General features: G+C 67.5%; 58 protein-coding genes and 5 pseudogenes (1 of these 63 only partly in view). 36 read left to right on the top strand and 27 right to left on the bottom strand.

Annotated elements, in window-relative coordinates:
- Positions 1 to 403: the end of a S41 family peptidase gene (locus tag ABFX54_RS25235; RefSeq protein ID WP_346108626.1), read on the top strand. 1,001 nt of this gene lie to the left of the window's left edge; the window shows 403 of its 1,404 coding nt (coding positions 1,002-1,404); its start codon lies off the left edge, out of view; it ends in the stop codon at positions 401 to 403.
- Between the two features lie 11 nt (positions 404 to 414).
- Positions 415 to 1,569, top strand: coding sequence for an alpha/beta hydrolase family protein (locus ABFX54_RS25230; RefSeq protein WP_346108625.1), 1,155 nt, complete (start codon positions 415 to 417; stop codon positions 1,567 to 1,569).
- Between the two features lie 27 nt (positions 1,570 to 1,596).
- On the opposite strand, the gene ABFX54_RS25225 is transcribed toward ABFX54_RS25230, so the two are convergent.
- From ABFX54_RS25225 to ABFX54_RS25210, 4 genes are all read right to left on the bottom strand, one after another.
- Complete coding sequence (locus ABFX54_RS25225; RefSeq protein ID WP_346108623.1) at positions 1,597 to 2,508, bottom strand: hypothetical protein; 912 nt, start codon at positions 2,506 to 2,508, stop codon at positions 1,597 to 1,599.
- Positions 2,505 to 2,930: a hypothetical protein gene (locus ABFX54_RS25220; protein ID WP_346108622.1), complete on the bottom strand. Its 426-nt coding sequence runs from the start codon at positions 2,928 to 2,930 to the stop codon at positions 2,505 to 2,507. The genes ABFX54_RS25225 and ABFX54_RS25220 overlap by 4 nt, the downstream gene beginning before the upstream one ends.
- 141 nt (positions 2,931 to 3,071) lie before the next feature.
- Complete coding sequence (locus ABFX54_RS25215; protein WP_346108620.1) at positions 3,072 to 3,692, bottom strand: hypothetical protein; 621 nt, start codon at positions 3,690 to 3,692, stop codon at positions 3,072 to 3,074.
- A 49-nt stretch (positions 3,693 to 3,741) separates the two neighbouring features.
- Entirely contained in the window at positions 3,742 to 4,284 is a 543-nt protein-coding gene (locus ABFX54_RS25210) for a hypothetical protein (protein ID WP_346108619.1), read from the bottom strand.
- 117 nt (positions 4,285 to 4,401) lie between these two features.
- Between ABFX54_RS25210 and ABFX54_RS25205 the strand changes: the two genes are divergently transcribed.
- Entirely contained in the window at positions 4,402 to 5,076 is a 675-nt protein-coding gene (locus tag ABFX54_RS25205) for a TetR/AcrR family transcriptional regulator (protein ID WP_346108617.1), read from the top strand.
- A 23-nt stretch (positions 5,077 to 5,099) separates the two neighbouring features.
- On the opposite strand, the gene ABFX54_RS25200 is transcribed toward ABFX54_RS25205, so the two are convergent.
- Together ABFX54_RS25200 and ABFX54_RS25195 are read right to left on the bottom strand one after the other, a co-directional pair.
- Complete coding sequence (locus ABFX54_RS25200; RefSeq protein ID WP_346108615.1) at positions 5,100 to 5,603, bottom strand: hypothetical protein; 504 nt, start codon at positions 5,601 to 5,603, stop codon at positions 5,100 to 5,102.
- 277 nt (positions 5,604 to 5,880) lie between these two features.
- Positions 5,881 to 6,450 (bottom strand): TetR/AcrR family transcriptional regulator, encoded by a 570-nt coding sequence (locus tag ABFX54_RS25195; RefSeq protein ID WP_346108614.1) that lies wholly within the window; start codon positions 6,448 to 6,450, stop codon positions 5,881 to 5,883.
- A 90-nt stretch (positions 6,451 to 6,540) separates the two neighbouring features.
- Here ABFX54_RS25195 and ABFX54_RS25190 point away from each other — a divergent pair, with 90 nt between their 5' ends.
- On the top strand, positions 6,541 to 7,506 hold the full coding sequence (locus tag ABFX54_RS25190) for a ketopantoate reductase family protein (protein ID WP_346108612.1): 966 nt from the start codon (positions 6,541 to 6,543) through the stop codon (positions 7,504 to 7,506).
- Positions 7,507 to 7,544: 38 nt separating this feature from the next.
- On the top strand, positions 7,545 to 8,102 hold the full coding sequence (locus tag ABFX54_RS25185) for a cytochrome P450 family protein (RefSeq protein WP_346108610.1): 558 nt from the start codon (positions 7,545 to 7,547) through the stop codon (positions 8,100 to 8,102).
- A 350-nt stretch (positions 8,103 to 8,452) separates the two neighbouring features.
- Here ABFX54_RS25185 and ABFX54_RS25180 read toward each other — a convergent pair whose 3' ends face one another.
- The gene (locus ABFX54_RS25180; protein ID WP_346108609.1) at positions 8,453 to 9,352 is read right to left on the bottom strand and encodes a LysR family transcriptional regulator; all 900 of its coding nucleotides are present in this window, start codon (positions 9,350 to 9,352) and stop codon (positions 8,453 to 8,455) included.
- 151 nt (positions 9,353 to 9,503) lie between these two features.
- Between ABFX54_RS25180 and ABFX54_RS25175 the strand changes: the two genes are divergently transcribed.
- Positions 9,504 to 10,298, top strand: coding sequence for an SDR family NAD(P)-dependent oxidoreductase (locus ABFX54_RS25175; protein WP_346108607.1), 795 nt, complete (start codon positions 9,504 to 9,506; stop codon positions 10,296 to 10,298).
- A gap of 16 nt (positions 10,299 to 10,314) precedes the next feature.
- A complete protein-coding gene (locus ABFX54_RS25170; protein ID WP_346108605.1) occupies positions 10,315 to 10,938 on the top strand; it encodes an NADPH-dependent F420 reductase in 624 nt (207 codons plus the stop codon).
- Between the two features lie 24 nt (positions 10,939 to 10,962).
- Here ABFX54_RS25170 and ABFX54_RS25165 read toward each other — a convergent pair whose 3' ends face one another.
- Complete coding sequence (locus ABFX54_RS25165) at positions 10,963 to 11,454, bottom strand: MarR family winged helix-turn-helix transcriptional regulator (protein WP_346108603.1); 492 nt, start codon at positions 11,452 to 11,454, stop codon at positions 10,963 to 10,965.
- Positions 11,455 to 11,539: 85 nt separating this feature from the next.
- On the opposite strand from ABFX54_RS25165, the gene ABFX54_RS25160 reads away from it, so the two are divergent.
- Complete coding sequence (locus ABFX54_RS25160; RefSeq protein WP_346108601.1) at positions 11,540 to 12,415, top strand: alpha/beta fold hydrolase; 876 nt, start codon at positions 11,540 to 11,542, stop codon at positions 12,413 to 12,415.
- Positions 12,416 to 12,496: 81 nt separating this feature from the next.
- Here the strand turns inward: ABFX54_RS25160 and ABFX54_RS25155 are convergent, their stop codons facing one another.
- Positions 12,497 to 12,826, bottom strand: coding sequence for an ArsR/SmtB family transcription factor (locus tag ABFX54_RS25155; RefSeq protein ID WP_346108599.1), 330 nt, complete (start codon positions 12,824 to 12,826; stop codon positions 12,497 to 12,499).
- A 135-nt stretch (positions 12,827 to 12,961) separates the two neighbouring features.
- Here ABFX54_RS25155 and ABFX54_RS25150 point away from each other — a divergent pair, with 135 nt between their 5' ends.
- From ABFX54_RS25150 to ABFX54_RS25140, 3 genes are all read left to right on the top strand, one after another.
- Positions 12,962 to 14,041 (top strand): flavin-containing monooxygenase, encoded by a 1,080-nt coding sequence (locus ABFX54_RS25150; RefSeq protein WP_346108597.1) that lies wholly within the window; start codon positions 12,962 to 12,964, stop codon positions 14,039 to 14,041.
- Positions 14,042 to 14,155: 114 nt separating this feature from the next.
- Positions 14,156 to 15,553, top strand: coding sequence for an FAD-dependent oxidoreductase (locus tag ABFX54_RS25145; RefSeq protein WP_346108596.1), 1,398 nt, complete (start codon positions 14,156 to 14,158; stop codon positions 15,551 to 15,553).
- 152 nt (positions 15,554 to 15,705) lie between these two features.
- The gene (locus tag ABFX54_RS25140; protein WP_346108594.1) at positions 15,706 to 16,086 is read left to right on the top strand and encodes a metalloregulator ArsR/SmtB family transcription factor; all 381 of its coding nucleotides are present in this window, start codon (positions 15,706 to 15,708) and stop codon (positions 16,084 to 16,086) included.
- 69 nt (positions 16,087 to 16,155) lie between these two features.
- Here ABFX54_RS25140 and ABFX54_RS25135 read toward each other — a convergent pair whose 3' ends face one another.
- The 4 genes and pseudogenes from ABFX54_RS25135 to ABFX54_RS57030 form a co-directional block, all read right to left on the bottom strand.
- The gene (locus ABFX54_RS25135) at positions 16,156 to 17,385 is read right to left on the bottom strand and encodes a GNAT family N-acetyltransferase (protein ID WP_346108593.1); all 1,230 of its coding nucleotides are present in this window, start codon (positions 17,383 to 17,385) and stop codon (positions 16,156 to 16,158) included.
- 12 nt (positions 17,386 to 17,397) lie between these two features.
- Positions 17,398 to 17,733 carry an ArsR/SmtB family transcription factor gene (locus tag ABFX54_RS25130; protein ID WP_346108591.1) on the bottom strand — a complete coding sequence of 112 codons (336 nt, stop codon included), beginning with the start codon at positions 17,731 to 17,733 and terminating at the stop codon, positions 17,398 to 17,400.
- Positions 17,734 to 17,899: 166 nt separating this feature from the next.
- Positions 17,900 to 18,187 (bottom strand): annotated as a pseudogene (locus ABFX54_RS25125) (alpha/beta fold hydrolase); the annotation flags it as partial.
- Positions 18,188 to 18,342: 155 nt separating this feature from the next.
- A pseudogene (locus ABFX54_RS57030) lies at positions 18,343 to 18,648 on the bottom strand (FAD-dependent monooxygenase); the annotation flags it as partial.
- 162 nt (positions 18,649 to 18,810) lie between these two features.
- Here ABFX54_RS57030 and ABFX54_RS57025 point away from each other — a divergent pair.
- From ABFX54_RS57025 to ABFX54_RS57020, 4 genes and pseudogenes are all read left to right on the top strand, one after another.
- Positions 18,811 to 18,951 (top strand): annotated as a pseudogene (locus ABFX54_RS57025) (TetR family transcriptional regulator); the annotation flags it as partial.
- Between the two features lie 70 nt (positions 18,952 to 19,021).
- Complete coding sequence (locus tag ABFX54_RS25115) at positions 19,022 to 19,477, top strand: TetR-like C-terminal domain-containing protein (protein ID WP_346108587.1); 456 nt, start codon at positions 19,022 to 19,024, stop codon at positions 19,475 to 19,477.
- Between the two features lie 227 nt (positions 19,478 to 19,704).
- On the top strand, positions 19,705 to 20,649 hold the full coding sequence (locus ABFX54_RS25110) for an NADP-dependent oxidoreductase (RefSeq protein ID WP_346108586.1): 945 nt from the start codon (positions 19,705 to 19,707) through the stop codon (positions 20,647 to 20,649).
- 103 nt (positions 20,650 to 20,752) lie between these two features.
- Positions 20,753 to 20,905 (top strand): annotated as a pseudogene (locus ABFX54_RS57020) (GNAT family N-acetyltransferase); the annotation flags it as partial.
- 38 nt (positions 20,906 to 20,943) lie between these two features.
- Here the strand turns inward: ABFX54_RS57020 and ABFX54_RS25105 are convergent.
- The 5 genes from ABFX54_RS25105 to ABFX54_RS25085 all read right to left on the bottom strand — a co-directional run bounded on the left by ABFX54_RS25105 (position 20,944) and on the right by ABFX54_RS25085 (position 24,963).
- Positions 20,944 to 21,366 (bottom strand): DUF5709 domain-containing protein, encoded by a 423-nt coding sequence (locus ABFX54_RS25105; RefSeq protein WP_346108584.1) that lies wholly within the window; start codon positions 21,364 to 21,366, stop codon positions 20,944 to 20,946.
- Between the two features lie 933 nt (positions 21,367 to 22,299).
- Entirely contained in the window at positions 22,300 to 22,926 is a 627-nt protein-coding gene (locus ABFX54_RS25100) for a TetR/AcrR family transcriptional regulator (RefSeq protein WP_346108684.1), read from the bottom strand.
- Between the two features lie 26 nt (positions 22,927 to 22,952).
- Entirely contained in the window at positions 22,953 to 23,402 is a 450-nt protein-coding gene (locus tag ABFX54_RS25095; RefSeq protein WP_346108583.1) for a hypothetical protein, read from the bottom strand.
- A 144-nt stretch (positions 23,403 to 23,546) separates the two neighbouring features.
- On the bottom strand, positions 23,547 to 23,972 hold the full coding sequence (locus tag ABFX54_RS25090) for a GNAT family N-acetyltransferase (protein WP_346108581.1): 426 nt from the start codon (positions 23,970 to 23,972) through the stop codon (positions 23,547 to 23,549).
- Between the two features lie 73 nt (positions 23,973 to 24,045).
- Positions 24,046 to 24,963: an NADP-dependent oxidoreductase gene (locus ABFX54_RS25085; protein ID WP_346108579.1), complete on the bottom strand. Its 918-nt coding sequence runs from the start codon at positions 24,961 to 24,963 to the stop codon at positions 24,046 to 24,048.
- 547 nt (positions 24,964 to 25,510) lie between these two features.
- Between ABFX54_RS25085 and ABFX54_RS25080 the strand changes: the two genes are divergently transcribed.
- The 6 genes from ABFX54_RS25080 (at position 25,511) to ABFX54_RS25060 (ending at position 30,522) form a co-directional block, all read left to right on the top strand.
- Positions 25,511 to 26,110, top strand: a complete 600-nt coding sequence (locus ABFX54_RS25080) for a sulfite oxidase-like oxidoreductase (protein ID WP_346108577.1) — start codon at positions 25,511 to 25,513, stop codon at positions 26,108 to 26,110.
- Positions 26,103 to 26,912, top strand: coding sequence for an FAD-binding oxidoreductase (locus tag ABFX54_RS25075; protein WP_346108575.1), 810 nt, complete (start codon positions 26,103 to 26,105; stop codon positions 26,910 to 26,912). Before ABFX54_RS25080 ends, ABFX54_RS25075 begins: the two co-directional genes overlap by 8 nt.
- A complete protein-coding gene (locus ABFX54_RS57015; protein ID WP_428834562.1) occupies positions 26,909 to 27,229 on the top strand; it encodes a DUF6510 family protein in 321 nt (106 codons plus the stop codon). The genes ABFX54_RS25075 and ABFX54_RS57015 overlap by 4 nt, the downstream gene beginning before the upstream one ends.
- 167 nt (positions 27,230 to 27,396) lie before the next feature.
- Complete coding sequence (locus tag ABFX54_RS25070) at positions 27,397 to 27,702, top strand: DUF427 domain-containing protein (RefSeq protein ID WP_346108573.1); 306 nt, start codon at positions 27,397 to 27,399, stop codon at positions 27,700 to 27,702.
- 655 nt (positions 27,703 to 28,357) lie between these two features.
- The gene (locus tag ABFX54_RS25065; RefSeq protein WP_346108571.1) at positions 28,358 to 29,104 is read left to right on the top strand and encodes an SDR family oxidoreductase; all 747 of its coding nucleotides are present in this window, start codon (positions 28,358 to 28,360) and stop codon (positions 29,102 to 29,104) included.
- Between the two features lie 779 nt (positions 29,105 to 29,883).
- Entirely contained in the window at positions 29,884 to 30,522 is a 639-nt protein-coding gene (locus ABFX54_RS25060) for a sigma-70 family RNA polymerase sigma factor (protein ID WP_346108569.1), read from the top strand.
- A 240-nt stretch (positions 30,523 to 30,762) separates the two neighbouring features.
- Here ABFX54_RS25060 and ABFX54_RS25055 read toward each other — a convergent pair whose 3' ends face one another.
- A complete protein-coding gene (locus ABFX54_RS25055) occupies positions 30,763 to 31,350 on the bottom strand; it encodes a GNAT family N-acetyltransferase (RefSeq protein WP_346108568.1) in 588 nt (195 codons plus the stop codon).
- A 269-nt stretch (positions 31,351 to 31,619) separates the two neighbouring features.
- On the opposite strand from ABFX54_RS25055, the gene ABFX54_RS25050 reads away from it, so the two are divergent.
- The 4 genes and pseudogenes from ABFX54_RS25050 to ABFX54_RS25035 all read left to right on the top strand — a co-directional run.
- Positions 31,620 to 32,000, top strand: a complete 381-nt coding sequence (locus ABFX54_RS25050; RefSeq protein ID WP_346108566.1) for a nuclear transport factor 2 family protein — start codon at positions 31,620 to 31,622, stop codon at positions 31,998 to 32,000.
- Between the two features lie 109 nt (positions 32,001 to 32,109).
- A complete protein-coding gene (locus tag ABFX54_RS25045) occupies positions 32,110 to 33,411 on the top strand; it encodes an MFS transporter (RefSeq protein WP_346108564.1) in 1,302 nt (433 codons plus the stop codon).
- A gap of 584 nt (positions 33,412 to 33,995) precedes the next feature.
- A complete protein-coding gene (locus ABFX54_RS25040) occupies positions 33,996 to 35,255 on the top strand; it encodes an MFS transporter (RefSeq protein WP_346108562.1) in 1,260 nt (419 codons plus the stop codon).
- A 91-nt stretch (positions 35,256 to 35,346) separates the two neighbouring features.
- Positions 35,347 to 35,490: pseudogene (locus tag ABFX54_RS25035) on the top strand (transposase); the annotation flags it as partial.
- Between the two features lie 69 nt (positions 35,491 to 35,559).
- Here the strand turns inward: ABFX54_RS25035 and ABFX54_RS25030 are convergent.
- Positions 35,560 to 36,528 carry an AraC-like ligand-binding domain-containing protein gene (locus ABFX54_RS25030; RefSeq protein ID WP_346108560.1) on the bottom strand — a complete coding sequence of 323 codons (969 nt, stop codon included), beginning with the start codon at positions 36,526 to 36,528 and terminating at the stop codon, positions 35,560 to 35,562.
- Positions 36,529 to 36,911: 383 nt separating this feature from the next.
- Here ABFX54_RS25030 and ABFX54_RS25025 point away from each other — a divergent pair, with 383 nt between their 5' ends.
- Positions 36,912 to 37,385 carry a DUF4333 domain-containing protein gene (locus ABFX54_RS25025; RefSeq protein WP_346108558.1) on the top strand — a complete coding sequence of 158 codons (474 nt, stop codon included), beginning with the start codon at positions 36,912 to 36,914 and terminating at the stop codon, positions 37,383 to 37,385.
- Positions 37,386 to 37,640: 255 nt separating this feature from the next.
- Here the strand turns inward: ABFX54_RS25025 and ABFX54_RS25020 are convergent, their stop codons facing one another.
- A complete protein-coding gene (locus tag ABFX54_RS25020) occupies positions 37,641 to 39,182 on the bottom strand; it encodes a hypothetical protein (protein ID WP_346108557.1) in 1,542 nt (513 codons plus the stop codon).
- A 192-nt stretch (positions 39,183 to 39,374) separates the two neighbouring features.
- On the opposite strand from ABFX54_RS25020, the gene ABFX54_RS25015 reads away from it, so the two are divergent.
- A complete protein-coding gene (locus ABFX54_RS25015) occupies positions 39,375 to 42,137 on the top strand; it encodes a hypothetical protein (protein ID WP_346108555.1) in 2,763 nt (920 codons plus the stop codon).
- Between the two features lie 269 nt (positions 42,138 to 42,406).
- On the opposite strand, the gene ABFX54_RS25010 is transcribed toward ABFX54_RS25015, so the two are convergent.
- Positions 42,407 to 42,553 (bottom strand): hypothetical protein, encoded by a 147-nt coding sequence (locus ABFX54_RS25010; protein ID WP_346108553.1) that lies wholly within the window; start codon positions 42,551 to 42,553, stop codon positions 42,407 to 42,409.
- Positions 42,550 to 42,798, bottom strand: coding sequence for a hypothetical protein (locus tag ABFX54_RS25005; protein WP_346108551.1), 249 nt, complete (start codon positions 42,796 to 42,798; stop codon positions 42,550 to 42,552). Before ABFX54_RS25005 ends, ABFX54_RS25010 begins: the two co-directional genes overlap by 4 nt.
- A gap of 5 nt (positions 42,799 to 42,803) precedes the next feature.
- Here ABFX54_RS25005 and ABFX54_RS25000 point away from each other — a divergent pair, with 5 nt between their 5' ends.
- Complete coding sequence (locus ABFX54_RS25000) at positions 42,804 to 42,998, top strand: hypothetical protein (protein WP_346108549.1); 195 nt, start codon at positions 42,804 to 42,806, stop codon at positions 42,996 to 42,998.
- A gap of 98 nt (positions 42,999 to 43,096) precedes the next feature.
- Entirely contained in the window at positions 43,097 to 43,240 is a 144-nt protein-coding gene (locus tag ABFX54_RS24995; RefSeq protein ID WP_346108547.1) for a hypothetical protein, read from the top strand.
- A gap of 133 nt (positions 43,241 to 43,373) precedes the next feature.
- On the opposite strand, the gene ABFX54_RS24990 is transcribed toward ABFX54_RS24995, so the two are convergent.
- Positions 43,374 to 44,147, bottom strand: coding sequence for an IclR family transcriptional regulator (locus tag ABFX54_RS24990; protein WP_346108545.1), 774 nt, complete (start codon positions 44,145 to 44,147; stop codon positions 43,374 to 43,376).
- A 162-nt stretch (positions 44,148 to 44,309) separates the two neighbouring features.
- Between ABFX54_RS24990 and ABFX54_RS24985 the strand changes: the two genes are divergently transcribed.
- The 6 genes from ABFX54_RS24985 (at position 44,310) to ABFX54_RS24960 (ending at position 50,319) form a co-directional block, all read left to right on the top strand.
- Complete coding sequence (locus ABFX54_RS24985; protein ID WP_346108543.1) at positions 44,310 to 45,530, top strand: ABC transporter substrate-binding protein; 1,221 nt, start codon at positions 44,310 to 44,312, stop codon at positions 45,528 to 45,530.
- Positions 45,531 to 45,594: 64 nt separating this feature from the next.
- Positions 45,595 to 46,539: a carbohydrate ABC transporter permease gene (locus ABFX54_RS24980; RefSeq protein WP_346108541.1), complete on the top strand. Its 945-nt coding sequence runs from the start codon at positions 45,595 to 45,597 to the stop codon at positions 46,537 to 46,539.
- Entirely contained in the window at positions 46,539 to 47,369 is an 831-nt protein-coding gene (locus ABFX54_RS24975) for a carbohydrate ABC transporter permease (protein ID WP_346108539.1), read from the top strand. Before ABFX54_RS24980 ends, ABFX54_RS24975 begins: the two co-directional genes overlap by 1 nt.
- A gap of 7 nt (positions 47,370 to 47,376) precedes the next feature.
- Positions 47,377 to 48,558, top strand: a complete 1,182-nt coding sequence (locus ABFX54_RS24970; protein ID WP_346108537.1) for a mandelate racemase/muconate lactonizing enzyme family protein — start codon at positions 47,377 to 47,379, stop codon at positions 48,556 to 48,558.
- Positions 48,555 to 49,754, top strand: a complete 1,200-nt coding sequence (locus ABFX54_RS24965) for a fumarylacetoacetate hydrolase family protein (RefSeq protein WP_346108536.1) — start codon at positions 48,555 to 48,557, stop codon at positions 49,752 to 49,754. The genes ABFX54_RS24970 and ABFX54_RS24965 overlap by 4 nt, the downstream gene beginning before the upstream one ends.
- A 148-nt stretch (positions 49,755 to 49,902) precedes the next feature.
- Complete coding sequence (locus ABFX54_RS24960) at positions 49,903 to 50,319, top strand: hypothetical protein (RefSeq protein ID WP_346108534.1); 417 nt, start codon at positions 49,903 to 49,905, stop codon at positions 50,317 to 50,319.
- A gap of 415 nt (positions 50,320 to 50,734) precedes the next feature.
- Here ABFX54_RS24960 and ABFX54_RS24955 read toward each other — a convergent pair whose 3' ends face one another.
- From ABFX54_RS24955 to ABFX54_RS24945, 3 genes are all read right to left on the bottom strand, one after another.
- Positions 50,735 to 51,175, bottom strand: a complete 441-nt coding sequence (locus tag ABFX54_RS24955; protein ID WP_346108686.1) for a hypothetical protein — start codon at positions 51,173 to 51,175, stop codon at positions 50,735 to 50,737.
- A gap of 368 nt (positions 51,176 to 51,543) precedes the next feature.
- A complete protein-coding gene (locus ABFX54_RS24950; protein ID WP_346108533.1) occupies positions 51,544 to 51,903 on the bottom strand; it encodes a hypothetical protein in 360 nt (119 codons plus the stop codon).
- 191 nt (positions 51,904 to 52,094) lie between these two features.
- The gene (locus ABFX54_RS24945; RefSeq protein ID WP_346108531.1) at positions 52,095 to 53,078 is read right to left on the bottom strand and encodes an AraC-like ligand-binding domain-containing protein; all 984 of its coding nucleotides are present in this window, start codon (positions 53,076 to 53,078) and stop codon (positions 52,095 to 52,097) included.
- A 463-nt stretch (positions 53,079 to 53,541) separates the two neighbouring features.
- Here ABFX54_RS24945 and ABFX54_RS24940 point away from each other — a divergent pair, with 463 nt between their 5' ends.
- Positions 53,542 to 53,781: a hypothetical protein gene (locus ABFX54_RS24940; protein WP_346108530.1), complete on the top strand. Its 240-nt coding sequence runs from the start codon at positions 53,542 to 53,544 to the stop codon at positions 53,779 to 53,781.
- Positions 53,782 to 54,084: the final 303 nt, after the last annotated feature.

The raw sequence follows: 54,084 nt of genomic DNA, 5'->3' as shown, positions 1-54,084 counted from the left end.
CGCCCACGGCAAGGTCACCGCCCACCTGTGCACGCCGGACGACACGTGCGAGGCCCTGCGCACCGACGACACCGTCGAGCTGGTCGGCCTGCCGCTGGCCGTGCTCACCGACCGCGGCTGTGCCTCGGCCTGCGAGCACTTCAGCTCCGCGATCAAGGATCTGCGGGCCGGCCTGCTGATCGGCACCAGGACCGCCGGCGTGATCTCCGGGCCGGCGCGGCCGTACCAGCTTGGCGACAACACCACGCTGAGCTTCCCCAGCAAGCACCATCTGGGGCCAGGCCGCGAGGTGATCGACCGGATCGGCGTGGCCCCCGACCACCACGTCGTCCTGTCTCAGGAAGACGCGGCCACCGGACGCGACCCCGCCCTGGCCAAGGCCCTGACCCTGCTGCACCAGTGAAGGGACTCCCGATGAGACACCTCCTGGCCGTCGCCGCGGGACTGGCCGTCCTCACCACCTCCGCGTGCTCCGCGCCCCCGCCGCCTCGCGCCGCCGCTTCGCCGACCATCCCGACCGGCCCCGCCACCCTGCCCGCCCCCGTCGGCCCCCACCCGGTCGGCACCACCGTCCTCCAGCTGAAGGACACCTCCCGCCCCGACCCCTGGAACCTCGACGCCGACGCCAGAGAGCTCAAGGTCACCCTGTGGTACCCGGCCGAGCGGAAGGACGGGCCGCGGGCGCCGTACATGACGAAGAAGGAGTCGGAGCTCCTGCTGCGCGGCAAGCGGATCCCGGGCGTGCCCGCCGACACCCTGAGCAAGACCCGGACGAACGCCGTCCAGAACGCCGAACCCACGGGGCGGAAACTTCCGCTGGTGGTGCTCTCTCCCGGCTTCACCAACCCCGTGAGCACGCTCACCTCCCTGGCCGAGGACCTGGCCGGCCGGGGCTACGTGGTGGCCGGGATCGACCACGCCTACGAGAGTCACGCCACGACCCTGACCGGCGGGCGGGTCGCCGAGTGCCTCGCCTGCGACAGCGACAGCGACCCTGGCTTCGGTACGGGGGCGGTCGCGGGCCGGGCGGCCGACGTCTCCTTCGTCCTCGATCAACTGCCCGCGAAGTGGGATGGTTCCTCCCGGATCGACCGGTCCAGGATCGCCATGGTGGGCCAGTCGCTGGGCGGGGCGAGCGCTTTGGCGGCCATGGCGAAAGACTCCCGGGTGCGGGCCGGCATCGACATGGACGGCACCACCTACGCCCGGATCCCCAAGGGCGGGCTCTCCCGGCCGTTCATGTTCCTGGGCTCGGAGAAGCACGTACCAGGAGGCCCCGACACCTCGTGGGAACGCGACTGGAAGCTGCTGACCGGGTGGAAGCGCTGGATCGTGCTGACGGGCGCGGAACACCAGTCCTTCACCGACGCCCCGCTGCTGGCGGACGTCCTCGGGATCAAGCCCGCGTACGGCGTGCTGCCCGCGGCCCGCGCCGCCGAGCTCACCCGCACCTACGTGGCGGCCTTCCTCGACCAGCACCTGAAGTCTCAGCCCCAGCCGCTCCTGGACAAGCCGTCATCGCGCTACCCCGAGGCCAAACTCTGCCCCGCGGCCTGCGATCGACCCTGAGCCCAGGCCCCCGACGCGTTCGCGAAGTCAGCCCGGGCGGGTGCCCGGCAGGATTTCCACGCGGATGTCGTCTTCTTCCTTGACGACGACGGTGCGGCCGTTGCCGGCGGACCATTCGGCGAGGGTGACGGCGGGGATCAGGTAGTAGGTGTCGCCGCGCGCGAGCAGCAGGCGCAGGCCCTTGTAGCGGTACTTGTATCCGCCTTCGCCGAAGGGCTCGCGGTCGACGTTGGGGACCCTGAGGGCCAGGGTGTCCGCGGTGTAGAGGGCGACCTGGGGCCGGTCGTCGAGGCCTTCTATGAGGGCGCGGGCCGAGCGGGTGCCCCGGTCGGCGGCGTACAAGGCCGCCGTCCACAGCAGGCAGAAGACGGCGATGGTGGCGGCCACGGCGAAGGCGATGTGGCCCAGCGGGGTGCCGCGTGCGGGCCAGGTGAGCAGCAACGGCCCGACGATGACCAGCGCCAGCAGCAGATAGGTGTTGACGGTCAGCAGGTGTAGCGAGATGAGGACCAGGCCCAAGGCGGCCGCCGTCAGGGCGGCGCCCACGCGAGCAGGGTCGCCCAGCAGGCGCGCGAGGCGGTGCGCACCGGCCACGGTGGCGAAGGCGCGCAGCCGGGCGGGAAGCCGCGGCCGCAGGACGGCACGCCGGCCGGCCGCGGTCAGCAGCAGCGGCAGGGCCGTCACCCAGGGCAGGAACGCCGGGGAGAACAGGTTGAGCCCGTACAGCGCGTACTCGTCCGGACGGTAGTTCAGGTCCGTCGGCTTGAGGAAGAACGGCCGCAGATAACCGTCCAAGTAGGCCCAGCCCATGTAGATCAGGGCGGCCCCGGAGGTGGCGAGCAGCAGAGTGATCAGCGCTACCATGTCGAGCGGCCGGGGCGGCTCCGGCCTGGACCGTTCGCCGGGACTGAGGTCGTGCGCGGACGCTTCGGTCGTCATGGCGACGTGGTCGCCTGCGCCACCGGCTCGGACACGGTCACCTCCCGTGCCGGATCGGACATGATCACCTGCGGTGCCGGCTCGGACATGGTCACCTCTGGTGCCGGCTCGGGCTCGCGCACCGAGGGGGACGGCGAGTTGGCCGGCGGTGACGTCGACGGCAGCGGCACCGTGATCGTGGGCTCGGGAACGCGCGATCGCTTGACCGATGGGCACGGGACGCTGACCGGGTCCCCGCCACCGCTCAGGCACGGGGGCGGCGTGCGACCCGGAGTGTGATCGGGGGTGCGGACCTGCTTGGACCGCTCGGGACGTGCAGGGCTGGTCTCGTCGCTGGGGGATGAGGAGGCGGTCACCGTGTCCGTGGTGGACGGGGATGCGGCATCGCCGCATCCGGCGGCTCCGGCGAGCACTGCTAACACGCCTGCCGTCATGACGATGCCTGCCCGCGACAGCCCCACGCGCACTTCCTCGCCTACTGGATCGCCTCCGCTCACGGTGCAGACGTTACGACAGGAGGCCGATGAACAGGGGTTATTTCAGAATGTAACTGTATCGACACGCTACTCGACGTAGTCCGGGTTCGGGAGTGAAAGTGCAGGGGCGGGACTGCGCATGAGCTCCGGGTCCAGGCGAATGCCGCTTTCTGCTTCGACTGCGGCCAGGCAGGCTGCGACGATGTCCACCGACGCGTCTGCCTCCTCGCTGTTGTAGCACCTGGTGAAAAGGTCGATGTAAGCACTCAACGGACCGAGGAGCTCGGTCCAGGGTGTGAAAGGTATGGAGGCCGGTTCGGGGCCTTCCAGATCGCCCACAGTTGCTCCGTAGCGGACGTGCATGCTGGTGTAGCCGTTGATGTCGAAGGCCACATGCCAGTGCCGGAAGCCTTCGCCGCCCAGCCGGTCGGTCACCTGCCGGCGCTCGGGTGTGGGAACATTCTCATCCAGAGTGACGATGCCGGCGCCGACCCGATGAAGAGAAATGCTGTCGTCAGTGTGCGGTAGCTCGTCCGGGCCTTGCAGGTCGGCGGCGGTGTATCCCATGCGACGCACGGCATCTTCGACGGTGAGGACGCCCGAGTCGGGGATCGTCACCGTGTATGCCATGTCCTCACCGAACTGATCGAGCGCGTCAGTGTAACGAGCGACGATTTCGTTCAACTCGACTCGCCAGCCTTTCTTCATGCAAAGAAGCGTTCCCCAGGATCGGTGTTCGGCCGCCGTTGATTCTGGTTCAGAGGCCGTTCGCCGATGGCATGGCCAGCAGGATGATGACGGCGAGTGAGCCGAGTGTCGCCAGAACGAGGCGCGTGGCGACCACCGTGCGGAACCAGGGAGGATACGCCACTACGGCGGCGTCTACCAGCGCCTTGGCGTCGAGGCCGCGTAGCTCCAGGTCGCCGGATTTCCTGGCTGACGCTTCGAGGAACCGCGTCGTGAACACCTCTCCCGGCATGATCAGGCACCCGAGCACGAAGACGACCGCCTGGAAGATCCACGACAGGATCCGGCCGGTGTCGATTCCGGACAGATTGAGCCAGGCGAGGGCGATGAGGCACAGCCCGATGGACATCGCGACGACGACGCTGGCGCGGCTCGCGCCGAAGTCGATCCGGTGGCGGGCCAGGAGCGCGGGCGGCAGTCCCTGTCTGGCGATCTCCGTCTCGGCCGCCGTCTGCGCGGCCGGGCCGTGGCGACGGCCGACGACGGGGATGAGGAAGAACGTTCCCGCGAGCAGAAGCTGCAGTATCGACGCGGACAGCACGGCGATCGGCATCACGAAGCACCCCCATCGAAGGACTTGCACAGTGTTCAAGTGGAAGCGTAAGCCCGTACTTGAACACTGTGCAAGTGCTGACTCGAACGCTGTGCAAGAGCGCCCTATCCTGGGCGGATGCCACGCGAAACGTTGACCCGCGAACAGATCGTCCGAGCGGCCGTCGAACTGCTGGACAGCAAGGGCATCGAGGGCCTGAGCATGCGCCGGCTCGGCAACCGCCTCAACTCCGCGGCGACGGCCGTCTACTGGCACGTCAAGAGCAAAGACGATCTCCTCGTGCTCGCCGCCGACGCGGTCTGGGCGGAGATCGAGCTGCCCGATCTGGACGAGGTCACCTGGCGGACGGCGGCCACGACCATGGCCACAGATCTGTACGCGATGATCGTCCGGCACCCCTGGCTCGTCCCCGCCATGAGCACCCATCTGCTGTACGGCCCCGGCAAGGCCCGCCATGACGACCACCTGCTCGCCGTCTACCAGGCGGCCGGCTTCACCGGACGGGACGCGGAGCAGGCGATGAAGACCGTCTTCACCTTCGTCCTGGGCACCGCCCTCGGCGTGGCATCCGAGGCAGCGTGGAAGGCGCGGCTGCGCCGTACCGGTGGCGACGAGACGGAGGAGGTGCGGAGCATGGTGGCGCGGGCGACCGAGATCGCGATGCGCTTTCCCCGGCTACGCGCTCACAGCGCGGACGACGAGCCCGCCCCGACGCCTGACCAGGATCTTGAGTTCGGCCTGCGAACGATTCTCAACGGTCTCCGAGCCGAACTCAGTGATCGCCAGTCGTAGCGAAGCTCGGGGCGGCACCTATCTCAGCACATGACCCATTTGGCGGACTTCGACCGCCGCTGCGGCGAGGTGAGCTGGAAGACGACCCTGTGTGCGGTGCCCAGGTCCATTTTGACCTGCTTCTTTGAGCCGAAGTAGTCGCTGCGGCCGTAGGAGGGGAGGCGTCTGGTGCCCTTCTTGAAGACCTTGCCGTCCACGATCCACCGGTAGGAGAACTTGGCTCCCGGCTTGGGTCCGTCCAGGCCGATGCCGAAGCTCACCGGGCCGTAGTAGCACGTGACCCCGTCCTGGTTGATCCTGGACGCGCCGGCGACGCGTACGTAGGCGAGGGAGAACGAGCCGGCCGCCTTGGTCTTGCTCGGCGCCTGGTGCGCAGCCACCGGCTGTGCCGTCGCAGGGGCGTTGCCGACGAGGACACCGGCTGCCACGGACGCGGCGACCGCGGTGGAGATGAGCGGGAACCGTGGCTTCCGGCGGGGGTGGGCGGCCGGGGCAGCTTCTGTGCGCGGGGTTTCTACGTTCGGCATGAGGAGAGCGGCTCCTGTGACGGTTGCAATGATCTGCCGCACGATAGCGGGATCTTGTCAGGTTCGCGCGTGACTTCACGCGAGGGCGTACGGCCTCGGCCCGGATGAGCGTGGTCACGGTCGCGGGCATCCTGTGGGCCCTGTACTGGGGACTCCTGCTTCCCTGGCCTCCGTGGTCGCGACCGCGATCCACTCGGGAACCGCGACAGAACCGCGAGGTCAGCCGATAGGGCCCGATCGCCGCGAGCGGCGCGCTACGACCTCGTGTCGCACCTTGTCACAGCGGGCGGCGCAGCCCGTCCAGCACCAGGGTGATGACATCGTCGGCCTCGGCCCGCCAGCCGGGCCGGTCGTGAGCCGCGCCGATGCCGTGCAGCGCCATCATCACGGCGCCGGCGCCCACGTCGTCGCGCACGGCGCCGTCTCGTACGGCGGCGGCCACCAGGTCGGTGACGGCCTGCTCCAGCGCCCGGCTGCCCTCGGCGAGGGTGCCCGAGTGATCGGCCATGAGCGTGGCCAGCGTCCTGGCCAGGCCCTGGTGGGCATCGATGTGGTCGACCATGTCGCGCAGGAAGGTCGCCAGCGCCTCCGCGGCGGGCAGTGCGGCCCGGAGCCGGCGGGCGCGGTCGCACAGCGCGGCGACCTCCCCGTGGTAGACCGCCTCGGCCAGTGACTCCCGGGTGGGGAAGTGGCGATAGAGCGTGCCGGTGCCCACCCCGGCCAGGCGGGCGACGTCGTCGAAGCGGATGTCGAAGAAGTCGCCCGCGTCGAAGAGCTCCCGTGCTTTGGCGATCAGGACCTCGCGGTTGCGCCGGGCGTCGGCCCGCAGCGGCTTGTCGGCGGTCATGCGCTCCCTCGCGTTGACAAATGGAGATGGTCTCCATATTTTTGAAAATGGAGATAGTCTCCAGATCGATCGTACCCCACGAGGTGCAGCGTGAAGATCCTGATGTTCGGCCGAGGTGTGATCGCCACCGTCTACGGCTGGGCCCTGGAGCAGGCGGGACATGAGGTCGAGTTCTACGTCCGGCCTGGCCGCGCGGCGACGTACGGAGACGCGGTGGACCTCGACCTGACCGACCTGCGGCGCCGGGTGTGGGGACGGCGCGTCGTCGAGAAGTGGCCGGTGCGCTACCGCGAGGAGCTGGAGCCGGAGCACGACTTCGACCTGATCGTGCTCAGCGTGCCGCACCACCGCCTCCCGGAGGCGACGGCCTTCCTGTCCCCGCGTGCCGGCCGGGCCACGGTGCTGGTCTTCGGCAACCTCTGGACCGAACCGTCGGCCGCGATCGGCGCACTCCCTATTGACCGGATCGCCTGGGGCTTTCCCCAGGCCGGTGGCGGGTTCGGCGCGGACGGCGTGCTCCGTGGGATGCTGCTGCCGTCGGTCGTCTTCGGCACTTTCGACCGGCCCCCGACCGATCGGGAGCGGACCGTGCGCCAGGCGTTTCGCGAGGCCGGGTTCAGGATCAAGGAGCGGCCCGACTTCCGCGGCTGGCTGTGGGTCCATTTCGCGGCGGACGCCGGCCTGTTCTCGCAGGGCGTGCGGCTGGGGTCCCTGTCCAAGCTGGCCGGGGCGACGGGCGACCTGCGCGAGGCGCTGCTGGCCGGCCGCGAGCTGCTGCCGCTCCTTGAGGCACGCGGCGTCGACCTGCGCCGTCACCGGGGTGGTGTGCTGCTGTTCCGGGCGCCCACCTGGCTGACGGCCCCCGTGATCGCCTGGCTGACCGCTCGTTTCGCCCCCGTACGCACGAGCTTCGCGGCGCACTCCGACCCCGAGGCCGCGGAGCCGCGCGAGGTCTGCCGGGACACCCTGGCGGAAGCACGACGGCTGGGCATCTCGGCGCCGCGACTGGAAGCGGCGGAACCGCACTTCGCCCGAGAGGCGACGGGCCGCGGGTGAATTGGCTGTCCAGGATCCCTCTATCGGAAGGAAGAGTGATGACCACCACCGAGAAGTACGAGTTCCCCATGGCCCGCACGTGCCCGTTCGCGCCGCCGCCCGCCTACGAGGAGATCCGCGAAGAAGATCCGGTCTCGCGGGTACGCCTGCCCGACGGCGGGTGGGCCTGGGCGGTCACCCGCCACGAAGACGTACGGACCGTGCTGAACGACCGGCGCTTCAGCGCCCATCGGCAACATCCGGACTTCCCGCAGCTGGTCAAGGGCGAGGCGGCGTCCCGGCGGCCGGACGCGGAGCGCTTCCTGATCGAGATGGACGCGCCCGAGCACGGGCCGGCGCGCAGGGCCGTGCTCGGCGAGTTCACGGTGCGCCGGTTGGAGGCGCTGCGGCCGCGGATCCAGGAGATCGTCGACGGGCAGATCGACGAGCTGCTGGCCGGCATGGGTGCCGAAGAACCCCCCGAGCGCGTACGGTTCCCCGTGCGACTGCCGCCAATGCCAGTTTTCTACCGGACCGTTCGGCATGAGCAGCAGTTCGGGCCCCTGCTCGCCGGCGCGCAACTCCAGCGAGTCGGACCGTCCTCGCCGTCGGCGTAGGTCTCCACCATGTGCCGGCGCACCGAACGCAGATGCGCGTCCCCGGTCGGCAGTCCAGCGCGCAACACCGGCCCGAGGTGCTCGCGGTGCGGCGGCTCCACGCCGTCCTGCCACTCCCAGCCCATTCCTGCCACCAACTCGCGCATGGCCGGCTCGGTCCACCCTTCGGTGCGGGCCTCCCGCAGCCGCCGCGCCAGCTCCGCCAGCGCCTCGTCATCGAGCCGCATCAGCACCTCCTCCAGGAAGTCTTGTCCGCGCGTAGCCGTAGCACTATCTCGTACGCCTACGACGATCGCGTTTCCTCGGAACGGTGCGAAGGCCCGAACGGCCGTCCGATGCAGGCGTGGGTCTTAAACGGCACCGCTTCCAAGCGGCCACATGTCGTGGTTCCCGCATTCCGCCGTGATCTCGGCCGTCGTCTGAGCCGCGGCGACGAAGTCCTCGACCACCGGCGAGGTGCGCGATGCCGCCACCGCGAGGCACACCTGTTCGGGCGCCAGATCCGGGATGGGCACGTAGCTGATGTCCGGACGTGAGTAGAACACGGTCTCAGAACGCCCCACGAACGAGATGCCCCGGCCGGCCGCGACGTGCTCGAGCTTCTCCTCCACCCCGCGCACCCGGAGTCCGGAGTCGGGGAGCGGGCGCCTGGTGGGCCGCGTGCTCGGGCCGGCATGCCAGATCAGCGGCTCGCCGGCCAGGTCGGCCTCGGTGACCTGCTCCTTGCCGGCCAGCCGGTGACCGGCGGGCAGCGCCACCATGAGCGGCTCGGTGTAGAGCGGAGTCAGGCGCAGGCCGGTCTCGTCGATGGGCAGCCGTACGTAGCCGACGTCGACGCGACCGTCCAGCAGCATCAGGGCCTGGTCGTCCCACTCCATCCGCTGCACGTCCACGACCACGTCCGGGTGCCGGGCCTCGAACACCCGCGCTGCCGGGATGACCGGGATGCCGGTGCGAAAGCCGACCACCAGCCGCCGGGCGCCGCGGGCGGCCACCGACACCCGGCGCCGGACCGCGTGCGCGGAGGCGAGCAGCGGGCCGGCGTCGTCCAGCAGTTGCCGGCCCGCGTCGGTCAGCGCCACGCCGTGGCTGTCCCTGGTGAACAGCGAGGAGCCGAGATCCTTTTCCAGCGCGCGGATCTGCCGGCTGAGCACCGGTTGCGCGATGTGCAGCTCATCGGCGGCGCGGCCGAAATGCAGCCTGTCGGCGACGGCGACGAAGTAGCGCAACTTGCGCAGGTCCAGATCCATGGAGCCTCCCGGTCCGGCGATGCCTCCAGGGTATCGCCACAGCTGGAAGAGGTCTTGGACACCCACTCGGGGCCAATGGCATCGTTGATCGGGCCCGAGTGATCTCGGTCCAAGAATTCGGAATCAGAATGAGCACGTCGGCGGTTCGGGTTTGTCGCGCGGCGCGATTTTCTGGTCTCGTGAAGACACCCATTATTTCACCGGAGTTGTTATGGGAAAACTTGATGGAAAAGTAGCGGTGATCACCGGCGGATCCACCGGCATGGCACTGGCCGGCGCCAAACTGTTCGTCGAGGAAGGAGCGTACGTCTTCATCCAGGCCCGGCGTCGGGAAGCACTGGACGACGCCGTCAGGCAGATCGGCCGCAACGTCACCGCCGTCCAGGGTGACGCCGCCGACTTGGACGACCTGGACCGCCTGTACGACACCGTCAAGCGGGAAAAGGGTTCGATCGACGTGCTGTGGGCCAGCGCAGGGATGGGCGAACCCGCCGTTCTCGGCGAGATCACCGAGGAACAGTTCCACCGCGCCTTCTCGCTCAACGCGCGCGGCACCCTGTTCACCGTGCAGAAGGCACTGCCGCTGATCAACGACAACGGCTCGATCCTCATGACCGGATCCAACGCCTCCCTCGGCGCCTTCCCCGGCTGGAGCCTCTACGCGGGCAGCAAGGCCGTCCAGCAGGCATGGGCCCGCGTCTGGCTGAACGAACTGCGTGACCGCAAGATCAGGGTCAACGTCCTGACCCCCGGCCAGGTCGCCACCACCAAACAGGAAGAACTGTTCGACGAGGCGACCAGGGCCGCATTCGAGTCCCTCATCCCCCGGGGCACGATGGGCCGTCCCGAAGAAATCGCCACCGTCGCCCTGTTCCTCGCCTCCGACGACTCCAGTTACGTCAACGGCCTGGAACTGATCGCCGACGGCGGCACCACCGCCATCTGAAGAAAGGAGCACATCCATGAGCAGCATCACCCTCATCGGTACGGGGAACATGGCCCGTACCATCGGCACGCTCGCGGTGGCGGGCGGCAACCTCGTCGAGGTCATGGGACGCGATCAGTCCAAGGCCGATGACCTGGCCAGGGCTCTTGGCGGCGGCGCGAGCGCGGGCAAGTGGGGCGCCGTCCCGGCCGGGGACATCGTCATCACGGCCCTGCTGCACGACGGAGTCGTTCCGGTCGTCACCGAGTACGGAGACGCCCTCGCGGGCAAGGTCATCGTCGACATCAGCAATCCCTTCAACGCCACGTTCGACGGACTGATTCACGGCGAGGAGACCTCGATCGCGCAGGAGGTCGCCAAGGTGGCCCCGGCCGGCGCCGGCGTGGTGAAGGCGTTCAACACCATATTCCGTAATGTCCTGGAGAACGGCCGGCCCGACGTCTTCATCGCCGGCGACAACGCACAGGCGAAGGCGGGCGTGGCGGCATTCATCGAGAGCCTCGGGCTGCGTCCGGTCGACGTCGGCGGCCTGAGAATGGCGCACTGGCTGGAAGGAATGGGCCTGGTCACGGTGAGCCTCGCCGGCAATGGGATCGGCCACTGGGACTTCGCTCTAGGCGTCAACGAGTTCACCGGCTGAGCCGCCGGCGAACAGGGTGGTGGATCACCGATTTGCTGAGGCCGGTTCGCCGAGGTCGCGGGTGATCCAGCCGGGGGTGTCGAAGCGCACGGGCAGGGTGCCCACCAGCGCTGACAAGTGGGCTTCCAGGGTTGTGAGCTCGGCGGCGCCGATCTTCTGGCCCCACTGCTCGCGCAGTTCGTCGAAGATGGCCTCGCCCTGGCGCATCACCTCGTAGCCGAGCGGGGTGACCTGGAGGCGTTTGCGGCGGGCGTCCTCGGGGTCGGTGTCGCGGGCCACGTAGCCGCGCTCCTGCAGCACCGCGATGGTCCTGGCGGCCGACTGCTTGGAGATCGACAGGCGGCGTCCCAGCTCTGAGGCATTGTCGGCGCCCGCGGCGATGGCCCGCATCGCGAAATCGTGAACGGGACGCACGTCCTCGAAACCCCGCCGCTCCAGCTCCTCGATCGCGGCGTCCACGAGCGTACGGAAACCTCCGAGCAGCAGCAGGGCGAGATCGGCGCCAGAACGAGACATGGACGAAGACTACGGCACCGCCTGGACAAAAGACAGTCAGGGTGTCTATATTTCGACACCCTGACTGTCGAATTGAGGAGAGTCCATGGCCGGAGCCACACTTCCGGGGGTCACCCACCACAGAGCCGAGGTCAACGGGACGACCCTGCACTACGTCGCCACGGGCACCGGCGGGCCCCCGATCCTGCTGGTGCACGGATTCCCGGAGACCTGGTGGACGTTCCACAGGCTCATCCCGCTGCTCGCCGTCCACCATCGCGTCTTCGCCGTCGACCTGCGCGGATTCGGCGACTCCGGCAACGGACCGGGCGCGTACGACAGCGCGACCGCGGCCGAGGACCTCCACCAGCTGATCGCCCACCTCGGCGCCGGCCCCGTCCACCTCACCGGGCAGGACATCAGCGGCGCGACCGTGTTCCGCCTGGCCGCCACCCATCCCGAGGACGTGCTCAGCCTCACCGGCATCGAGATGGGCCTGCCCGGCTTCGGCCTGGAAGCGCTGGCCGACGTCACCCGTGGCGGCGCCTGGCACATCGGAGTCCTCGCCGCGCCCGGGATCCCGGAGCTGTTGCTCACCGGCCGCGAACGCGAGTTCCTCGGACGGCACGCGTTCCCGTCCATGACCGCGACCCCGGACGCGTTCACCGAGACCGACATCGAGGAGTTCGCCCGCACCTATGCACGCCCCGACGGCTGGCGCGGCGCGATCGGCCTCTACCGCTCGATGCTGAGCGAGGGCGCCGAGATCCAGTCCCTCGCGCAACAGCCCGGGCTGAAGGCACCGGTGCTCGCGGTCGGCGCCGGCGGCGGCCCCTTCACGGCCGACACCATGTCGCGAGCCGCGTCGGCGGAGATCCGGTCCGTGCAACTCGACGGCGTGGGCCACTACGCGGCGATGGAGGCCCCAGAGGCGCTGGCCAAGGCGCTCCTCGAGTTCATCGGGAGCGTCGGGGCCGCCTGAGGGCGGAAGTCGGTACGGTCTCAGGAGGACGTGATCAATGGGTACGACGCGCGTTCAGGAAGATCGGTTCGCCGTGGTAGGTCAGCAGCAGAACTTGAGGTAGTTCTGCAGGTCGCCGAGGATGCGGGCGACGCTGTCGCGGTCACCTCGGTAGAGCACTTCCTTGCCGGCGCGGCGGGAGGTGACGATGCCGCCGCGCCGGAGCAGGGCGAGTTGCTGGGAGGCGGCGGACTGGCTGATGCCGGCGCGTTCGGCGACCTGGTTGACCGACAGCTCGGCTCCTCGGGCGAACAGCAGCATGATCTGCTGGCGGGTCTCGTTGGCCAGGGCCTTGAGGAAGTCCTGGGTGGCCTGCGGCAGTTGTGGCGCGCACGTGGCGCCTGCTGTTTCGTCCGTCGTCGCAGCCGTCATCGCAGCCGTCGTCGATGCCGCCGGCGCGGCTGGTGATGTCGTGGGCTCGGCCATGCCTGCTCCCTCCTGTCCACCGCAGCCTACCTCTCGTACCAATTTATTGACATATTATGAAATGACGGTACGTTCTGCGGCATGCCCAACGACAACGACCGCATCCTGATCGCCGGGGCCGGGCAGTCGGGCCTGGCCGCCGCGCACGCCGCCCTGGAGCAGGGGCTACGCCCCGTGCTGCTGGAGGCATCCGGCCGGGCGGCCGGATCCTGGCCGCGTTACTACGACAGCCTCGCCCTGTTCTCGCCCGCCCGCTACAGCGGCCTGCCCGGCATGCCCTTCGACGGCGACCCCGAGCGCTATCCGCGCCGCGACGAGGTCGTCGCCTACCTGGAACGCTACGCCGCCGCCCTGATCGAGCGCGGTGCCGAGTTGCGCACCGGCGCTCGCGTCGAAGTCGTCCAGCCCGGCACGAGCGGCTTCCTCGTGCGGCTGGCCGACGGGCAGGACCTGGCCGCCTTCGCCGTGGTCGCGGCCAGCGGCTCCTTCGGCCGCCCGCACCGGCCCGCCCTGCCCGGCCTGGACGCTTTCGCGCGCCCGGTGCTGCACGTCGCCGACTACCGCTCGCCGGCCTCGCTGCCCGGTGAGCACGTCATCGTGGTCGGGGCGGGCAACTCGGCGGTCCAGGTCGCGTACGAGCTGGCCGCCGAGCGTCGGGTGACCTTGGCCGGCCGGGCGCCGATCCGGTTCGTCGAGCAGCGTCCGCTGGGCCGGGACCTGCATTTCTGGTTCCGGGTGACCGGGTTCGACCGGCTCCCGCTGGCCCGTGCCGACGCTCCGCCCGCCTCGCCGGTGCTCGACGACGGCCGCTACCGCCGGGCCTTGCGCGAGCGCCGGTACGTGCGGCGGGCGATGTTCAGCCGGCTGGACGGCGATCAGGTCGTCTGGTCCGACGGCCGGCGCGAGCGCGTCGACGCGGTGCTGCTGGCCACCGGGTATCGGCCGGATCTGCCCTACCTCGCCGAGATGGGCGCGCTGGATGACGACGGGCGCCCGCGCCAGCGCCGTGGCCTGTCGCTCACCCATCCGGGCCTCGGCTACCTGGGCCTGGAGTGGCAGCGTACGCCCTCCTCCAACACCCTGCGCGGGGTCGGCGCCGACGCGCGCCGCGTCGTCGCCGCACTCGCCCGCCACCTGCGCGTAAGCAGTTCACCTTCCTGATTAGACGTCCTTCTAATTTGACATCCTTCTAAGTTGTCCGGCATCCTTCCGTCGAAGCTACTTAGACAGCCGTCGAAACAAGCGCCAGTCTGCGCGAAGACGAGGAGAAGCACCATGAGCGGATGCTGCGGTCCCACCGCCGTCGAACTTGAGCCCAGCCACCAAGCCGCACACCCCGGCGACCTGCCCGTCGTGGTCATCGGCGCCGGCCCGGTCGGCCTGGCCACGGCGGCTCACCTGACCGAACGGGGCCTCGGCTTCGTGGTGCTGGAGGCGGGCGAGCAGGCGGGCGCGTCGGTGGCCCAGTGGGGGCATGTGCGGGTGTTCAGCCCGTGGAAGTACGACATCGACGCCGCCGCCCGCCGCCTGCTGGAAGCCGACGGCTGGAGCGAGCCGGACCCCGAGTGGCTGCCCACCGGCGCCGAACTGATCGACGACTACCTGGCGCCGCTGGCCGAGCTGTTCGGCGACCGGGTCCGTACCGGAGCGAAGGTGAGCGCGATCAGCAGGCTCGGCTACGACCGGGTGCGCACCGCGGGCCGCGAGCGGGCGCCGTTCCTGATCCGCCTGGCCGATGGAAGCGAGCTGCACGCCCGCGCGGTCATCGACGCCTCCGGCAGCTACGCCACCCCGAACGTGCTCGGCGCCTCCGGCCTGCCCGCCCACGGCGAGGCCGGCGCGGCGGAGCTGGTCGACCACGCGCTGCCCGACGTCCTCGGCGCCGCCCGCGACCGCTACGCAGGCAAGCACGTCCTGGTCGTCGGCGCCGGTCACTCGGCCGCCACCACCCTGCTCGCCCTCGCCCAGCTGGAGGACACCCCGATCACCTGGGCGATCCGCGCCGGCAACGCCGCCCGCGCCTACGGCGGCGGCGCCGCGGACGCGCTACCCGCCCGCGGCGCGCTCGGCACCCGTCTGCACGCTCACGTCGAAAGCGGCCGCATCCGCCTGGTGACCGGCTTCTTCACCCACAGCATCGAACGCGACGGCGCGCAAGCGCGGGTGATCAGCCGCGACCCGTCCGGCCACGAGCAGACCATCGCCGCCGAGCGCATCGTGGCCGCCACCGGCTACCGGCCCGACCACGCCATCGCGAGCGAGCTGCGCCTCGACCTCGACCCCATCCTCGGCTCCACCCGAGCCCTCGCCCCGCTGATCGACCCGAACGCGCACTCCTGCGGCACCGTCCCGCCGCACGGCGCCGACGAACTCGCCCACCCCGAGCCCGGCTACTACGCCGTCGGCGTCAAGAGCTACGGCCGCGCCCCGACCTTCCTGCTGGCCACCGGCTACGAGCAGGCACGCTCCGTCGTCGCCGCCCTGGCCGGCGACTGGGAGGCCGCCCGGGACGTGCGACTCGATCTGCCCGAGACCGGCGTGTGCTCCTCCAACCTGGCCGAGGCCCAGGAACAGCGCGTGGGCCTGGCCACCGGGGTCAGCGGCGGCCTGCTGGCCACCCCGCTGCCACTGGCCACCGCCGGGGCGTCCCGGAGCGGCGGCTGCTGCGGCTGACCCACGCCCCGAGCACTCCTAGCCCCGCCGGCCCTGCAGGCGGGTGGTCGCCGTCACGCCCACCCGCCTGATCGCCGCGCCGCGCCGACCGGCTACCACCGCCTATCATTTAGATGAATGTCGAACCACCCGTCAGACCCGGAGGCTCCCGCATGACCGCCACCCTGCCCCTCGCGCCGAAGAGCAAGGCCGCGCAGGACGCGGTGTGCTGCGCGCCGATCGCCCGCCAGCCACTCGGCGAAGGCGAGGCGGCCGAGCTGGCCGTGCTGCTCAAGGCGGTGGCCGACCCGGTCCGGCTGCGGCTGCTTTCCATGATCGGCTCCCACGCCGGAGGGGAAGCCTGCGTGTGCGACCTGACCGACGCGTTCGACCTGACCGCGCCCACCATCAGCCACCACCTGAAAGTGCTGCGCACCGCCGGCCTGATCGGCAGTGAACGGCGCGGCACCTGGGTCTACTACTGGATCGTCCCCGAGCAGGTGGCCAGGCTGGGCGCGCTGTTCACGCCGCTGGCCGAGCCCGGCCGCCTTTGACACCCTCTGACCCCGACTGCCGGAAGAGACAGCCCGGCGCCCGCAACCAGGAGTGGACGCCTCAGGTGCTCAGGTGCCGATCACGCCGCTGCGTCGTTCGATCAGCAGTACGTCCCGCCACACGCCGTGGTGGCGGCCGAGCCGCTCGCGGGTGCCCACCACGCGGAAGCCGAGGGCCTGGTGCAGGGCCAGGCTGGCGGTGTTCTCGGGGAAGACGCCGGACTGGATCGTCCAGACGCCGGCGTCCTCACTCGCGGCGATGAACGCGCTCAGCAACGCGCGGCCGATGCCGTGGGCCTGACAGCCGGGGTGGACGTAGATGCTGTGCTCGACGACCCCGGCGTAGACGGGCCGGGACGACACCCGGGATGCGGCCACCCAGCCGGTCACCTGCCCGGTGCCGGTGTCGGCGGCCACGTAGCGCAGGTGCGGCAGCCGGGCGGCGGTGAAGCCGTCCCAGCTCGGCGCGACGGTCTCGAAGCTGGCCTGCCCGGTGTCCAGTCCCGCCTGATAGACGGCCAGCACCTGTTCGGCGTCCGATTCGCGCATCGGCCGGATCTCCAGGTCGTCCCCGGCGGCGGGCTTGACGGCCTGGACGATCGCCGAGCGCACCCCGTCACCGTGGTCGGCGGTCGGGGTGATCCGCACCCCGACGAACCCGGCCGCCGCCAGCAGCTCGCGGTAGGCGGCCACCGGCAGCGCCCCGGCCACGCAGCCGATGCGCTGCTCGGCCGCCTGACGCCGGTCCGGATCGGGCTCGCCGTCCACGACCACGTCGCTGACCCCGAACCGGCCGCCGGGTCGCAGCACCCGGAACGCCTCGGCCAGCACCGCCGCCTTGTCGTCGGACAGGTTGATCACACAGTTGGAGATGACCACGTCCACCTGGCGGTCCGGCAGCGGCACCCGTTCGATCGTGCCGTGCAGGAACGTGACGTTGCCCGCCCCGGCCTGTCGGGCGTTGCGGCGGGCCAGGGCCAGCATGTCGGGGCTGGCGTCCAGCCCGTACACGGTGCCGGACGGGCCGACGCGGCGCGCCGACAGCAGCACGTCGATCCCGCCGCCCGACCCCAGATCCAGCACCGTCTCCCCGTCGCGCAACTCGGCGACGGCCACCGGATTGCCGCACCCCAGGCTCGCCCGCACCGCCGCCGCGGGCAGCGCGCCGGTGTCGTCGTAACCGGCCGCGCCGAAACCACCCTGATCGAACTCACCTTCCGGGCAGTCGGCGACGTCCTGCCCGTCCAGCGCCGCCCGCGCCAGACGCGAGTAGCGCGCCACGACCTCGTCCTGTGCCATGGGAAAGCTCCTTCACTCGCAGGTGGGCGCGGCCGGGACAGGCTTGCCCATCACCACGTCGGCCGCTGTGGGGAAGCAGCTCACGCAGTTGTCGTTGATCCGGTACAGGCTGGAGGTGCCCTGCCGCTCGACCAGCACGAACCGCACCTCGGCCAGGATCTTCAGATGGTGCGAGACGGTGGACTGGCCCACCCCTGACGCGGCCACGATCTCGCCCACGCTCATCGGCTCGCGCCGCCGGGCCAGCAGCGACACGATCTGGATGCGGGTGGCGTCGGCCAGGGCCTTGAACCAGCTCGCGTACTCCTCGGCCTCCGCCCGCGGCAGAGGCTCCTTCTCCTCATTCATCGTCCATCGACGATATTCGATGAACTGGGAAAGAGGAACCCCGTTGTCGTCCGTGCCGATGGATCAGGAGGCCGGTTCGACGCGTGAATGCTGTGCCTGAAACCAGTCAGTGGCGATGTCGGTCTCTGTGACGCGCCCGATCAGCGTGAGGGCCGAGCTGACGCTCTCATCCATCTCCACGAGATCGTCCGGGCTTCGGCCTCGGTGTTGATGACGATCGTGCGGCCGTCGCGGGCGTGACCGCCACGGTCAGCGTCCGCACGCGATCCGGATGACGTACGGCGACGTTGAGCGCCAGAGCGCCGCCGAACGAAGTCCCCAGCACGTGCGCCTTGTCGATTCCGAGCGCGTCCAGGAATCGTGCGGAATCGAGGGCGACGAGCGGTGACAGTGCGGTGACGGCCGGCGACAAGGAATCCGAGCACGAAGCCCGGCTCGGCCGGGACACCCGGCACGGGGGCGGCTCCGGCGGTGAGGAACGCGCCGCCGGCCTGGAAGCCCACGGCGAACCCGATCACGCGGGCCACCAGGACGCAGGCTCGTGGCGATGCGGGCGCTGAGGTTCTCCCGCGCGCCGCCGGGGGTCGTCACGACGAGCTCGACGTGGTCGCCGGTCTGCGTGAACGACTGCACCTGGTGCTGGCGACGAACATCGACGTCGAGTTCGGCGGCCCGCTCGGTCAGGACGCGTTCGATGTCGCGCTGGTTGATCGCCAGCCCGAGCATCGGGTCGGCGTCGCCCAGGACGTGCAACGGCAACGGCAATGTCGCGAAGTAGAAGCCGGGGAGCGGCTTCGGGATCGCCGATCCGCCGAACCGCTCGTACAGGCCGCGGTCGTCGAGCAGCCGTATGACCTGCCCGCCCAGGCCGTGGGCCTTGTCCGCCTGATCCGGCCGGGGTAGCCGCTCGAGCATCACAGGCCGATGCCGGCCAGCCTGAGCTCGCAGGCCAGGAACAGTCCGACCGGTCCTGCTCCGACGACGACGTCGATCACGCGCCCGCCTGACTTAAGAGATGGATTCATTCCTTGTTGCGCTCAACGTGCAGCCGTGCAACAAGGAACGCAAACCGCTCCCATGGTGGTGGGGGTGAGTGCTGCCGACGGTGACGCCGCCCGGGTCAAACAACGGCGCCGGGGCGTGGAACTCGAGCACGCCGTGCTCTCCGCGGCGTGGGACGAACTGGTCGCGGTCGGCTACGCGAGGCTGACCATGGAGTCCGTCGCCGCGCGGGCACGAACCGGCACCGCCGTGCTCTACCGCCGCCGGGCCAACAAAGGATCAGCTGGTGCTCGCCGCCATCGAGCACTACCGCAACAGCCATCCGGTCGCCGTCCCCGACACCGGCTCGTTGCCCGGCGACCTGCAGGCGCTGCTGACCAGCATGAGCGAGGCCCGCGCCACCTTTTTCGCGATAGCGGCGGCCACCGCGTTCTCGGGTCTGCTCGCCGACGCCGCCCTGACGCCGGCGGAGCTACGCGACCGGATCCTCGGCGGCGCGCCGCTCTCCATCGCCCGGGTCGTATATCGGCGCGCGCACGACCGTGGGGAGATCGACCTGGGAAGCATCCCGCCCGCTGTGCTCGCCATGCCGTTCGACCTGGTGCGCCACGATCTGCTCATGGACCTGAGGCCCTTGGAGCCCGCACGCATCCACTCGATCGTCAACGACCTCTTCATGCCGCCGGCCCAGCGACGAAGCGTGAAGCCCAGACGCAGGTCGCCCACGCCGACCGTCAGATGAGCCTGACAGGCCGTCTCGTACCACGCAATGGACACGACGGGTGGCCGGTCTGACCGGGAGGAACGTTGGCAGCCCAGCTAGGATAGGACTATTTCGTCCCAATATTACAGAATCTTGCGGTGTCTTCGCTGGTCTAGTAGTTCATCGCTGATATTCTGACGGACGATATAGTCCATAAACGGCCGTTCAAAAACTCGCGGCGAGGACTGGATGCAGGGAGGTGCCGGATGAAAGCGATCGTGGTGACTGACCGGCTTGCCGGAACGGCTGGGATGAAGCTGGTAGAGCGGCCCGAACCGCAGGCGGCTAGGCTCGCCAGCCTCTCGGGCGCGAACTACGGCGATGTCGTCGTTGAGGTTCATGCGTCCGGATTCACCTGGGATGAGCTCTCGTGGCCCTCGACCTGGACCGACCGCCTCGGCCGTGACCGGACGCCGTCGATCCCCGGCCACGAACTGGCCGGAGTGGTCAGCGCCCTCGGCTACGGCACGACAGGGCTGTCGGTGGGTCAGCGGGTGTTCGGCCTCACGGACTGGACTCGTGACGGCACGCTGGCGGAGTACGTAGTCGTCGAGGCGCGTAACCTCGCACCGCTCCCGGGCGACGTCGACTTCGCGATAGGCGCGAGCGTCGTGATGTCGGGGCTGACCGCGTGGCAGGGACTGTTCGAGCACGGCCGCCTCCGGGCGGGGCAGAGCGTCCTTGTGCACGGCGCGGCCGGTGCAGTCGGTTCGATGGCGACGCAGCTCGCCCGCGAGGCCGGCGCGTATGTCATCGGCACCGGACGCGATGCCAGCCGGCAGACGGCGCTCGACTTCGGCGCGCAGGAGTTCGTCGACCTTGAGGCCGACGCCCTGGAAGACATCGGTGAAGTCGATCTGGTGTTTGACATCTTCGGCGGAGACATCGGGAACCGATCCGCGGGTCTGGTTCGAGCCGGAGGGACGCTGGTGGCCATCGCCGGCCCGCCCGAGGTACGGCCCACCGACGGCCTGGCGGTCGACTTCGTTGTCGTGCCCGATCGCGGTCAACTGGGTGAGATCGTCCGGCGTGTCCGTGACGGACGAGTGCGGGCGAACATCGGCAACATCGCAACTCTCGACGATGCCGTCGCCGCCTTCAACCTGGCCGAGCGACCCAAGGGAAAGACCGTCATCCGCGTTCGCCCGTGAGGAGCCGGCGACGCGGTCCCCGGGCGGTATATCGGCACGGCGAGCCGCGACGGGTTCGCAACCGGTCCCACCCGGACGTCGGCTCGTGTGACCAGGCCCAAGCATGGCTTTCGCCCTCGTTGCTTGCGGATCGTACGATGTCGTGGCCGATGGACAGGTTGTCGGCATGATCGTCTACCGCACGCAGCGAGGCGATCAACGCGTGACGCTCAGCCACACGGTCGTCGAGCCTGAGCACCGTGGCCGAGGGATCGTAGCCGGCTCGGTCCGAGCAGCGTGGCCCTTGGAACCCTCCTATGCTTCGAACTGGTCGTCGGAGACGATATGGATCGCAGCCTCCTCAGCGGAGGCGCCCGCACGGTCGATGCCGATGTCCTCGGCCCAAAGATCCGATGACGGGTCGTCGGCATCTTGGTTGGCCCAGACGAGCCGCCCTGCCCTCAGATATCCGACTTGGTCGTCGATGAGTTCGCCGTCGGTATCGGACGCATCACCGATCCCGTCACCGAACTCTTCAGCTGCGATGTCGGGAACCTCATGGGCAAGTCTCTCGCTGAAGGGTTCGTGGGTGCGAGCTTCGTCGGCGGTCAGCCCCCAGGCCAGGCTTCCGATGGGGCGATCGGCCGGCAGATAGCCCGGGCCGTCGCCGTCCTCGCCAAGCTCGTCGTCATCGAGACTCTCCTCTGGTGGCAGCAGTCCGGGGACGTCGTCGTCCATTGTTCCTCCTCTGAGCGGGGTGCCTGGTTGACTGGGCCGGGCAAAGTGTCGCGTTCGCGGTGAAGCTCAAACCGCCCTCGATCGGTGTTGTCGATCAGCACCTCGGTCACCGATGCCTGTTCTTCGCCGCTCATCGGTCACCTTTCCAGCGTGGAGGTATGCCGCACCCATGTGCATGCCTACCATCCGGGCTATCCAATCCACGGGTGACGTCCATCTGCTGCCAGCGTACACGTAGATGTCCTATATATGGACCATAAGGTCCCATATGCCTGGCGAGGGTCACTCGGGGCCGCCGCCGATGACGAACGAGGCGAGAAGAGGACATGGAGCCATCACCGGCCGCTCTTGAGGTACGCAAGGACGAGACGAGTCCCCTCCGCGAGGCGCTGTCCGATGGTGGGGGAGTCGGTACCCGTCCCGAAGGGAGCGACCTCGTCGACATCGGCCGCCCAGCCTTCGCCGCCACCCGTACCACGCGAAACACGAACAGCGGGCGCCAACGTCACGGACGATCTGCACGCCACCATCGAGCCTGTGCGTGATCTCGCTGAGATGCGGGAGTTGCTCGGAGACCGGGATCTGCGATCGTCACGGAGCCCCGGGCCGCAGGGTCTGTGGGCAATGGAGCCGGCCGATGACGGCCGGCTCCTCGGCGGCGCGACCCTGCTTTCTTCGGCCCACGCGCTCCCCAGCTTGTGCTGGGGTGGCATCTGGGGCCCGAGGCCCGTGGCCATGGCGCGGCCGGGCAGATCGGCCATGCGCTGGCACGCCAGGCATTTCTTGCCGCCGACGTCGAGGCGACCCGGGATATCGCTGGACGACTCCTATGACCCGGACGGGCTGAACGACTGGTGAACTCGACGACGGCGCCCGACGTCTCCTCGAACTATGGTCGATGGCCGGGCCGAATCGCACGCCGCCAACGTCGGCTCAATCGGCAGACAGGCTCTCGATGTACGCCAGCGCCATGTCGACGGAGGTCGCCATCGGTGTGACATCGCGCGCGGTTTGGGCCAGCATGTATCCGCCCTGGAGAGCGGCGATGAGCCCGGTCGCGAGTTGGTCGATCGGCGCCTCGGCCGGAAGTGTGCCCTTGCTCTGAAGCCTGCGCAACACGCCTGCCAGGAGTTCCTGCCATTCGCTGAAAAGTTGGACCAAGGCCTGGCGCGCGAGCTCGTCCTGATCGGAGACCTCGGAGGCCAGGGTGCCGAGCGCACAGCCGTAGGCACCATGGCGTAGGGCGTTGCTCTGCACCAACGCATCCCGCCAGCGTCGCAGGCCTGGGATCGTCGAGACATGGCCGAGCGCATCGCGCTCACGCTGGATGACGCGTTCTCCCACATGATTGATGACGGCTCGCACGAGCGATTCCTTGCCGTCGAAGTGGTGGTACAGCTGCGACTTGCTCACTCCACTTGCTGCGAGCACGTCGTCGAGCGTGGTATCCCCGACTCCTTTGACGTACATCAGGTCGGCCGCTGCGGCGACGATCCTTGCCCGCGTCTTTGCGCCGCGAGCCGTCAGGCGTCTGCCAGTGTGCGAGTCAGCGGTCGTCATCACGTATTCATGTTACTGATATCGGACTACTCGTTCCCCGTCCTTGCCGGGCTGCCGTCCTCGGCTCCTGAAAAAGGCGCGAGTGCGATGTCGAGCGCGGCGTTGAGCGGCCAAGGGTCTCGTGCGATTTGGCTCAGGGTGCTGCCTCCGTGAAGCGCTGCAAGAATCAGCACGGCAGTTTTCTGGACGTCGATATTCGCTCTCGAGGTCTGCGCGGAAGGGCACAGCGAGTCTCCTGCGGCGCCGGACCGGAGCAACCGGTCCAGCGTCTCTGCAATGAGCGCGCACCAGCGATCGAGTAAATCGGCCCGCTCGGGCAAATCCCCCGATCGCCGCAGCGCCAACACGTACGGTGATTGTGGAGTCATGAGCTCCTTGACGACGCGGCGACGCCAGCGGGCCAGTTTTGCCCGGTCGGTGACGCCAGACAGAGAAGCGCTTTCGCGGGCCAAGACTTCCGCGAAGTGTGTCGTCATCAATCCCTCCCGGCCAGTCGAAATCGCTCACCCATTCTGCCACGTGATGGGACTATATAGTCCAAGAACGGGTTGTGTGGGTACAGGCGTACTCGCGACGTCACCTCTACGTCGCTGACCGCCAACGGCCCGGAGCAGCCAAGGTCATCGGTGGCCGTTGGCTGCTCCGGGGTGCTCGGGGTCGACAAGGTCGGTGTACTCGGGGTTGTGCTCGATGAAGGCGCGTACGACTGGGCACATGATGGTGACGGTCTTGCCTTGCGCGCGCACGTCGTCGAGGACGCGTCTGATGAGCTCGGTGGCAATGCCTTGTTGGCGGTACTCGGGGAACACCGAGGTCGCCAGCAGTACGAGCCGGTCGTCGCCGGCGACGTTGTAGGGCAGCCCGGCGATCTTGCGATCGCTGAGGATGCCCTCGTAGATGCCGGCTTTCTCGTCATTGACAACTGTGAAGTCGAACGCGGGAGCATGGGGATCGTCGATGACCTCGTCGGTGAGGACGGCCTGGTCCTCACCGCGGGTTTCTCTCTTCTTGGGGTGCTCGGAGGCGTAGCGGGTTGGGTCGGTCATGGGGTGCCCCTTCGTTGATCATTCGGCCGCCGGCCAGGGCCGCTCATACGTGTTCTTCTGTGTGCCGAATCCTTCAGGGGCGAACGCGAATGATCGTCTTCCCCTTGATCCGCTCAGTCGGGTTGAAGGCGGCGACCGCATCGTCGAGGGTCGCCACGTTACCGATGTTCGTGCGCAGCCGGCCGTCCCGGACCCGCTGGACGATCTCACCCAGTTGTGCGCGATCAGCTTCGACCACGAAGTCGACCGCCAGACCCTCGGCCGGCTGCGCCTCGGGCGGACCGGCAATGGTCACCAGCATCCCCCCGGAGCGGACCAGGCCCGCGGACCGCCTGCCGATGTCGCCACCGATCACGTCGAAGACCAGATCGACTCCGCCGACGTCTTCCAGGGTGTCGTTGTCCAGGTCGACGAACTCCTGCGCGCCGAAGTCGAGCGCGGTCTGACGGTCGGCGGCACGTCCGGTGCCGATGACGTAGGCGCCGGCCTCCTTGGCGAGCTGAGCCACCATCGAACCCACACCACCGGCCGCACCATGCACGAGAACGCTCTGCCCCACCTCGAAACGGCCGTGTACGAACAGTCCCTGCCACGCGGTCAGGCCCGAGATCGGCAGGCTCGCCCCCACCGTGAAGTCGACGTCGCCCGGCAGCGGCGCGAGGTTACGCGCCTCGACGGCCACGAACTCGGCCAGGGTGCCGTCACGAGTCCATTCCGCGAGCCCGAACACCCGCTGCCCCACCGACAGCCCTCGCGTGCCATAGCCGAGCGCGGTGACCACACCGGCCACCTCGTGGCCGGGGATCGACGGCGTACGGTCCCGGCCGAGGCGATCGGTCCAGGTCCCTGGCCACGTCAGCTCACCGGGGGTGAATCCCGACGCATGAACCTCAACCAGAACATCGTTCCCCGTCGCCTCCGGCCCAGGCCTTTCCGCCAGAGTCATTCCGGCCGTTCCCGCCGCCTCATCCGTTACCACAATGGCCTTCATCGTTACGCCTCTCTCCGTATCAGTCGCTCGCCGACACGAAACTTCGTCTCTTACCCTTGGTGACGCCAGATCTCGTCGTCTTACCCGGCTGAGCGGGACGATCTACGGCGGGAAATGCGGCCCCGTTGCGCTGAGTTCGGCAAGGTGCGGGCGAGGTCTGCTGCATCCGCGGCCATGCACAGAGCTGGCCGAAGACCGCCGAGCATGCGACGGCCTTCGACCGCATGGGTCCGAAATCTGGTCCATATAGTTCACTTAGGGCCAACTCGGCGTGCTTGCGACGGTCCTCGACGTCCTGGAGTGTCGGCTGTGCGGCATGGCCTGCCGCGCGGCGCAGGGTGACGTTCAGTGGCTTCCCGGAAGAGCGCGATGTGCGCGACGGGCTGCGTGTGCGTTGACGCCGGCTGCGACAGGACCCTATGTTGGACTAAATCGTCCGTTATGGGATCGCCGTCGCCGTCGCCGTCGCCGTCGCTGTCGCCGTCGCCGTCGACGCCGACCGTGAGACGCCCACCCACTAGAGACCGTCGAGTCTGGAAGAGAGCACATGGTGACAATCTCCCGTGGCTTCTTCGGCCATCACGATCCGCGTGCCGTTGATCTGCCGCCCGGTCAGCATCTGACCCACGGATTTCCCGTGCTGACGGCTGGGCCGACACAGCTGATTTCGACGGAGGTGTGGAGCTTCACCATCACGCCTGAGAGCGCCAGGCCGAGGCGGTGGAGTTGGAACGAGGTGATGGCCTTGCCCTCCGAGGAGATCAACGTCGATATCCACTGCGTGACCCGGTGGACGAAGCTCGGGACCCACTGGCGGGGCGTGTCGCTCGACACATTCTTCGAGGAGATCGAGACCGACAACGAATTCGCGATGGTGCATTCGTACGGGGGCTACACCACGAACCTCCCCTTGGAGGACCTTGTTGGGGGCAAGGCCTGGATCGTGTACGAGCATGAGGGGAAGCCGCTTCACGTCGAGCACGGTGGTCCGGCCAGGCTACTGGTGCCGCATCTCTACTTCTGGAAGTCCGCGAAGTGGGTGAAGGGCATCACGATGCAGCGCTCCGACGAACCGGGCTTCTGGGAGAACTTCGGCTACCACAACTACGGGAACCCATGGCGCGAGGAGCGCTACGCCGGTGACTGACACGAATACGACCGGGAGTCAGGCCGGGGAGACTCCGCCAGGAGGGAATCACTGGCGCAAAGCAACGCTCATCGGTCTGTACCCGCAGTCCTGGCATTCCCGGACACTCGCTCTAGACGTCCCCGGCTGGACCGGACATCTGCCCGGTCAGCACGTAGACATACGTCTCACAGCGGCGGACGGCTACTCGGCCCAGCGGAGCTACTCGTTGGCGGAGCCTGCCACGTCCAACCGCGTCGCCGTCACCGTCGACCTCCTGCCCCACGGCGAGGTCTCGCCGTATCTGGTGGAGCACATGGAGCTCGGTGACGAGCTCGATGTGCGCGGGCCCATCGGTGGATGGTTCGTCTGGGAGTCGGGTGACCCATCCATCGGGGACGGCCCGGTGCTCCTGATCGCCGGCGGATCAGGGGTGGTGCCGCTGGTCACCATGCTGCGAGCCCGGAAGCGAGCAGGGGATTCGACACCGACGATGCTCGTGTATTCGCTTCGCGGCCCTCGCGACCTCATGTACGGGCCTGAACTGGAAGAGATGTCGGCCGATCTGTCCGCGCCAGGGTCTGCCGAAGTGCGCCTCGTCTACACGCGCAAAGCCCCCTACGAGCACCCCCGTCCCGCCTCACACCTCGCGATCGAGGACCTCGAACCTCCATCCGTGTGGCCGGAACCCTTGGCGGTCCGGGTCTATGTGTGCGGTTCCTCTGGCTTCGTTGACCACGCCGCAGGACTGCTCCACAAGGCGGGATACCCCGACGATCGCATACGCACGGAACGATTTGGACCAACAGGAGTTGATCAATGACCTCAGATCTCTTTCCTCCGGCCGCGCCCGATGGCGGCGCCGAGTCATGCGCGGCCTTGGACGGCAACGCCGCTGCGGGCGATTTCGCCGGGATCCTCGCAAGCGACCCGACCACCGCAACGGTCCGCTGCGGTAGCTGCGGCACCACACAAGCATTCGGACAATTGCAGGCATACCTGGGCGGACCGGGAACTGTGCTGCGCTGTCGCCAGTGTGAGGCGATGGTCGCCCGCGTGGCCAGGACACCACAGGGCACGTGGCTCGACCTCTCGGGCTCCAGCTCATGGTTGTTTCTGCCCACTCCAGGTCCCACCTGACCGCGAGCGCCGGGTGGCCAGCCCGATGGGCTCACCCCTCATCCGTTCGGCTGTGCGTTCTCAAGACATGGGTAGGAGGGGAGAGTCCGTTCCAACAGGAACGTCTAGCCAGGCGCGCGTCACGAGGGTGGATGCGGCCAGGTAAAGGATCGATGAGGGGAAACGGAATGAAGGCAGTGGTCGGGGAGACCGTCGTGGCAGAGGCCGCGAACGAGGCGGTTGTCAGGATGGAGGGAAATGTCTACTTCCCACCGGATTCGGTTGTGGCCGGCGTGCTCCGCGACAGCCCCACGCCCTACACCTGCCCTTGGAAGGGAAGAGCGCAGTATCACGACGTCCTGGTCGGCGAGATGGTGCTCAATGACGGGGCCTGGTCCTACCCGGACGTCAACGAGTCGGCGGTGACCCGTGTAGGCCGCGACTTCAGTGGCTATGTCGCTTTCGACGGGCGCCAGGTTCGGATCGAGATCTGACCGAACACGACGATGACCGAACAGCGCATGCGACAGAGGAACCTTGAAGCCTCGACGAGGTCCACCGGCTTGCGCTAGTGGGATGAGCGCGGCTCGCTGGGTGGTGTCGCCGGCACCGAGAACCCCCCGGTTCGGAGAGGGTTGCGCTGGTCAGCGGAGAGGACCGCCGTACGCCTACAGGAGCTGCGTGATCGTCTCCCATGGCCCAGCGGCTTGGGGGCTTTAGGTGGCCGAGCAGGAGCGTCTTCGCGGCACGGAGCATGATCTTGGATGGGATGCAGCCGTAGTGCGGACACTCCCCGCCGACCAGTTGCTTCTCAAGCGCTGATGCAAGTGGTGAAGAGATCATGTTGCACCTCGATCGTCGAGGCATGGACTATGGAGTCCATCAGAGGAAATCCTGTGTCAGATCGACTCGGCCGCGCGTACTGAGTGGCCTTCGGCGTTACCGCGCTGTTGAGTTGGACGATATAGTCCGATGTAGGTTTGTGCTCCGGATGGACTTGCTAGACATCTCGGTACATGGTGGGGGCAGGAAACTGTCTCGCCAGGCTGCGAGCTCAGTGACTGCCGGAAAGTTCTCCTCCACGCCTGGCACCGATGCGATGCCACTGGGCTGTCCAGTCGAGCCAAGAGCAAGGATGGAGTGATTGTCATGCCGGCACGTACAGCCCTGATCACGGGCGGCACCAGCGGAATCGGGAAGGCGGCCGCGCGGACTCTGCACGAGCGCGGTTACCGCGTCGCTGTCACCGGACATCGTCAGGAGAGCGTCGCTTGGGCGCGGGAGGAGTTGCCCGACGATGTCTTGGTCTTGCAAGCTGACGCACGGTCGCTCTCGGACACTGACCGGGTCGTGTCCGAAGTCGGAGCGCAATTCGGCAATCTGACCACGCTGTTCCTGAACGCCGGCGTGAACCATCCGATGACGCTGGAGGCTTGGGACGAAGCCGCGTACGACGATGTGTTCGCCGTCAACACCAAGGGGGTGTTCTTCACCCTGGTCAAGGCATTGCCGCTGCTGTCCGACGGTGCTTCGGTCATAGTCACCGTAGGGATCGGAGCAACGCGCAGCCTGACCGGTAGCAGCGTCGCCGCCGGGTCCCACGGCGCGATGCTGGCCATGATCCCGACTCTGGCCCTCGAACTCGCGCCGCGCCGCATCCGCATCAACGCGGTCAGCCCGGGAATGACCGACACCCCGATGACGCGGGCCTCGATCCGGACGGAAGCCGAAGACGTCGCAGGGACGATGACGGCGATGGCCGAGCGCAACCCGTTCGGCCGCCTCGGGACGCCGGAAGACGTCGCCGGGACGGTCGCTTTTCTGGCTTCGGACGATGCTGCGTACGTCACCGGGCAAGAGATCGTCGTGTCCGGGGGCGCAGGCTTGGCCATCTGACCGAATCATCGCAAATTGGCAGACCCGTTTCTGCCGGCATCCGGCCTTGCCGCGCGATGCGGTATGTGGCGCCACCGCCCACATGGGCTCGCCAGGCAGGCCGCTCCACTGGGCATTTCTGTCCGCCGTGGTCTCGCTCGGCGCTGTGTTCCGGTGATGGAGTGACTGTCCAACCACTTGGGACGACGGACGACCTCGATCGCCAGCCTCATACTGCTGATAGCGGGTTGTCGGCTGCGCTTGACGATCGTGACAGTCAGGTGGAGCACGTCGCGTGTCCAAGCGAGCAGGCGTCCGGCGTAGCCGCCATCAGCCCAGACCGGCGCGGTGGTGGAGAACGTCTGAAGATGCCTCGACCAGGACATACCCTGCAGGATCTCCGCTGGGCTCGACCGGACGCCTTTCTCCAGACCGCTCCGCGCGACGCGGGCTGTGGCGAAGCCATGGCGATGCTGGACGTCTCTACGGAGTTGCTTGCTGCGGGCGACGACCCGAGCGAGCGGTGCCCGGGCATCCATGCACACCTTCCGGCCTGCGGTCCATGCGCCCAGGACTTGGAGGCCCTGCTGTCGACGCTCACAGGGCCGGCCTCATCTCGGCCGGGCCCGTCGTAGCCGAACAAACTGGACTATAGGGTCGGTAAAATATTGAGATCTTGCAGAATGGCAAGCATTTATATGGACTCTATAGTCCAATACATGGTAGACGGAGGCGTGGTGTCGGGAGCGACTCGACCAGCGCATACACGGCTTGTGCCGCTCTGACGAAAGAGGTTTGCGGTGGACGACGCGGAGATCGATCAAGAGAATCGCCGATGGGTGCGGGATCTCGCCGCCGCAGGCTCAAGGAGAGAGGCGACATGTGCCAAGTTGTATCCCTTGCTGCTCCGCGTCGCGCATTCTGAGGCTCGTCGACGCGCCTCCCGCCTCAAGTTGGACGGCCCGGAACTCGAGGACATCGCCCATCAGGCCGCCGCTGACGCACTGATGGCCATCACCGAACGGTTGGACAAGTTTCGGGGGGAGTCGCGGTTCACCACATGGGCGAGCAAGTTCGCGATCCTCAACGTGGCCACGAAGATGAACCGCCACTTCTGGCGTCGCCACGAGATCTCCTACGAACAAGAGGATTGGTCCAAGCTCGCTTCTCGGTTCGACGTCGGCCCCGAGGGTGAGGCGCAGGTCCGGGAATTCGCGGCCGCCGTCTCGGCTGCGGTGAACGAGAACCTGTCCGATCGCCAGCGGCTTGTGTTCGTTGCGACGGTCCTCAACGGCATGCCGATGGATGTTCTGGCCGACGAACTGGGCTCGACCCACAATGCGCTGTACAAGGTGCTCTTCGACGCCAGGAAGAAGCTCCGTATCGCGCTGGTGGCCGATGGCCACCTGCCTGAGCCGCCTGCGATTCGGTCGGTCTGAGGATCGCCTGCTTCGGACGCCAGGACGCCAGGACGCCATCGGCGCCATCGGGCGACTCGCGCCAGAGGGGGTCATCGGTTGGGGGTCGATATCCGGAGTGAACGCACGGCAGCATGGCCAGGTGATCAGCCGGCCCGCCTTGAGCTTCTTCAGCCGAACGCCACGCCCGCAGTCGTCGCCGGCGTGCCACGGTTGCGGAGTCAGGGGCTGCGCCGTTGGCCAGGATGGCGTGAACCGGGATCAGCGTTCGACGGGGTCCGGCTCTGGCGAAGAGGTGTCCAAGTCGCCCTTGCGGAGCCGGAAGACCTGAAGACGCAGCTCGTAGTACTTCTCCGTTTCGCCGACCCATTCCATCCCGATGCGGCGGGCGGCGCGTGTACCGCGATCGTTCTTGGGCCGTACGACGGCGAAGACCTCTTCCTCGCCGTTGCTGAACGCATAGTGGGCCAGAGCGTGACCCGCCTCGGCCGCTAGCCCGCGGCCCCAAGCCCAGGGAGCGAGCTGGTAGCCCAGTTCCAGGTCGTCGCCCTCCGGCGGCAGCGGAAGGATCTGCCCCGAGCCGGCGACGCGTCCGCTCTCGGTCTCTTCGATCACCCACCGGCCACTCGGGCGCCCTTCAGATCCCAGGGGTGCGGCGATCCACCTGTTGATCACCGCCCGCATCTGGTCGAGATCGTCGACGCGATCCATGGCCGGGGCCAGCCACCGGGAGATCTCCGTGCTGCCGTAGATGTCGAGCGCCTCCGCTGCGTCTGCTTGATGCCACGGACGCAGCCGCAACCGTGGTGTGCTGATGGTCGAGCCGACGATGGTGACCTCGTGAGACAACGCTGCTCCTCGACGGGGGACAGGACACGCCCAACAGGGCAATCAGGGGTTGATCACACTACGCCGGATCGGATGAAGTCGTCCATTTAAGCGCCAAGAGTCAAGCTTTCTCGGCTGCTGACGCTCAATGTCTGCCCAGTGGCGTCAACCTAGTTTGGACTATATAGTCCCATATGTAGGCGTCGGCTGGGCCGAGGCGCCGCGTAGACGGCGCGGGAACGACGGCCCAGCCGCGGTGGACGCCGAATCGCACGTAGAAGGAGCGAGAGATGAACGACACCGAATCGTCGCCCGAAGATCTGGCGATCCTCGTGCAACTCAATCTTGACTACAACCGTTCGGACCAGGCCGGCGATGCCAAGCGCCTTGGTGAATTCCTCGCTGGGGATTTCATCGTTCAGACACCGGGTGTCACCCGCAATCGTGAGGAGTACCTCGAAGATATCGCCAAGCCCCGACCCTTCAAGGATCAAGTGCTGCACGAAGTCAAGATCCGAATCCTTGGCGATGTCGCGCTGATCCACGGCAGGGTGACGTACACCATGATCGCCGATGGGGTGGAGCACGACGCGCTGTACACGGACGTGTACCAGAAGCGTGAGGGCGTCTGGCTCTGCGTCTCCGCCTGCGCAATCGCCCCGGGCGCCTGACCCGCCGCCATGTGAGCCGTTATGGCCGCCCGCGGGGCTCGTGCGGATACGCCGTGGCGCGCTCACCGAGCAGAGACCGGTCAGAACATGCGATCAGCCAGGAGAACGCGTGATCGAAAACGAAGAGCCGACGCTGACGCACCACGCACCCCAGATGCGCGTGGTCACGGCATCCTCGTGCACCGCGGCCGTCCGCGTCCCGGCTCAGCATTCAGCCGTCCGCGCTGCTGCCACCGGTGCGGAGCCCGGTGGCAGGCGGGGCTGGGCGTCCGTTGGTGCAGTCGCGCTCGGCGCGTTCGTCATCGTCATGACGGAGACGCTGCCAGTGGGGCTGCTGCCGGAGATCGCCGACGGGCTGCATGTCTCGCTCGGCCTCGCAGGGCTGATGGTGCTCGTGCCGGGCTTCAGCGCGGCGGTGTCGGCACCGCTGTTCTTCCTCGGCTCCGGCCGCTTCAACAGGCGCTCCGTCATCGTCGTCCTGGGGCTGACGGTGCTGGTGTCGAACGCGGTCGTCGCGGTGGCGCCGGACTTCGTCCTGGTGCTGATCGCCCGTATGATCTTTGGCGCCACTCTCGGGGCCTTCTGGACTGTGGTCTCACCGGTCGGACCCAAGCTGGTGGGCCCGGCCGGCGGCACCCGCGCCATCACCGCCATCGCGGCCGGTATCTCGGGTGGGACGGTGGTGGGGCTGCCGGCGGGGCAGTTCCTCGGCAACCTCGTCGGCTGGCGTCTCACTTTCGCCATCGCGGCAGCGGCGACGCTGATCGCCGTGGTCGTGCAGGCAGTCGTGCTGCCGAGCATTCCGCCGGACGGGCGTACACAACTGCGTGATCTCGTGGGAGTCGTGATGCGGCGGGCCGCCAGGTTCGGGATGGCGGCGGGCGCGATGGTGTTCGTCGGACAGTTCGCCGCCTGGACCTATGTCACCCCGTTCCTGATGGACCACACGCATCTGTCCAGCGGCGTGATCTCCCTGCTGTACGTCATCTACGGCATCGGTGGCATCGTCGGCTCACTCATCGCTGGATCGCTGTTCAAGCGCGGTGTGATCGGCAGCTTCGCCGGGGCGGCGGCGGTAGTGGCCGCCCTGCTCATCGCGCTGGCGAGCGCGGGCGCCATACCTTGGGCTGCCGGCCTGCTGCTCGTGCTGTGGGGTTTGCTCTGGGGAGTCGTGAACCCGGGAACGCTGGTCTGGATACTCGACGCGGCCCCGGAATCCCCGGAGGCCGCATCGGCGGTGAACGTGACGAACCTTCAGATAGCCCTGGCGGCAGGCTCGGGCATCGGCGCGATCCTGGTCTCGTCGACAACCTTGCAGACGGTGTTCCTCACGGCGGGCTTCATGGTCCTGGCCTCCGCCGCACTCGCCGTGGCGGCGGGGCGGGTCGTAACACTCGTCCGGAGGGGATGAGGAGACAGGAGGCAAAGAGCCTCCACCGCCCCTCGGCGTCCTCCCACGCTGATCGCCAAGGGCCGACGGTGCGACGGCCTCGACGAACGAGCGAGGTCGCGACAGTGAAGGTAAGACGGCGCTGCGATCCGACACCAATCAATCAGACCATGACGCGGTTCGTTGTGCCCGTCGATAACGAACACCGAACCGCACAATGCAGGAGCAGGAAGAACGACACCAAGCAGTCGGCCGAAGACCTGGCCATTCTCGACGTCGCTCTGATCCACGGCCGCAGCACCTGCACCATGCTCGCGAATGGAGCGAGGCAGGAAGCTCTGTATACGGACATGTACCGGAAGCGTGAGGGGACCTGGGTCCGCGTCTCCGCCTGCGCGATCGCTCCTGGCGCCTGACGGCGCCTGCGAAGCTGCTGGTCGCGACGTAACAAGCCGAGACCGTACGGTGAGCCAGCCCCTCATGATTCTCTCTGACACGCCCGGCTCCGGACGATGGAACACCTCCCGAGGACTCATTTGAGAGGGCTCACCGCACGATCTCGGCTACGTCGCCGTGCGCAGCCCACAACCCCCAGAAGCGCTGGCATGATCCGGAAAGAGGAAGACGGCTCGATGCAACACGTGACCCCGGCGACCAGCCCGGGCGGCCGGGACACAAGGCTGCGGCCGGCGTTCGTCTCCGCGGTGGTCTCCCTGGTGGCCGTGTTCGCCGCAGTGGGCTCGACGATCCCTCTGTTCAACATTTATCGAGTTGAGGACGGGTTCACCAACGCTGGCATCTCGCTGACCGTCGTCGCCTACTCCGCCGCTACTCTCAGCACCTTGCTGGTGCTGGGACGAATGTCCAACCATGTGGGCCGACGGCCCACCGCGATGGCCAGCCTCGGACTGCTCGTACTGGGTTGTCTGCTGCTCTTGAACGTGCACGACATCGGCATCCTGATCGCCGGGCGGTTGCTGATGGGTCTTGGTGCCGGGCTGGCCAGCAGCAGCCTCACCGCCTACATCGTTGACGCCGCACCGGCCAGGCCGACCTGGCTGGCCTCCGTCGCCTCCAGCCAGACGGTCATGCTCGGTCTTGCCGTCGGTGCCATCGCCTCTGGAGCGTTGGTCCAGTTCGGCCCCTGGCCACGTAAACTCATCTACCTGGTTGTCATCGTTCTGCTGCTGCTGTCCATCACGCTCGTCGCCATCAGCTCGGACACCGTGACCCCAGCGCCGGGCGGTTGGCGATCGCTGCGGCCCAGCGTTCGCGTACCGGTCCGAGTCAGGCGGCTGCTCCCCGTCGCAGCCGCGGTGCTCCTGGCCACTTGGGCGACCGGGGCGTTCTACCAGGCTTTCGTGCCTGCACTAGTCGAAGACCAACTTCATACCGACAGCCCGCTCGTCCTTGGACTGGTGTTCGCCGCTTACATGGGTCCCAGCGCTCTGGGCGCTCCCCTCGGGAGCCGATTCTCGCCGGCCGCGGCTCAACGCATCGGCATGATCGCTTTCCTGGCCGGATGGATCGGCATGATCACAGCGATCACCACCGGCGCACTTCCATTGTTCATCGCCGCGACCATCGTCGCCGGGGCCGCTCAAGGCATCGCCATCAGCGCCGCCACCCGTGGCCTCCTCTACGGCAGCAGGCTGACCGACCGGGCCCCGGTCTTCGCCGTGGTCTATCTCCTCAGCTACAGCGGCGCGACCATTCCCAGCCTCATCTCCGCTCAGCTCTCCAACGTCTTCTCAGTGCCGCACATCGCGCTCGGGTACAGCGCACTCGCCCTCATCGCCACCCTGTTCACCGTGATCGCCGCACGCGACCCGCACACTGGCACGATCAGCCAGCGCGCCGAGTGATGATGACAATGTGATGTACCGGTACAGCAGGTTCTGGCAGACAAGATGGCGTCCTGTGCTGGTCCGCCTGCTCGGCGTGCACCGCGAGGCGTTGCGCGGCTGGGTCCGGCGGGCCGAGGTCGACGGAGGACAGCGGCCGGGAACCTCGACGGCCGATGCGCAGCGGATCGCCGAACTCGAGCGGGAGGTCCGTGAGCTGCGGGGAGCCAACGAGATCTTGAAGTCGGCGGCCGCTGACCGGAGAACCCACCTACCTCAGCTGGGCAGGCGGCAGCGAACGCTAAACGCGGCCGCGCGGAGACCGTCACGCGGAGGGACGGGGGTGGTTCTGTTCGCGCCAGGCCCGCGGTGAGATGCCGTATGTCTGTTTGAACACCTTGCTGAAGTGGGTCGCGTCCGCGAAGCCCCAGCTTCGCCCGATCGCCGCGATGGTCCGCAGCCGCCCGTTCCGGCCGGCCAGTTCCCGCCTGCATTCGGCCAGACGGTGGGTACGGATCCAGTCTCCGAGGCTGATTCCCGAACGGGACAGCACAGCGTAGAGATGGCGTACGGAGATGTCGTGCGCGGCGGCTATCCGCGCCGCCGACAGATCCCGATCGGCCAGATGCTCACGGATGTAACGAGTGACCCGCAGGCTGAGTGTCGCCTCCAACGGCGCCTTGGCCAAGCCGGAGTCGCCGTACTGGGAAGTCAGGACGGCACGGAGGAGTTCGACGCTGGGTCGCACGGCGGCGTCGGTGTGCACACCCTGGTGCAGTTCGTCGGTGACGGCCAGTTGGGCGAAATAGGTGAAGGCGAGACGCGCGATGGGATTGTCGGCTCCCAGAGGGACCGCGGTGATGTCCCTCAGCAATCTGTCGGGGAGCGCGAGTGCGGCGCGGGGGAAACGGATGAAGCGGTGGTCGACTCCCTCGTCGAAGAGAAGTGTGTAGGGAGCGACAGACTCGAAGACGGCGCAGTCTCCCGGCTTCAGCAGGCACTCGCGACCGTTCTGCACCACCATGCTGCTGCCCGTCATCTGAACACCCAGAGTGACGGCCGGCTCTTCGTCCTTCCGGGCGAGCCGCTCCGTCCGACGGAGCGTGACGGCGGTCGCCCGCGCCGAACAGACCCTGAGAGGCCCGACGGCGCCGAGCCCTATGCGAACGGCGATGTCCTCAGCCGGTGGACCGTGGTCGATGTCGACTACCACCATGGATTTCCACACCGCGTTCCGGACCACTTCCTCCCGATCCCGCGGCGGTATGAACGCGGTGTCGAGGACCGGGCTCACGAGGCGGGCCTTCGTCCGCGTCGGTCACAGAGCCGACCTGGCCATACCTCGGCCCGTTCCCCCACAAGACTCCCCTCGACACGGCCGGTTCCCGACATCAGTCTGCCGCGATCGCCTCTCGCTGTACAACGGCTTCGACGGGCGCACGTGGAGCCCTCACCTGATACGGCGCCTGGGCTGTGCACCACTGACAAAGTTCCCAGCATGAATGACAAAGTCCGAAGCCCACGATGACCCTAAGGTCTATGGACGAGGTCAGGGAAGGGAGAGCGCCGCGCAGGTTGCCCTCCACTGACGCGATCGCCTTCGCCGTCGCCGTATCGAGCACGCGGCCGCCCCCGGCATCCTGATCTTTTTCTCATCACCCACCAACAGGGGAAATCATGTGGCATACGGAGCGTAACAAGAGGATTGCGGCCGCGGCGGCGCTGGGCGCATTGACGGTGCTCCTCACCACCGGATGCTCCTTCACTTTTGGCGACGTGGGGAAGAAGAGTGAGACGACGGCCGGCGAGGAAGCGGCCGGTGCCGAGGAGACCCCCACCGAGGAGCGGCAGACGACTGAGGAGAAGCGAGTCGCTGACGACCCCGCAGAGCCCGAGGACACGGGCGTCAGCGATGGCGGGGCCGTCCACAAGGCCCGAGTCGCGCAGACGATCTCCGACAAGCTCGCCGCGACCGCCGGCAAGCGTCCCGACAGGGTCACCTGTCCTGAGCACCTCCCGGCCCGGGCCGGCGCCACGATCCGCTGCGAGCTCACTGCCGGCAGCGACACTCTCGGTGTCACCGTCACTGCCACCTCGGTCAACGGCAAGCAGGTCAACTACAACTTCAGGGTCGACGGCAACGTCGGGTGAACACAGAGCTCGCGCGACCCGTCCGGGAAACGAAAGGCTCAGGCCGGAGATCCGGTCCCTTCGGGGGATCGGTCCTCGGAAGCGGAAGGCGCGACACGGGAACCGGGCTGTCGCCACTGTGCCTCGCTCGTCAGTTCGGTGTCGTGCTGTGAGCTGGTGTTCTGCCGCATGATCAGGGCGGTGGCTGCGGCCATCCCGGGGTGTTGTCGTCGCTGGCTTACCGATTGGTGAGCGACGTGTTCGGCCTGCTGGTCATCAAGGCAGCGCAAAGCGAGCAGCATGCCCGAAGGCGATGGCGGGCACCGTGTGGTGCGGATCGTAAGGGCTCGGTTGCAGCGCCGCATCGGAGAACTGCACCCAGGTCGCCCGTCCGTCGGCACTGCTGCCTTCCGAGATGAAGACGCCCTTGTAGGGCTTCACCGGCCGTGTCTCCACGCGCGCTGGATCGACGAGGGTTCGTGGCGCCGTCCGCATCCCGTAGTCGGAGTGGTAGGACCGAAGGGTACGCCGCTCCTTCTTGAGCCACGTCTGCAGGTTCCGCAGATGCCGCTCGGCTCCGGCTCCGTTGTCGGCGACTCCGTCGATGTCCCAGATTTCCCGCCAGCTGTCGACCAGAGCCGTCTCGGGTGAGGCGAAGATCGCGGGGTCGTAGAGCTTTTCGTCGATCGGGAGTGAGGTGCACAGGTTGAGCGGGTGGTCGATGCCATTGCTGAAGCCCGAGACAGTGAGGGCCCAGCGCATGGGGATCGGCTCGTCGTCGAACAGGCCCTTCTGGGGGAAGATTGAGGCCCGCCCGGCATGAAGTGACAGCCGCGCGGTCGGCGTCGCGCGGCTTGAGACAAGCTTGTGTCCGTAAAGGAAGCGCACGACTTCCTTGATGAGGCGGCTGAGCCCGAGTTGAGTGTCGAGCGGGCCCCAGCCGCCGGTCGGATTGACCGGCATGATGACGATGGGATTGCGCCCCGCCGCCTGGATCTGCGGGATGATCTTGTATCCCGCGAGGAGGTAGTTGATCGCGTGGTATGGGTAGGGCTGGACGAGATCCTTGGCGATCGCTGGGGCCCTGATGTCGTAGGGATAGCGTCCGAGGAAGGGATAGCCGTCCCCGGGAAAGTCCGGGGTTTTGGTCGGAGGCGAATAGAACACGACAACCTGCGGCGGAGTGCCGAGGGCCACCCGCGGCGCCCAGACCGCGATGAGGAAACGCGGCCCGCGAGGTGCTCCCGGCGTCGTCGTGAATCCGTATTCGAGGAAGACGAGATTGCCTGAGTCCTCGTTCTTGACCGCGGTGTCATTCGACGGATAGCCCGCCGGCGTCGGGCTGTCGAAGACCGCGGGATTGCTCAGTCGTCTGATTGTCGGATTGGTGAGGTAGGCCCCGTAGTAGATCCATCCCTGCCCCGGCTCGCAGAGCAGCGCTCGCGGGTTCTCCTTCACCTTCTGCTCAGGTGGGAAGGCAATCGTCGGCGCGAGCCGGATCGTTCCGTCGACCACGTCGACCAAGACCGTGTCGCCTTGCACGCTGATCGTGGCCGCGCGCATGTCGGCGAGCCATCGGCCGCCCATCTTGCGCACGGTGAATGTCTCGCTGGAGAACCCCGGGGCCTGGGTGCCGACGGTCAGATTCACCTCGTCGCCGGCGGGTTGAAGGTCCGTCGGCACGCCGGGTGCGAGCCGCGTGATGACTGGAACGCTCACCTCCCCGGGGCGGGGATTGCTGAGATAGCGCGCCACGAAGAAGGGTGGCGTGTATTCCCGCCCGTTGATATCGGACACGCGAACGACGAACCGCGTCATGGCCCAACCTCATCCGGCTTGTGGTCGGCAGTTGGCATCGACGGAGATTCGGTGATCAATGACCATGTGAGCTCCGGTCGAGAAGGGCCGCAACCCTGATGTCTGGTGGCGTGGAGACATAGGATATACACAGAGTACCTATATCGCTACTCATAGTATATCGTTGGCTGTGGGCGCGTCAGAGGATGCGGGGTGGGGGATCTCATGGCGATTGTGGTTACATTCACTGGCAAGTCGACGCTTCCGGGCCCGGACTCAGGGTTCCGGATCTGGTCGTACAAGATCGAGCCAAGCTCGCCCGGAGAGATCCCCGCGAACGAGCGGATCGCTCTTGGCCTGCCCCGCGATGTCGACGTGCGGGATCCCGCCCTCTATCCGGGCGTCACCGAACTGCAGAACACCTTCTTGGTGCGAGACCAGAACTCGACTCGGCAATATGTCGGTCGGGACACGCACCCGGCAGGCGCGCTGACCATCTCGTTCGTGGCCCCTGTCTCCTCGTCCACCAGCGAGATCATGCTCGTCAAGATGCCGGCCAACCAGCCCATGACGTCGCTGTCCTTCGCCACGAGCCAGGCGGGTGCTCAGGCCCCGGTGCAGACGATGACCGTACCCCTGCCAGGGAGGCCGGCGTTCAACGGCCGGCCGCTGTCCGACTTCAAGGGGTCATTGCCGTACGCCAGCGAGCTTTTCGGCGTCTACCAGCCGTTGGCCGGATGGTTCGGCGCGCTGAACACACGGTGGGCGCTGTCCCGCACCCTGGGCGGGGCGGGCTATTCCGACCTCGACGACATTGCGGAAACCGCCGCTCGCATGCTGGAGGAGGAGGACGCGTTGGCGGCGGTGGTCGGCCAGTGTGAGGCCGGTCTGCAAGGTGTGCTGTCGCCCGTGGGACTGGTCAACCTCTTCCGGGAGTACTTCTTCGAGTTCGACTCCTTCCTGGGGGTTCCTGCAGGTCATGTATGGCTCAGCCCCGGCGGCACCGTGGAACTGGTGGAGACCAGCACACGCCGTACCCTGGTGGAGAAGACCGCCGAGCAATCGCTGGAGACCTCCCGCAAGGTGGAGGAAAGCCTCACCGATCAGGACGATGTCGCCGACGCGGTCAAAGAGGCCAACGCCAACGACACCAAACTCGGCGTCAGTGCCACCGGTGGCGTGAATGCCCCCATCTTCCACGCTGACGCCAGCGCGAGTTTCAGTACGCAGAGCACGCGCGAACGGTCCTCAGAGCAGACGCACAAGCACAGTCGCACCCAGAGTTCCAAGGTCACGAGCGAGATCAAACGCAACTTCAAGACCACCTTCAAGACGGTCACGGAAAGCACCGACACTTCGAGCCGGCGCTACGTCCTGCAGAACACCTCCACCGAGGACCTCGTCAACTACGAGTTGCGGCGCAAAATGCGGAAAGTCGGCGTGCAACTCCAGCACATAGGCTCCCGCCTGGCCTGGCAGGTCTACATCGACAAACCCGGCCGCCACTTGGGACTGGGCGACATGGTGGATATGGTTCCCGCGCCGGACCTGACCGATATTCCTAAACCCGAGGTCAAGCCCTATCCACCTGACCAGAAGGTAACCCATTCGCTGTCGGTGCCCTTCCGTTGGATCCAGGGGGACGAGAACGCGGACCAGACCTATGTGACCTCGTCCGACAACATCGACCACGGAATCAACAAGGACTCACCCGGCGTCGACGACATCATCCTGTTCAGGTTCAATCTCCCGCTGCCGCCTGCGCCGGACGGCTTTGAGATCAAACGGCCGGGCACACCTCCCCTTCCGCCTCCCATTGACTTCCACGGTGCCCAGGTACAGTTCACCGCCACCGCCTCCGACCTGAACATGACCGCCAATCCCGACCCGGCGACGAACACCCTCGGAATACGCCTGACCTACGCGAACTTCCAGACCAAGAAATCCATGCCTTTCGACGTCACCATCGTCTACACGCCGAAAGCCGAGACCAAACAGGCCATCGACACGGCCAACAAGGCCGCCATGGACGACTATGCCGAACGGGTCTCCAAAGTGCAGCACGAGGCCTACGGCAACGCGGTGCGAGAGCGGCTGAAGAAGGTCAGCATGACGCGTTCGCGTTCCTCGGAGGACCTGCGTAAGGAGGAGCGGCACACGGTATTCCGGAACCTGATCCGGCGCATCGATCTCGGGCAGGATCCGCATCTGGGGTCGGAGCTGATCCAGCAGCTGTTCGACGTGGACGAGATGCTGTACTTCGTCGCCCCCGACTTCTGGCGGCCGAGCACCACCACTCCGTCCACCACGCCACCGCCTCCCACTCCACCAGAACCCACCCAAGGAAGCGTCGGCCACTATCCTTTGCCCCCCTATCCTCCCGGGTCGGGAGATCCGGCGCTCTTCCAAGGGGAAACCGTGGCGAGCCGATACTCCTTCACGGATGTCAACAACGCCCTCGATCCGAACGGCAATGCCACACCTGAATGGCGGGTCAACTACCTCATCACCGAAGAGACCCAGCCGGCGCCGATGGGTAGTTCGCTGGGCTGGCTGATCCAGCTCGACGGTGATGAGCGGCGCAATGAATTCCTCAACGCCGCCTGGGCCAAAGCGGTACTCCCGGTACGGCCGGGTCACGAGATGTGCGCGCTCCAGCTGCTCAGGAAGATCGAGGGCGAAGGGGTGTTCCAACGGCCTTACGCCTTCCAGGATGGCGACCCGAGCGAGTACCAGAACAAGACCGTCGGAGAGGTCCTGCAACTGCTCGCAGGCAGCCTCCAGCAGGCCAACCGGAACATGGACAACGTTCGTGCCGCCGAGAAGGTCTTTGAGAACGGCTTCGACCCGTTGGAGGGCGGCTTCCGACCTGCCGCGCCCTATCAGGTGTTCGACCAATGGATCGAAGTTCTTCCGACAGACCAGGTCGTGGCCGTGCAGGTCCGATACGACCCCAAGACCGGCCAGCAACTCTAGCTTCGGCGATGGCCTACAGACCCGCCCGAGCGTGACCACCGCCCTTTTTTCTAGGGCCCGGCCCGCACTCGACCGGGGACAGTACGCTCTTCGATCCCAGGTCAGACCCTGACCCGGGGCGGACGCCATTATCACCTGCGCCTGCAAGTGCAGGCCGGTCCGCCGAGCCTGGATCGCGGCCAGGTCGTGCAGATAGGTCCGTGATCGCATGGTGGCCTCTCTGAGAAGGGGCATCCCGTGGGATGCCCCCGGCCAGAAGTAGTTCGGGCTCAGCGGGGGAGGGGTTGTCCCTTCGTCTCCGGGCCCACGAACCAGATCACGCAGAGCGCGATGACGTACGACGTGACTCCGACGGTCGTCGCCGCGGTCGATATGCCACCGATCAGGCTGATGAGCAGCCCGGTTGCGAGCGTCACGAGGGAGCCTGCGATCCGGGCGTCGAGACGGCGAAGAAGAAGATCGGGATGATCAACGCCGATCCCGCGTAGTACAGCAGCATGGTGGGCTTGCGGCCCCACCGGTCTGCCAGATGGCCCAGCAGCAGGTACCCGGGCACGGACGCGGCGTTGAACACCAGGCCGGCGTTCGCGGCCCACCCGCCGCCGGACTGCCCTGCGTGCGTGGCGAGCTGGCCGGTGCACTGCGGGATCCAGGCCGACACGTGCCATGCACGCGCAGCTCGTGGAGACGCTGCGCGTCCTCGGAGTCCCCGCAGCGCCGGAGACAGCGGAGATGATCAACGCCATCGTGTTCGCCGGGTCCCGGCTGATCGAGTCCGGCACTGGCCTGCAGACCGTCTGGGAGTCCGCGCAGGGCCTGCTGGAGCCGTTCGTCCGCGCCTCGGACCAGACGACGCCCTGAGTGCCACCGACCTGAGGTGCGTCGCAGAGCCGGAACGCATCTTACCGACATGGTGTCGTTATCGCCTGGCCGAGCCCGGCGACCCGTACGTGTCGACCATGGAGTTCGACTCGGCCGAGGATTTCCGCGCCCGGATGAAGTCCGACTCCTTCAAGGCCGCTCACTCCGACGTCGACGCGCCCGGGATGCAGGCCCCCTCAGCGATCGAACTGTTCGATGTCCTGGAGGACTTCTCAGCCTGAACCATGCCCTGGCGGCTCGTCCACTGCCGCCCTTGCCCGCCGGGACCTGATGGCGCCTCCGGCGAGAGATGTGACGCCGATCCCGATCACGATGGTGACCGCGGGCCGGAGGGGTGTTCCAGCAAGGCGCGTCTCAGCTCGCCGGCGCAGGCGAGGACTGGGGGGTGAACCCGAGTTCCTGAGAGATCAGCGCCGAGGTCTCCAGCAGGAGCGGAAGCTTCTCCTTCAGCTGCTCCAAACTCGCGATCACCTCGATCGCGGTCACGGAGACGGCCGCGATGACCTGTCCGCGCGAATCCCTGATCGGCGCGGCGACGCACATGACATAGGCGTCGTGCTCGCCGTCGTCGACAGCCCAGCCGCGTTCGGCGACGCGGGTGAGCTCGGCCTCAAGGGATTCGCGGTCGGCGAGGGTGGTGCTGGTGTACCGCTCGAAGGCCACGTGCGAGAGCAGGCGATCGCGTTCCTCCCGGGAGAGATGGGCGAGGATCGCTTTGCCCACGGCGCTCGCGTAGATCGAGACGGCGCGGCCGATCCGTGACGGCAGCTTCACCGCGTCGAACGCGGGGCTGTCCACCTTGTCGACGTAGATGATCTCGTCGCCGGTCAACTGTGCCAGGTGCACGGTATGGCCCGTCTGCCGCTGAAGCGCACGGAGGTGCGGGGATGCGAACTGACGTAGGTCCATGGAACCGAGCGCGAGCTCCGACAGCTCGATGAGCCCGCTGCCGAACACGTACGTCCCGGCTCCCGTCTTGCGCACGAACCGTGCGTTCTCCAGCGTCTGGAGGATGCGGAGAGCCGTGGACTTGTGGACGCCGAGCACGTCCGCGGCCTCGGAGAGGGTCAGTGGATGCTCCGCGGTCAAGCGGATCAGGTCGATCGCGCGCCGGATCGTCTGCGCCACCTAACTCCTCCTTCGCGTTGCGTATTTTGCAATGTAGCGCATGACCTGCGCAATCGTCACTTGACAGCGTTGCACATGTCGCTACGATCGTTGCAATTCCGACAGGAAGTAACGAGTCATCACTCTGGAGCACAAATGAGGCTGCATCGCGTTCGCCGGAGCATGGTCGCGGCGGTCGGCGTCACCTGTATGGCCGCCGCACTCTTGACCGGCTGCGGCTCCGACGGCGGATCCGAAGGCGGCGTGACCAAGCTGACGTTCGCTGCCTCGACCCTCGGCGACCCCGGCCGGGGCCCGCTACTCACGAAATGGCTCGAGGAGTTCAACAAGAGCCAGAACAAGATTCAGGTCTCTCCCGCGGCGGTGCCGTACCCGACGTTCGGCCAGACCGTCCTGACCCAGATGGGCAGCGGAAAAGGGCCCGATCTCATCCGCTTCGACATGCCGGAGTTCGAGTCCGCCGCGGATGCCGGCCTCATCGCACCGCTCGACGACCTCATGGACGTCAGCAAGTACGACCTGATCAAGCAGCCGGACCAGTTCATGGTCCATAACGGCCAGCGTCACGGGATCATCTTCGAGGCGTCGAACTACGCGATGTTCTACAACGCCGACCTGATCAAGAAGCCGCCCACGACCTATGAGGAGTTCGTCGAGACGGCCAAGTCGCTGACCAAGGGCGACACCTACGGCCTGGCGTTCCGCCAGACGGAGGCCGAGGAAGCCGGCGTGTGGCAGGACATCTTCAATTACGTCTACGGCTTCGGCGGCGCGTGGTCGGACGGCCAGAAGCTGACGATCAACTCGCCCGCGAACCTCAAGGGTCTGCAGGCGTTCAAGGACCTGTACGACGCCAAGGTGATCCCGCGTGGCACGGACGCGGCGACGTTCCGCCGCATGTTCGCCGAGGGCAAGGTCGGCATGGAGCTCAACAACGGCGGCTATGTGACCGCGACCCGCGGCCAGAACGCCGATCTGAACTTCAACGTCGCACCCATCCCGTTCCCGGTCCGCAAGCAGGGCGCGATCCTCGCCCCCATCGTGATCAACGAGGCGAGCCCGGCCAAGGAGGCGGCGGCGACCTTCATCAAGTGGACGCTCGAGCCGGAGAACCAGGTCAAGCTGCAGGAGATTCTCGGAGCCAGCAGCGTGGCGACGGTCACCAAGCGAAGCCCTGAGCAGCTCAAGGAGACGCCGTTCCTGACCGTCTTCGACGACCTCACCGAGACGAGCCTGCCGCAGATCGTCCAGGGATTCGAGGCGAAGACACCGGACATCCGCAAGATCGTCGTGCAGAACGTGATCGCGGCGCTCCAGGGCACGGTCGACCTCAAGACCGCACTGGACCGCGCTCAGCAACAGGCGACCCAACTGGTTGGCTGACCGGACGACACCGCCGGCGAGCCCCTCCCGCCGGCGGCGTCCTATTCTCTAAGGACCACATTCGATGACCGCGCTGGAACAGCAGCAGCTTCCAGGGCCTCGAACCGGGACCCGGCGTCGAGGCAGCCCTCTGGGGAGCAGGTGGACGCCCTACTTCTTCCTGGCCCCCGCAGCCCTCTTCATCCTGGTCTTCCAGGTCGTTCCGCTGGCGCAGGAAGTCTTTCTGAGCTTCACGCGAACCTCTTTGCTGAACCCCGCACACAGCACCTGGGTGGGGTTCGACAACTTCACCCGTATCTTCGGCGATGAGGACTTCCGCCGTACCCTCCTCATCACCCTCGTCTACGTCGTCGTGTGTGTCGTCGCCGCCGTGGGAACCGGGCTCGCAGTCGCCCTGCTTCTCAACAAGGGCTTCCGCGGCCGGGGGCTGGCGCGGGCACTGGTGACCATTCCGTGGGCGGCGCCCGGCATCGCGGTCGCGCTCATCGCGATCTGGATGCTCAACCCGGACTACGGCATCGTGAACCGCGTCCTTGACGCGGTCGGCCTCGGCGTCCCCGGCGGCGCCATCCTCGACAGCCCGCGATACGCCCTCCCGGCCATCCTCGTCACGACCATCTGGCAGCTGTTCCCGTTCACCTCGGTGGTCTTGCTGTCGGCGCTGCAGGCCGTCCCGCCGCACCTCACCGAGGCCGCGACGATGGACGGCGCGGGACGATGGTGGACCTTCCGCGCCGTCACCTGGCAGTCCATCAAGCCGACCGTCGGCCTGCTCGCCCTCCTCATGACCATCTGGTCGCTGCGGCGATTCGAGCTCATCTGGCTCATGACGAAGGGAGGACCGGTCGGCGCGACCGAGACGCTGGTCATCGACCTCTACTCGCAGGCCTTCGACTCCAAACAACTCGGCTCGGCGGCGGCGGTCGGCATGGTCGGTGTGGTCATCTCGCTCATCGTCATCGCCGGCAGCCGGTTCGTCGCCCGCGCCGCTGAAAGGGAGGCCGGCTGATGAGGCTGTCCCACGTCGGTCTGACCCTGCGGATCGTCGCTGTTCTCGTCGTGCTCGGGATCGCCGTCTTCCCGCTGTACTGGATGTTCGTCACCGCGCTGTCCGGCGATTCGGAGCTCTTCGCAGCCGAAGCCCGGCTCGTCCCCGACTTCTCCCAGTTCGGAGTCTTCATCGACGCGCTGGCCGAAGGCAAGGCGGCGACCTGGCTGCGCAACAGTCTTGTGATCGCCGCGGGCACGACGGTTCTCTCGATCGGTCTCGGCATCCCGCTCGGCTACGCCCTCTCGCGATTCTCGTTCCGGGGCAAGGTCCTCGTGACCGTCGTGCTGCTGTTCACGCAGATGCTTCCCGAGGCGCTCATGGTCGTGCCGCTGTTCGCCCTCTTCCGGCGATTCGACCTCCTCGACTCCCTCGGCGGGCTCATCCTGGTCAACTCCGCCTTCGTCCTGCCGATCGTCGCCCTCATCCTCAAGGGCGCCATCGATGGCCTGCCCCGTGAGATCGAGGAGTCCGCGCGGGTCGACGGAGCACGACCGCTCACCGTGCTCACCCGCATCAACGTGCCGCTGATCGCCCCCTCGCTCGCCGCCAGCGCGGTCATCGCGTTCTTCCACGCCTGGAACGAGTACGTGTTCGCCGTGACGTTCATCTTCACTCCCGAGACGCAGCCGGCATCGGTCGGCATCGCCAACTTCATCGGCGAGCTCGGCACGCCCATCCAGACGGTCATGGCGGTCTCTTTCCTGTTCACGGCGCCGGCCGTCGTCTTCTACCTGTTCGTACAGAAGTATGTGGTCGCCGGCATGACCGCCGGCGCCGTGAAGGGCTGAGCCGCACGTGAAGATCACCTCAGTCGACACTCTCGTCGTCGACTTCTATCGCACCAATCTCGTGATCGTCCGCGTCTCGACGGACGAAGGAATCGTCGGACTGGGTGAAGCGACCCTGGAGGGCAAGGAACGCGCCGTCCAGGGCGCCATCACCGAACTGGCCGAGGCCGTGACCGGGCTGGACCCCACTCGCATCTCCGGCATCATGTACGAGCTGGCCAGGGACTGGTACTGGCGAGGCGGCCCCGTCATCATGACCGCGCTGAGCTCGTTCGAGATGGCGCTGTGGGACATCTCGGCACGAGAGTTCGGCGTCCCGGTCTCCCGCCTGCTCGGCGGCGCCACCCGCGACCGGGTGCGCGCGTACGCCAACGGCTGGTTCTCCGGAGCCGCCACGCCCGAGGAGTACGCGGCCGCCGCGCAGAGGACCGTCGACAGCGGCTTTCGCGGTCTCAAGTGGGATCCCTTCGAGAACTTCGACCTCACGATCACCTCCCGGCAGATGGACCGCGTGCTCGCGCAGATCGACGCCGTCCGCTCCGCCGTCGGGCCCGACGTCGAGCTGTTCATCGAGGGCCACGGCCGGTTCGACGTCACTCACGCCATCAAGATCGCGCGGGAGATCGCGCAGTTCGATCCGGTGTTCTTCGAGGAGCCCTGCCCTCCGGACAATCTCGACGCTCTCGTCGACATCCGCCGGGCATCGCCGGTGCCCATCGCCGCGGGGGAGCGATGGTTGGGACGGCAGGGTTTCGCGCCGGCGCTCGCCCGGCAGGCGGTCGACTTCGTCCAGCCTGATGTGACGCACGCCGGCGGCATCGCCGAGCTGGCCTTCATCTCGACGCTCGCCGCGACCGGCTACGTCGGGTTCGCGCCGCACAATCCCAGCGGACCGCTGAGCACGGCGGCGACGCTGCAGCTCGGGGCCGCCCTGCCCAACTTCCGCTACCTGGAGATCATGGCCACCGACGTCCCATGGCGCCCGGAGATCACCAACGAGAGACTCGTGCTGACGGAGGAGGGTGACATCCTCATCCCGACCGGGGCCGGTCTCGGCATCGAGCTCGACCTGGAGGCGATCGCACGGCATCCCTTCACACCCCACCCCATGCGGTTGTTCCAGGACGCCGTCTTCGACATCCGGCCCCCCGACGAGCGGTCCTTCTTCAACCTGGGAGACGGCGAATGAACCTGTCATCGTCCGATGAGCCCGCCTGGTTCGGGACGGCCGCGGACGCGCTGCCTGACGATGCCGCGGACGCCGTCCTGATCGGCCGGATCTGGGACCCCCTCGTCGAAGGGCCCTCACCCGTGGTGGTCCGCGACGGAGAGGTCATCGACATCAGCGAGGAGTTCCCGACGGTCCGCGATATCTGCGAGCTGCCGGAACCCGCTGCCGTGGTCTCCGGACTGAACGGCCGGCACGTCGGCGCCTTCGGGGACGTGCTCGCCAATACCGGGTCCCCTGCCCGCGACCGTACCCGGCCCTGGCTGCTCGCACCGGTCGACCTCCAGGCGCTCAAGGCCGCCGGGGTGACCTTCGCCGTCTCGATGATCGAGCGCGTCATCGAAGAACGGGCCGGCGGCGACATGGCACTCGCGGCGGACATCCGCCGCCGGATGCTCGCCGGCATCGGCGCCGACCTTCACGACCTCTCGCCAGGTTCCGAGGATGCGGCGCGGCTGAAGACCCTGCTGGTCGCCGAAGGCATGTGGAGCCAGTACCTGGAGGTCGGGATCGGCCCTGATGCCGAGATCTTCACCAAGGGCCAGATCCTGTCCGCCATGGGAACCGCGGTGCCCGTCGGGGTGCTCGCCGCCTCGACATGGAACAACCCGGAGCCCGAGGTGTCACTCATCGTCCAATCGAGTGGCCGGATCGTGGGGGCGACGCTCGGCAACGACGTCAACCTCCGGGACGTCGAAGGCCGATCCGCGCTCCTGCTGCCGATGGCGAAGGACAACAACGCGTCCTGCGCGCTCGGCCCCCTCATCCGGCTCTTCGACGAGCGGTTCGACCTGGAACAGGTACGCGGCCTCGCGGTGCGGCTGGACGTCGAAGGCGAGGACGGCTTCCGCCTTGAGGCGGTCTCGGAGATGTCGCGGATCTCACGCGATCCGGAAGCGCTGGTGCGGCAGCTGATCGGCCCGCACCATCATTACCCCGACGGCGCGGTCCTCATGCTCGGCACGATGTTCGCGCCCATCCAGGACCGCGACCACCCAGGCGAGGGGTTCACGCACAAGACCGGCGATGTGGTGAGGATCAGCTCTCCCGTACTCGGCACCCTGGTCAACCGCGTCCAGAACGCCGAGGACTGTACGCCTTGGAGCTTCGGGATCCGCGACCTCATGGGAAATCTCCACAAGAGAGGACTGTTGTGAGCACTGTCCTGCCCGAAATCCGAGGATAGCCGCGCGTTACGACCGGTTCCTGGGCCCGGCCAGGGCTCAGGGCGGCCTTCAAGCGGCGAGAAAGGAGAGTGAAAGGTGGGGCTGGAAGGGTCAGCACGTCTGTAAGAGAGAGGTGAACATGACGGTCCACACCCCCGCGCCATCCGGCACCGCGCGTCGGTCGGCACGGCTTGGCCCCCTGGTGATCGGCCTGATCGTGGGCGTCGTGTTGTGCGCAGGGGCGGTGATCGCGATGCGCTGGCCCGCCCAGCAGACCCTCTATACCGACAAGCAGCCGGGCACGGTCGCGTACGACGACGACTCCTCGCACGTGATAGCGCTCATTCGCGATCACTCGCTGCTGGAGGACTCCTATCGCCTGTACGCGGGACGCGATCCGTCGCTGCGCTACGGCCACTTCGTCGACGTCGACCTCCCGGGCATCGCCGACAAGCCGGTGCAGTCCACACAGTGGACTCCGGAAGGCGTACAGGTTCGCTTCGGCACTGGGCACGAGCTGTTCGTCCCCGCCGCCTCCTTCACCGGCGGCCGGTAGGGGACTGTACGGGATTACTGGACGGACCCGACTTCCCTCTGTGCGGCTGCACGACCTGAGACATGGAGCAGCGGGGACTGTACGGTCACTGGCTCCGGCCCACTTTCGGTGGTGGCGGAAAGTGGTTAGCCGAGCGGGATGCGATGACGGAGGAGCGCGAAGCCGGCTCGCCCGTACATCTGCCTTTTGATTATTGTCGTTTTGTGTTGACGCCTTCGGTGCCGCCGTTGTGGAACGGGAGGGTGAGGGCGGCGTTGACGGCGGCCCGGTCGTAGTCCAGCCCGCGGGTGAAGGCGTGCAGGTGGGGCAGGGTCGGCCTGACGCGCTTGTTCGATCCGGGCGGTCAGTCGCTGGTCGTGGCCCTGCCTGGGGTCGAGGAGAGCGGCGAGGTCCCGGACGGGTCCGGCGAGCATGGTCATCTCGTGGCAGTGGCGGTGATGGCGGCGTCCAACCGCTCGGCGTGGTGGCCGGTGAGCTTGCTCGGTTCGGTGAGAAGAAGGCCGGCCAGACGCTTGGGTGAGATCGCGGGCCGGTCGCATTCGACGTGGCGGCCGGGCATAACGGCGGCGATGCTGCCGCGCGCGTACCGGGACGCGGTAGAGATCGTGGTCGATGCCGACCGGGCAATGCGGGCCGGGCAGAGCGCGGTGGCGATGGGGCTGCCGGATGTGGCCGTCCCCGGCGAGAGAAGAGCCCTATGCAGGCACCGTACGACACCGGCCTGGCCGCTGACGTCTTTGCGGAGGCGAAGAACACCTTCAACTGGCTCATCGGACAGCTCACCGACGCGGCGTCCGGCATGCTGACCCATGACCGGCTGGAGGAGACGATCGTCGAGCAGGGCCGTGAGCTGCAACGCCAGCTGCTGCGAGCACACCTTGATCTGCGGGCGCTACGCGAGCGGCAGCAGGCGCATCATGCCCGCCAGGATGCGGCCCGCCGCACTGATCGCAGCCGGGCTGTAGGCCGCGCTGGCCGAACTCGCGCTCCTCGTGCTGATCCTGGTGGCTATGCTGCTCGCCGAGCACAGGCAGCGGCCCGCCTGAAGGTCACGGGCTGGCGATGTACGACGTCAACCGTCGTTCCGCCCGGAACCAGCAGGCAGAGCAGGACGAGTGGCGCGGGCGTGACGGGCACGGGACCGCCGCGAGTCGCCGGCAGTGCAGAGCCGACCCCGAGTGCGGCGCCGCCCGGGGCCGGACGACGCCGCTTGCCTGGGACGGGTCAGTTCTCGATCTTCCCGCCGCCACCGCCGCAGCTGTTGATCACCCGGAGGTAGTACGACGCGTAGAGGCCGCGCACGTAGCCGCTGGCGACGCCCGCGCCGACGTGGCGGCTGTACACGATCGCCCCGTTGGTGCTGTCGATGATGCGGAAGTCGGCCTGGGCGCACGTGAGGCCGCCTCGTACCGAGAAGTAGATGTAGTGCTCGGCGGCGTCCGCCGGAATGGAACCGCTGCTGCAGGAGGAACTGCCGACGCTCACATAGCAGGACGCCGAGGCGGCCTGGGCCATCCCGGGAGTGAGGGTCAGCCCGAGCCCCGCCGCGGCGGCCACCACCGCCGCGCGCTTGACGCCGCTCACCGCGCTCCACCTCCTTCCCGGCTTCGTGCGAATTGCTCGTCCTTCGATCTCACTGCTGACTTTACTGTTGCTGCTCACTTTCTCCTCCGTCACTCGCTGGACTGCCGGTGCATCGAGAGCTTTACATAAACGCTCCCGGAGAACTTGCCCGCGCGCGCCGACTCTTTGACCGGAGGTGACTGACAGAGGCTTTACCGGACCCGCCCGTCTCGCATGTGGCGGCGATAACTCGCCGGCGGGAGCCCGAAAGTCCGGCGGAAGAGGCGGTTGAAATGCGCGTCGCTGATGAATCCCCACCGCGCGGCGATGACATTGATCGGGACGCTGTCCGTCAGGGGGTCGGCCAGGGCGCGCCGGCACCGTTCGAGCCGCCGGTCCCGGACCCAGCCGCTGATGGTGAGCCCTTCCTGGAGGAAGAGCCGCTGCAGGTGGCGGAGTGAGACGTGATGGGCCGCGGCGATGTCGGCGGGGGACAGGCTCAGGTCGTCGAGGTGCCGCTCCACGAAGTCCTGGACGCGCAGGACGAGCACCTGGCCGGAATCCGGCAGGAGCGTGTCCGGGTCCTTCTCCAGCTCGTGCGCCAGCAGCGCCGTCAGCAGGTCGACGACGATCGTGGACAGCCTGCCGCGGTCGGCCGCCAACAGGTGGCCCGCGTTCGACAGCGACTGCTGGAGCAGGCCGCCGAGTATCGCGCCCACGCCGTGCCGCCCGGACATCCGCCGGCCCAGCAGCGGCTTCACGATGGTCTCCGAGAGCCGCAGCACGTCGTGCGGGAACTGGACGATCAGCCCCTCGGACAGGCCATCCCCGTCGGCGGCGCTCCATGCCTTGAAGGGGCGGGAGGTGTCGTACAGGACCAGATCGGTGGGTGCCAGGACCGCCTGGCCGTGCCCTTGCTCCAGCCCTGAACGGCCCCCGACGGTGACCGAGAGCTGGTATGCCTCCGGGTCGGAGCGCCGGATCCGGCTGGCGCTTCGATGCGCCTCGAACCCGACGCAACTGACCCTGGTCAGGTGCACCGGGCCGAGATCGACCGAACGCATCTCGGCCCAGAAGTCCTCCGCGTGCGCGCTGAAGGCCTCGACCGAGACCACCGCCTTGGCGACCGACTCCCACCAGACCTCGAACCGATCCCCCGCCGGGACATCGTCGAGTCGCACCACGCATTCGCCCATCTGCCACCTCCCCCGTGGGCGCCGCAGCCGGGCGCCGGCTGCAAATACAGGCATCAGATATTCGTCCCCCACGATGCGACGGCAGCCCTATGGCACGCGCCGCTCAGACCTCCGCGTTCATATTCAGCGGCACGAGCCCGCGGGCACAACGAGTTTTACCTCAGCGGAAAACATCCTGCTGACAATACGGGCACAACCCGCCTGGCGCGGACGGTCAAAGGAACGGCGTACGGCGGCAATCTCGCATTCGACGGCGGTGTGAGACTTCGGGTCAGGGACGGGACACGGTCGTCCCATGACACACGAGGAGACAGACATGCGCCGCACGATCCGCAGGACATTGTTCGTTTTAGCCGCGGCTCTGTCCACGGCGGCTCCACTCATGGTGACCTCCACGGGTTCCGCCGCGGCCGCCGCCGACTGGGACCGGGTCAGCTGCAGCATTCCGCCCCTGGTGGCACAAATGACGACGCGGAAGTGCACGCCCATCCCCGCGCACCGGTCACAACACTGGGTTCTCATCGACGTCGACCAGATCGCCCGCTCCACCGAGTGGTGGCTGACCGACCTCGACACCGGCGTGGTGGTCGGGCACGGCACCGGTGACGCCAGGAACCGGACCATCTACGGGCTCTACGGGGAGCGGTACGAACTGCGCGTCTACGGGTACGGCACCAACGCCTGGGCGGCCAACTACACCTGATCCGACCACGGGAGCAGCCGTCGCGGATGCCGGGCGGCGGCTGCTTTTCGCGCGCGGGTACATGTGCGGGAAGTTAGCGTAGGACGTGCCGGGGTCGCCGCGTGCCAGGTGCTCTGTGAGGTGATCGGCGCCGCGTGATGCTCCAGAACGCCATCGTCGACCAGCATCCACCGAGAGGGACAGGCATGGCGCATCGTTCCAAGGGCACACTCAGGATCGTCTTCACCGCCGAAGATCTCGCGCTCACCCGGATGGCGATCCGTACCGACCTGATGTGGGAGATGGTCGGCAGCCTGCACCGCC

The organism is Nonomuraea maheshkhaliensis (assembly GCF_039529435.1).
GTDB lineage: Bacteria > Actinomycetota > Actinomycetes > Streptosporangiales > Streptosporangiaceae > Nonomuraea > Nonomuraea maheshkhaliensis.
Note: the sequence above shows the minus strand (reverse complement) of the source record. Positions and strands in the feature narration are given on the sequence as shown.

What these genes read in the sequence shown, in the direction of transcription:
- ABFX54_RS25230 (WP_346108625.1), top strand. Translation starts at nt 415, where the DNA reads ATGAGACACCTCCTGGCCGTCGCCGCGGGACTGGCCGTCCTCACCACC.
- ABFX54_RS25225 (WP_346108623.1), bottom strand. Translation starts at nt 2,508, where the DNA reads ATGACGACCGAAGCGTCCGCGCACGACCTCAGTCCCGGCGAACGGTCC.
- ABFX54_RS25215 (WP_346108620.1), bottom strand. Translation starts at nt 3,692, where the DNA reads ATGAAGAAAGGCTGGCGAGTCGAGTTGAACGAAATCGTCGCTCGTTAC.
- ABFX54_RS25210 (WP_346108619.1), bottom strand. Translation starts at nt 4,284, where the DNA reads ATGCCGATCGCCGTGCTGTCCGCGTCGATACTGCAGCTTCTGCTCGCG.
- ABFX54_RS25205 (WP_346108617.1), top strand. Translation starts at nt 4,402, where the DNA reads ATGCCACGCGAAACGTTGACCCGCGAACAGATCGTCCGAGCGGCCGTC.
- ABFX54_RS25200 (WP_346108615.1), bottom strand. Translation starts at nt 5,603, where the DNA reads ATGCCGAACGTAGAAACCCCGCGCACAGAAGCTGCCCCGGCCGCCCAC.
- ABFX54_RS25195 (WP_346108614.1), bottom strand. Translation starts at nt 6,450, where the DNA reads ATGACCGCCGACAAGCCGCTGCGGGCCGACGCCCGGCGCAACCGCGAG.
- ABFX54_RS25185 (WP_346108610.1), top strand. Translation starts at nt 7,545, where the DNA reads ATGACCACCACCGAGAAGTACGAGTTCCCCATGGCCCGCACGTGCCCG.
- ABFX54_RS25180 (WP_346108609.1), bottom strand. Translation starts at nt 9,352, where the DNA reads ATGGATCTGGACCTGCGCAAGTTGCGCTACTTCGTCGCCGTCGCCGAC.
- ABFX54_RS25170 (WP_346108605.1), top strand. Translation starts at nt 10,315, where the DNA reads ATGAGCAGCATCACCCTCATCGGTACGGGGAACATGGCCCGTACCATC.
- ABFX54_RS25165 (WP_346108603.1), bottom strand. Translation starts at nt 11,454, where the DNA reads ATGTCTCGTTCTGGCGCCGATCTCGCCCTGCTGCTGCTCGGAGGTTTC.
- ABFX54_RS25160 (WP_346108601.1), top strand. Translation starts at nt 11,540, where the DNA reads ATGGCCGGAGCCACACTTCCGGGGGTCACCCACCACAGAGCCGAGGTC.
- ABFX54_RS25155 (WP_346108599.1), bottom strand. Translation starts at nt 12,826, where the DNA reads ATGACGGCTGCGACGACGGACGAAACAGCAGGCGCCACGTGCGCGCCA.
- ABFX54_RS25150 (WP_346108597.1), top strand. Translation starts at nt 12,962, where the DNA reads ATGCCCAACGACAACGACCGCATCCTGATCGCCGGGGCCGGGCAGTCG.
- ABFX54_RS25145 (WP_346108596.1), top strand. Translation starts at nt 14,156, where the DNA reads ATGAGCGGATGCTGCGGTCCCACCGCCGTCGAACTTGAGCCCAGCCAC.
- ABFX54_RS25140 (WP_346108594.1), top strand. Translation starts at nt 15,706, where the DNA reads ATGACCGCCACCCTGCCCCTCGCGCCGAAGAGCAAGGCCGCGCAGGAC.
- ABFX54_RS25135 (WP_346108593.1), bottom strand. Translation starts at nt 17,385, where the DNA reads ATGGCACAGGACGAGGTCGTGGCGCGCTACTCGCGTCTGGCGCGGGCG.
- ABFX54_RS25130 (WP_346108591.1), bottom strand. Translation starts at nt 17,733, where the DNA reads ATGAATGAGGAGAAGGAGCCTCTGCCGCGGGCGGAGGCCGAGGAGTAC.
- ABFX54_RS25110 (WP_346108586.1), top strand. Translation starts at nt 19,705, where the DNA reads ATGAAAGCGATCGTGGTGACTGACCGGCTTGCCGGAACGGCTGGGATG.
- ABFX54_RS25105 (WP_346108584.1), bottom strand. Translation starts at nt 21,366, where the DNA reads ATGGACGACGACGTCCCCGGACTGCTGCCACCAGAGGAGAGTCTCGAT.
- ABFX54_RS25100 (WP_346108684.1), bottom strand. Translation starts at nt 22,926, where the DNA reads ATGACGACCGCTGACTCGCACACTGGCAGACGCCTGACGGCTCGCGGC.
- ABFX54_RS25095 (WP_346108583.1), bottom strand. Translation starts at nt 23,402, where the DNA reads ATGACGACACACTTCGCGGAAGTCTTGGCCCGCGAAAGCGCTTCTCTG.
- ABFX54_RS25090 (WP_346108581.1), bottom strand. Translation starts at nt 23,972, where the DNA reads ATGACCGACCCAACCCGCTACGCCTCCGAGCACCCCAAGAAGAGAGAA.
- ABFX54_RS25085 (WP_346108579.1), bottom strand. Translation starts at nt 24,963, where the DNA reads ATGAAGGCCATTGTGGTAACGGATGAGGCGGCGGGAACGGCCGGAATG.
- ABFX54_RS25080 (WP_346108577.1), top strand. Translation starts at nt 25,511, where the DNA reads ATGGTGACAATCTCCCGTGGCTTCTTCGGCCATCACGATCCGCGTGCC.
- ABFX54_RS57015 (WP_428834562.1), top strand. Translation starts at nt 26,909, where the DNA reads ATGACCTCAGATCTCTTTCCTCCGGCCGCGCCCGATGGCGGCGCCGAG.
- ABFX54_RS25070 (WP_346108573.1), top strand. Translation starts at nt 27,397, where the DNA reads ATGAAGGCAGTGGTCGGGGAGACCGTCGTGGCAGAGGCCGCGAACGAG.
- ABFX54_RS25065 (WP_346108571.1), top strand. Translation starts at nt 28,358, where the DNA reads ATGCCGGCACGTACAGCCCTGATCACGGGCGGCACCAGCGGAATCGGG.
- ABFX54_RS25050 (WP_346108566.1), top strand. Translation starts at nt 31,620, where the DNA reads ATGAACGACACCGAATCGTCGCCCGAAGATCTGGCGATCCTCGTGCAA.
- ABFX54_RS25040 (WP_346108562.1), top strand. Translation starts at nt 33,996, where the DNA reads ATGATCCGGAAAGAGGAAGACGGCTCGATGCAACACGTGACCCCGGCG.
- ABFX54_RS25025 (WP_346108558.1), top strand. Translation starts at nt 36,912, where the DNA reads ATGTGGCATACGGAGCGTAACAAGAGGATTGCGGCCGCGGCGGCGCTG.
- ABFX54_RS25020 (WP_346108557.1), bottom strand. Translation starts at nt 39,182, where the DNA reads ATGACGCGGTTCGTCGTTCGCGTGTCCGATATCAACGGGCGGGAATAC.
- ABFX54_RS25000 (WP_346108549.1), top strand. Translation starts at nt 42,804, where the DNA reads ATGCACGCGCAGCTCGTGGAGACGCTGCGCGTCCTCGGAGTCCCCGCA.
- ABFX54_RS24995 (WP_346108547.1), top strand. Translation starts at nt 43,097, where the DNA reads ATGGAGTTCGACTCGGCCGAGGATTTCCGCGCCCGGATGAAGTCCGAC.
- ABFX54_RS24985 (WP_346108543.1), top strand. Translation starts at nt 44,310, where the DNA reads ATGGTCGCGGCGGTCGGCGTCACCTGTATGGCCGCCGCACTCTTGACC.
- ABFX54_RS24980 (WP_346108541.1), top strand. Translation starts at nt 45,595, where the DNA reads ATGACCGCGCTGGAACAGCAGCAGCTTCCAGGGCCTCGAACCGGGACC.
- ABFX54_RS24975 (WP_346108539.1), top strand. Translation starts at nt 46,539, where the DNA reads ATGAGGCTGTCCCACGTCGGTCTGACCCTGCGGATCGTCGCTGTTCTC.
- ABFX54_RS24965 (WP_346108536.1), top strand. Translation starts at nt 48,555, where the DNA reads ATGAACCTGTCATCGTCCGATGAGCCCGCCTGGTTCGGGACGGCCGCG.
- ABFX54_RS24960 (WP_346108534.1), top strand. Translation starts at nt 49,903, where the DNA reads ATGACGGTCCACACCCCCGCGCCATCCGGCACCGCGCGTCGGTCGGCA.
- ABFX54_RS24945 (WP_346108531.1), bottom strand. Translation starts at nt 53,078, where the DNA reads ATGGGCGAATGCGTGGTGCGACTCGACGATGTCCCGGCGGGGGATCGG.
- ABFX54_RS24940 (WP_346108530.1), top strand. Translation starts at nt 53,542, where the DNA reads ATGACGACGCGGAAGTGCACGCCCATCCCCGCGCACCGGTCACAACAC.